At 63.8% G+C, this 55,991-nt stretch carries 56 protein-coding genes and 1 tRNA gene (1 of these 57 only partly in view); 27 read left to right on the top strand and 30 right to left on the bottom strand.

All coding sequences use genetic code 11. From position 1 onward, the window contains the following. Positions 1-516, top strand: the 3' portion of a protein-coding gene (locus ACFPFW_RS00580; protein ID WP_114955293.1) for an HvfC/BufC N-terminal domain-containing protein. Its footprint begins 291 nt before the window's first position; only the last 516 of its 807 coding nucleotides appear in the window; its start codon lies beyond the left edge, outside the window; it ends in the stop codon at positions 514-516. After that, positions 513-1,010 (top strand): DoxX family protein, encoded by a 498-nt coding sequence (locus ACFPFW_RS00575; protein WP_114955292.1) that lies wholly within the window; start codon positions 513-515, stop codon positions 1,008-1,010. The genes ACFPFW_RS00580 and ACFPFW_RS00575 overlap by 4 nt, the downstream gene beginning before the upstream one ends. Positions 1,011-1,177: 167 nt before the next feature. On the opposite strand, the gene ACFPFW_RS00570 is transcribed toward ACFPFW_RS00575, so the two are convergent. From ACFPFW_RS00570 to ACFPFW_RS00555, 4 genes are all read right to left on the bottom strand, one after another. Next, entirely contained in the window at positions 1,178-1,426 is a 249-nt protein-coding gene (locus ACFPFW_RS00570; protein ID WP_114955291.1) for a hypothetical protein, read from the bottom strand. A gap of 401 nt (positions 1,427-1,827) precedes the next feature. Continuing rightward, on the bottom strand, positions 1,828-2,589 hold the full coding sequence (locus tag ACFPFW_RS00565) for a DUF1236 domain-containing protein (protein ID WP_114955290.1): 762 nt from the start codon (positions 2,587-2,589) through the stop codon (positions 1,828-1,830). Between the two features lie 39 nt (positions 2,590-2,628). After that, positions 2,629-2,925: a DUF1236 domain-containing protein gene (locus ACFPFW_RS00560; protein WP_114955289.1), complete on the bottom strand. Its 297-nt coding sequence runs from the start codon at positions 2,923-2,925 to the stop codon at positions 2,629-2,631. A 65-nt stretch (positions 2,926-2,990) separates the two neighbouring features. Next, positions 2,991-4,484 (bottom strand): S8 family serine peptidase, encoded by a 1,494-nt coding sequence (locus ACFPFW_RS00555; protein ID WP_162799556.1) that lies wholly within the window; start codon positions 4,482-4,484, stop codon positions 2,991-2,993. A gap of 135 nt (positions 4,485-4,619) precedes the next feature. Between ACFPFW_RS00555 and ACFPFW_RS00550 the strand changes: the two genes are divergently transcribed. Then, complete coding sequence (locus tag ACFPFW_RS00550) at positions 4,620-5,132, top strand: RNA polymerase sigma factor (RefSeq protein WP_114955287.1); 513 nt, start codon at positions 4,620-4,622, stop codon at positions 5,130-5,132. Next, positions 5,129-5,824 (top strand): anti-sigma factor family protein, encoded by a 696-nt coding sequence (locus ACFPFW_RS00545; RefSeq protein ID WP_114955286.1) that lies wholly within the window; start codon positions 5,129-5,131, stop codon positions 5,822-5,824. The genes ACFPFW_RS00550 and ACFPFW_RS00545 overlap by 4 nt, the downstream gene beginning before the upstream one ends. A 35-nt stretch (positions 5,825-5,859) precedes the next feature. On the opposite strand, the gene ACFPFW_RS00540 is transcribed toward ACFPFW_RS00545, so the two are convergent. Continuing rightward, positions 5,860-6,792 (bottom strand): LysR family transcriptional regulator, encoded by a 933-nt coding sequence (locus ACFPFW_RS00540; RefSeq protein ID WP_162799554.1) that lies wholly within the window; start codon positions 6,790-6,792, stop codon positions 5,860-5,862. A gap of 139 nt (positions 6,793-6,931) precedes the next feature. Between ACFPFW_RS00540 and ACFPFW_RS00535 the strand changes: the two genes are divergently transcribed. Both ACFPFW_RS00535 and ACFPFW_RS00530 read left to right on the top strand, forming a co-directional pair. Beyond that, positions 6,932-7,903: a tripartite tricarboxylate transporter substrate-binding protein gene (locus ACFPFW_RS00535; protein ID WP_114955583.1), complete on the top strand. Its 972-nt coding sequence runs from the start codon at positions 6,932-6,934 to the stop codon at positions 7,901-7,903. Positions 7,904-8,010: 107 nt separating this feature from the next. Continuing rightward, positions 8,011-9,180, top strand: coding sequence for a mandelate racemase/muconate lactonizing enzyme family protein (locus ACFPFW_RS00530; protein WP_114955284.1), 1,170 nt, complete (start codon positions 8,011-8,013; stop codon positions 9,178-9,180). Positions 9,181-9,397: 217 nt separating this feature from the next. Here the strand turns inward: ACFPFW_RS00530 and ACFPFW_RS00525 are convergent, their stop codons facing one another. Beyond that, positions 9,398-11,794, bottom strand: a complete 2,397-nt coding sequence (locus ACFPFW_RS00525) for an AI-2E family transporter (RefSeq protein WP_114955283.1) — start codon at positions 11,792-11,794, stop codon at positions 9,398-9,400. 579 nt (positions 11,795-12,373) lie between these two features. Continuing rightward, entirely contained in the window at positions 12,374-13,912 is a 1,539-nt protein-coding gene (locus ACFPFW_RS00520; RefSeq protein ID WP_114955282.1) for a putative bifunctional diguanylate cyclase/phosphodiesterase, read from the bottom strand. Between the two features lie 326 nt (positions 13,913-14,238). Here ACFPFW_RS00520 and flhA point away from each other — a divergent pair, with 326 nt between their 5' ends. Both flhA and ACFPFW_RS00510 read left to right on the top strand, forming a co-directional pair. Then, positions 14,239-16,362 carry a flagellar biosynthesis protein FlhA gene (flhA, locus tag ACFPFW_RS00515; RefSeq protein WP_114955281.1) on the top strand — a complete coding sequence of 708 codons (2,124 nt, stop codon included), beginning with the start codon at positions 14,239-14,241 and terminating at the stop codon, positions 16,360-16,362. Between the two features lie 22 nt (positions 16,363-16,384). After that, positions 16,385-16,831, top strand: coding sequence for a DMT family transporter (locus ACFPFW_RS00510; RefSeq protein WP_114955280.1), 447 nt, complete (start codon positions 16,385-16,387; stop codon positions 16,829-16,831). A 44-nt stretch (positions 16,832-16,875) separates the two neighbouring features. Here ACFPFW_RS00510 and ACFPFW_RS00505 read toward each other — a convergent pair whose 3' ends face one another. Next, on the bottom strand, positions 16,876-17,463 hold the full coding sequence (locus tag ACFPFW_RS00505) for a hypothetical protein (RefSeq protein ID WP_162799553.1): 588 nt from the start codon (positions 17,461-17,463) through the stop codon (positions 16,876-16,878). A gap of 87 nt (positions 17,464-17,550) precedes the next feature. Next, entirely contained in the window at positions 17,551-18,852 is a 1,302-nt protein-coding gene (locus ACFPFW_RS00500; protein ID WP_114955278.1) for an aspartate aminotransferase family protein, read from the bottom strand. A 95-nt stretch (positions 18,853-18,947) separates the two neighbouring features. Here ACFPFW_RS00500 and ACFPFW_RS00495 point away from each other — a divergent pair, with 95 nt between their 5' ends. Both ACFPFW_RS00495 and ACFPFW_RS00490 read left to right on the top strand, forming a co-directional pair. Further along, on the top strand, positions 18,948-19,802 hold the full coding sequence (locus ACFPFW_RS00495) for a LysR family transcriptional regulator (RefSeq protein ID WP_114955277.1): 855 nt from the start codon (positions 18,948-18,950) through the stop codon (positions 19,800-19,802). 121 nt (positions 19,803-19,923) lie between these two features. Then, the gene (locus ACFPFW_RS00490) at positions 19,924-20,124 is read left to right on the top strand and encodes a hypothetical protein (protein WP_114955276.1); all 201 of its coding nucleotides are present in this window, start codon (positions 19,924-19,926) and stop codon (positions 20,122-20,124) included. Between the two features lie 41 nt (positions 20,125-20,165). Here the strand turns inward: ACFPFW_RS00490 and ACFPFW_RS00485 are convergent, their stop codons facing one another. From ACFPFW_RS00485 to fliI, 3 genes are all read right to left on the bottom strand, one after another. After that, positions 20,166-20,354, bottom strand: a complete 189-nt coding sequence (locus ACFPFW_RS00485; RefSeq protein ID WP_114955275.1) for a hypothetical protein — start codon at positions 20,352-20,354, stop codon at positions 20,166-20,168. 202 nt (positions 20,355-20,556) lie between these two features. Beyond that, positions 20,557-20,973 (bottom strand): flagellar export protein FliJ, encoded by a 417-nt coding sequence (fliJ, locus tag ACFPFW_RS00480; RefSeq protein ID WP_114955274.1) that lies wholly within the window; start codon positions 20,971-20,973, stop codon positions 20,557-20,559. 35 nt (positions 20,974-21,008) lie between these two features. Continuing rightward, positions 21,009-22,322 (bottom strand): flagellar protein export ATPase FliI, encoded by a 1,314-nt coding sequence (gene fliI / locus ACFPFW_RS00475; protein WP_114955273.1) that lies wholly within the window; start codon positions 22,320-22,322, stop codon positions 21,009-21,011. A gap of 328 nt (positions 22,323-22,650) precedes the next feature. Here fliI and ctrA point away from each other — a divergent pair, with 328 nt between their 5' ends. Further along, complete coding sequence (ctrA, locus tag ACFPFW_RS00470) at positions 22,651-23,349, top strand: response regulator transcription factor CtrA (protein WP_114955272.1); 699 nt, start codon at positions 22,651-22,653, stop codon at positions 23,347-23,349. 80 nt (positions 23,350-23,429) lie between these two features. Here ctrA and ACFPFW_RS00465 read toward each other — a convergent pair whose 3' ends face one another. The 6 genes from ACFPFW_RS00465 to chpT all read right to left on the bottom strand — a co-directional run bounded on the left by ACFPFW_RS00465 (position 23,430) and on the right by chpT (position 30,068). Beyond that, positions 23,430-24,293 carry a CheR family methyltransferase gene (locus tag ACFPFW_RS00465; RefSeq protein WP_114955271.1) on the bottom strand — a complete coding sequence of 288 codons (864 nt, stop codon included), beginning with the start codon at positions 24,291-24,293 and terminating at the stop codon, positions 23,430-23,432. Further along, positions 24,290-25,549: a protein-glutamate methylesterase/protein-glutamine glutaminase gene (locus tag ACFPFW_RS00460; protein WP_379768950.1), complete on the bottom strand. Its 1,260-nt coding sequence runs from the start codon at positions 25,547-25,549 to the stop codon at positions 24,290-24,292. Before ACFPFW_RS00460 ends, ACFPFW_RS00465 begins: the two co-directional genes overlap by 4 nt. Before the next feature lie 39 nt (positions 25,550-25,588). Then, complete coding sequence (locus tag ACFPFW_RS00455) at positions 25,589-25,954, bottom strand: response regulator (RefSeq protein WP_114955269.1); 366 nt, start codon at positions 25,952-25,954, stop codon at positions 25,589-25,591. Between the two features lie 29 nt (positions 25,955-25,983). After that, positions 25,984-26,451, bottom strand: coding sequence for a chemotaxis protein CheW (locus ACFPFW_RS00450; protein WP_114955268.1), 468 nt, complete (start codon positions 26,449-26,451; stop codon positions 25,984-25,986). Next, positions 26,448-29,258, bottom strand: a complete 2,811-nt coding sequence (locus tag ACFPFW_RS00445; RefSeq protein WP_114955267.1) for a hybrid sensor histidine kinase/response regulator — start codon at positions 29,256-29,258, stop codon at positions 26,448-26,450. The genes ACFPFW_RS00450 and ACFPFW_RS00445 overlap by 4 nt, the downstream gene beginning before the upstream one ends. Positions 29,259-29,405: 147 nt before the next feature. Next, positions 29,406-30,068, bottom strand: a complete 663-nt coding sequence (gene chpT, locus ACFPFW_RS00440) for a histidine phosphotransferase ChpT (RefSeq protein ID WP_114955266.1) — start codon at positions 30,066-30,068, stop codon at positions 29,406-29,408. A gap of 131 nt (positions 30,069-30,199) precedes the next feature. Here chpT and ACFPFW_RS00435 point away from each other — a divergent pair, with 131 nt between their 5' ends. The 5 genes from ACFPFW_RS00435 (at position 30,200) to ACFPFW_RS00415 (ending at position 35,285) form a co-directional block, all read left to right on the top strand. Next, a complete protein-coding gene (locus ACFPFW_RS00435; RefSeq protein WP_379768944.1) occupies positions 30,200-31,015 on the top strand; it encodes a 3'(2'),5'-bisphosphate nucleotidase CysQ family protein in 816 nt (271 codons plus the stop codon). Positions 31,016-31,124: 109 nt separating this feature from the next. Further along, complete coding sequence (locus tag ACFPFW_RS00430) at positions 31,125-31,715, top strand: DUF1134 domain-containing protein (RefSeq protein WP_114955265.1); 591 nt, start codon at positions 31,125-31,127, stop codon at positions 31,713-31,715. 93 nt (positions 31,716-31,808) lie between these two features. Continuing rightward, on the top strand, positions 31,809-32,750 hold the full coding sequence (locus ACFPFW_RS00425) for a coiled-coil domain-containing protein (RefSeq protein ID WP_114955264.1): 942 nt from the start codon (positions 31,809-31,811) through the stop codon (positions 32,748-32,750). Between the two features lie 114 nt (positions 32,751-32,864). Beyond that, positions 32,865-33,623, top strand: coding sequence for an extensin-like domain-containing protein (locus tag ACFPFW_RS00420; RefSeq protein WP_162799552.1), 759 nt, complete (start codon positions 32,865-32,867; stop codon positions 33,621-33,623). Positions 33,624-33,698: 75 nt separating this feature from the next. Beyond that, on the top strand, positions 33,699-35,285 hold the full coding sequence (locus tag ACFPFW_RS00415; RefSeq protein ID WP_114955262.1) for a peptide chain release factor 3: 1,587 nt from the start codon (positions 33,699-33,701) through the stop codon (positions 35,283-35,285). 24 nt (positions 35,286-35,309) lie between these two features. Here ACFPFW_RS00415 and ACFPFW_RS00410 read toward each other — a convergent pair whose 3' ends face one another. The 3 genes from ACFPFW_RS00410 to ACFPFW_RS00400 form a co-directional block, all read right to left on the bottom strand. Next, the gene (locus ACFPFW_RS00410) at positions 35,310-35,810 is read right to left on the bottom strand and encodes a hypothetical protein (protein ID WP_114955261.1); all 501 of its coding nucleotides are present in this window, start codon (positions 35,808-35,810) and stop codon (positions 35,310-35,312) included. Further along, positions 35,810-36,157 carry a hypothetical protein gene (locus ACFPFW_RS00405; RefSeq protein ID WP_162799551.1) on the bottom strand — a complete coding sequence of 116 codons (348 nt, stop codon included), beginning with the start codon at positions 36,155-36,157 and terminating at the stop codon, positions 35,810-35,812. Before ACFPFW_RS00405 ends, ACFPFW_RS00410 begins: the two co-directional genes overlap by 1 nt. A gap of 119 nt (positions 36,158-36,276) precedes the next feature. Further along, complete coding sequence (locus tag ACFPFW_RS00400; protein WP_114955259.1) at positions 36,277-37,236, bottom strand: helix-turn-helix domain-containing protein; 960 nt, start codon at positions 37,234-37,236, stop codon at positions 36,277-36,279. A gap of 183 nt (positions 37,237-37,419) precedes the next feature. Here ACFPFW_RS00400 and ACFPFW_RS00395 point away from each other — a divergent pair, with 183 nt between their 5' ends. Beyond that, the gene (locus ACFPFW_RS00395) at positions 37,420-38,568 is read left to right on the top strand and encodes a glycosyltransferase (RefSeq protein ID WP_114955258.1); all 1,149 of its coding nucleotides are present in this window, start codon (positions 37,420-37,422) and stop codon (positions 38,566-38,568) included. Here the strand turns inward: ACFPFW_RS00395 and ACFPFW_RS00390 are convergent, their stop codons facing one another. Continuing rightward, on the bottom strand, positions 38,569-38,715 hold the full coding sequence (locus ACFPFW_RS00390; RefSeq protein WP_162799550.1) for a hypothetical protein: 147 nt from the start codon (positions 38,713-38,715) through the stop codon (positions 38,569-38,571). A gap of 70 nt (positions 38,716-38,785) precedes the next feature. Then, positions 38,786-39,457 (bottom strand): helix-turn-helix domain-containing protein, encoded by a 672-nt coding sequence (locus tag ACFPFW_RS00385; RefSeq protein WP_379768936.1) that lies wholly within the window; start codon positions 39,455-39,457, stop codon positions 38,786-38,788. A gap of 306 nt (positions 39,458-39,763) precedes the next feature. Between ACFPFW_RS00385 and ACFPFW_RS00380 the strand changes: the two genes are divergently transcribed. The 4 genes from ACFPFW_RS00380 to ACFPFW_RS00365 all read left to right on the top strand — a co-directional run bounded on the left by ACFPFW_RS00380 (position 39,764) and on the right by ACFPFW_RS00365 (position 43,744). Then, on the top strand, positions 39,764-40,876 hold the full coding sequence (locus ACFPFW_RS00380; protein WP_379769224.1) for a TRAP transporter substrate-binding protein: 1,113 nt from the start codon (positions 39,764-39,766) through the stop codon (positions 40,874-40,876). Positions 40,877-40,952: 76 nt separating this feature from the next. Beyond that, entirely contained in the window at positions 40,953-41,558 is a 606-nt protein-coding gene (locus ACFPFW_RS00375; protein ID WP_114955255.1) for a TRAP transporter small permease subunit, read from the top strand. Next, positions 41,555-43,411, top strand: coding sequence for a TRAP transporter large permease (locus ACFPFW_RS00370; protein ID WP_379768933.1), 1,857 nt, complete (start codon positions 41,555-41,557; stop codon positions 43,409-43,411). The genes ACFPFW_RS00375 and ACFPFW_RS00370 overlap by 4 nt, the downstream gene beginning before the upstream one ends. A 72-nt stretch (positions 43,412-43,483) precedes the next feature. Beyond that, entirely contained in the window at positions 43,484-43,744 is a 261-nt protein-coding gene (locus ACFPFW_RS00365; protein WP_114955254.1) for a SemiSWEET family sugar transporter, read from the top strand. 3 nt (positions 43,745-43,747) lie between these two features. Here ACFPFW_RS00365 and ACFPFW_RS00360 read toward each other — a convergent pair whose 3' ends face one another. Then, a complete protein-coding gene (locus ACFPFW_RS00360) occupies positions 43,748-44,800 on the bottom strand; it encodes an aldo/keto reductase (RefSeq protein ID WP_114955253.1) in 1,053 nt (350 codons plus the stop codon). Positions 44,801-45,112: 312 nt separating this feature from the next. Here ACFPFW_RS00360 and ACFPFW_RS00355 point away from each other — a divergent pair, with 312 nt between their 5' ends. Then, entirely contained in the window at positions 45,113-45,385 is a 273-nt protein-coding gene (locus ACFPFW_RS00355) for a hypothetical protein (protein WP_162799549.1), read from the top strand. Between the two features lie 4 nt (positions 45,386-45,389). On the opposite strand, the gene ACFPFW_RS00350 is transcribed toward ACFPFW_RS00355, so the two are convergent. Both ACFPFW_RS00350 and ACFPFW_RS00345 read right to left on the bottom strand, forming a co-directional pair. Beyond that, positions 45,390-45,869, bottom strand: a complete 480-nt coding sequence (locus ACFPFW_RS00350) for a cupin domain-containing protein (protein WP_114955251.1) — start codon at positions 45,867-45,869, stop codon at positions 45,390-45,392. 76 nt (positions 45,870-45,945) lie between these two features. Further along, positions 45,946-46,272 carry a hypothetical protein gene (locus ACFPFW_RS00345; protein ID WP_162799548.1) on the bottom strand — a complete coding sequence of 109 codons (327 nt, stop codon included), beginning with the start codon at positions 46,270-46,272 and terminating at the stop codon, positions 45,946-45,948. Positions 46,273-46,592: 320 nt separating this feature from the next. On the opposite strand from ACFPFW_RS00345, the gene ACFPFW_RS00340 reads away from it, so the two are divergent. From ACFPFW_RS00340 to ACFPFW_RS00330, 3 genes are all read left to right on the top strand, one after another. Next, positions 46,593-47,933, top strand: a complete 1,341-nt coding sequence (locus ACFPFW_RS00340; RefSeq protein ID WP_379769221.1) for an NfeD family protein — start codon at positions 46,593-46,595, stop codon at positions 47,931-47,933. A 26-nt stretch (positions 47,934-47,959) separates the two neighbouring features. Further along, positions 47,960-48,784: a slipin family protein gene (locus ACFPFW_RS00335; RefSeq protein ID WP_114955249.1), complete on the top strand. Its 825-nt coding sequence runs from the start codon at positions 47,960-47,962 to the stop codon at positions 48,782-48,784. Between the two features lie 163 nt (positions 48,785-48,947). After that, positions 48,948-50,381, top strand: a complete 1,434-nt coding sequence (locus ACFPFW_RS00330; protein WP_379768928.1) for a PAS domain S-box protein — start codon at positions 48,948-48,950, stop codon at positions 50,379-50,381. Positions 50,382-50,590: 209 nt separating this feature from the next. On the opposite strand, the gene ACFPFW_RS00325 is transcribed toward ACFPFW_RS00330, so the two are convergent. Then, a tRNA-Glu gene (locus ACFPFW_RS00325) sits at positions 50,591-50,666 on the bottom strand. 71 nt (positions 50,667-50,737) lie between these two features. Further along, the gene (locus ACFPFW_RS00320) at positions 50,738-51,091 is read right to left on the bottom strand and encodes a hypothetical protein (protein WP_114955247.1); all 354 of its coding nucleotides are present in this window, start codon (positions 51,089-51,091) and stop codon (positions 50,738-50,740) included. On the opposite strand from ACFPFW_RS00320, the gene ACFPFW_RS00315 reads away from it, so the two are divergent. Further along, positions 51,077-52,099 carry an RluA family pseudouridine synthase gene (locus tag ACFPFW_RS00315; protein WP_379769218.1) on the top strand — a complete coding sequence of 341 codons (1,023 nt, stop codon included), beginning with the start codon at positions 51,077-51,079 and terminating at the stop codon, positions 52,097-52,099. The two genes, ACFPFW_RS00320 and ACFPFW_RS00315, sit on opposite strands and share 15 nt — an antisense overlap. A 135-nt stretch (positions 52,100-52,234) precedes the next feature. Beyond that, entirely contained in the window at positions 52,235-53,131 is an 897-nt protein-coding gene (gene rpoH, locus ACFPFW_RS00310) for an RNA polymerase sigma factor RpoH (RefSeq protein ID WP_114955245.1), read from the top strand. Between the two features lie 50 nt (positions 53,132-53,181). On the opposite strand, the gene ACFPFW_RS00305 is transcribed toward rpoH, so the two are convergent. Beyond that, positions 53,182-54,549 carry a hypothetical protein gene (locus ACFPFW_RS00305; RefSeq protein WP_379768925.1) on the bottom strand — a complete coding sequence of 456 codons (1,368 nt, stop codon included), beginning with the start codon at positions 54,547-54,549 and terminating at the stop codon, positions 53,182-53,184. Positions 54,550-54,679: 130 nt separating this feature from the next. Continuing rightward, a complete protein-coding gene (locus ACFPFW_RS00300) occupies positions 54,680-55,978 on the bottom strand; it encodes an adenylosuccinate synthase (RefSeq protein WP_114955243.1) in 1,299 nt (432 codons plus the stop codon). Positions 55,979-55,991 lie beyond the last annotated feature (13 nt).

The raw sequence follows: 55,991 nt of genomic DNA, 5'->3' as shown, positions 1-55,991 counted from the left end.
TTCGAATACGGCCGCGATTTTCCCGATTTCATTGAGCGCTATGAATACGCGCAAGCGATGCCTTGGCTGGCCGACGTGGCGCGGGTCGAGCGGGCTTGGCTCGACGCCTATCATGCCGCCGACGCGGAACCGTTGGCGTCCGCTCTACTGGCATCCATCCCGCCCGAACGACTGGCCGATACCGTGTTCATGCCGCATCCGGCGACCTTCGTGGTCCGCTCCCGCTACCCGGCAGTGACGATCTTTGCCGCTAACCGGAGCGGCGGACCTGTCGGACGGATCGAGGCAGCCGGTCCGGAAGACGCGCTGGTTACGCGGCCCGGCCTCGACGTTTTTGTTCGCCACCTGCCACCCGGCGGCGCCGTGTTTGTCTCGCATTTGATCTCGGCCAAGCCGCTCGGTGCAGCCGCCGCCGCGGCATTCGCGGAGAGCGCCGAATTCGATCTGTCTGCGAACATTGCCGGCATGCTGAACGCCGGCGCCTTTACAGCGGCGCAACCGGGAGAGCGCGCATGACAAACGCAAGCCGTAATGCAGGACTGCGAGGTGTCGCTGCGCTTGTCGAGAAGATGAACGCCGCTCTGCGAACGATTGCCACGCCGTCCCTGACCCAGCTTGTCCTGCGCTGCGCACTTGCGGTTCCGTTCTGGCGGTCTGGCGTCAACAAGTGGGATGGCTTTTTGCAACTGAACGACGTCGCGGTGCTGCTTTTTAGGTCCGAGCTCAAGCTGCATCTGCCGGGCGGTCCTTACGATTTTCCTGCGCCGACGCTCGTGGCACTCGCATCCGGTTCGGCAGAAATCCTGCTGCCTATTCTTCTCGTTCTCGGCCTGGGGACACGACTGGCGGCGTTCGGGCTGCTTCTGATGACACTGGTCATACAGCTGACGGTGCCGGACGGCTGGCCGCTGCACATCACCTGGGCGGCGATGGCCCTCGGCATCATGGCATGGGGACCAGGGCGAATCTCGCTTGATTCACTTTTCCGCCGAGCGGTCTATCTAAACTGATCAGGGTCCGCTTTGCGCTAATTCCGCATCTTGGCTTGTAGCCGGAAAGCAGACCTGCAGGTAGATCAGCGTGGAGGGAGGTCGCGCTACTGCGACTTCCTCAGCGAAGTGTTTCCATCTCCAGCATCGTGGGACGCGATCGGCTCGGAGGCGGACCCCGAAGTGGGCTACATTGCAGCAGATTTTCTGAACCGCGGAGCTTTTGGGCCGCGCTCCCAATGCACGATATGCCGTTGCCGCATCTGCTCCTCCGGCCGGATCCGGCTTCGGAGGAATTCGGACAGCGCGGCGCGGACGAGGTCGGATCGCGATAAGAGTTCGTCCTCCTGCTCCGCGAGCCATTCGTCGACGGCTCGACTGAGCTCCGGTGTGAGTTGCGCGGCGATCACCACCGACTTTCCGCTGGGGCTTGTCATCGGTCCGCTCAAAGGAACAACCGTGGAATCCCCCAGGCGATAGCGGCGGCCCACAAAATGGTCGCGACCACACCGAAGCAGAGCATTCCGGCTGATAGGATATTCTTCACGCGCCCCGGGACTTTCCTGACCCTTGGCGTAGCGACGGCAGTTTTGCTGGTGTCTGTCATCGATCCTCGCATCTTGTGTCCGCCCCGGCGGAAGCGCTGCGGTGCCTGGCTCCTGGAGACTCGACCGGCAGGTGAAAAGCTCGGTTCCCTGTCAGACGAAGTTCGGCCTTGATCCTCCAGGCCAGGAGTGTGAGCACGAGTGACAATACGAACGCGGCTATGGCGTACCCGTACATCAGGCGGCTCCTTGGATGCGGAGAGGAGAGGCATGCCTCTCCTCTCACTTCATGATCAGACCGTCAGGACCGTCACGATCTCGTAGGTGCCTGGCTCGATGATCACGATGCGGCCGTCGGCGAGGACGATGTAGCTGAAGCCCCGATATTCGGGGACGAGCTCCACGATTTCGACCGGTAGGGGCCGGACATGGACCGTCCGGGGTACGACCGCGCCGACCGAGACGTTGAAGTTGACGTTCACCTTCTCGACGTTCGAGGTGACGATCTTCTCCCGGATCGTCGTGCGCTGCTCCGTGCTGAGATTGACGGAGGCGGCTGCCCGGCCCGTCTTCATGTCTCCCTCGGTCTTGGCGCCGGCGGCGCTGCGCTCGGTCGAACCCTTGGTCTCGCCCTGGGCGCTGGTGCCGGACGTCGACTTGTTCGTATCCTGGGCGCTGCGTTCCTTCTGCGCGTCGGGCTTTTGGTCCTGCGCGCTTCGGGAAGCGTCGGATTTGGGCTTCTGGTCCTGAGCGCTACGCTCGGTCTGCGGCTTCTGAGGAGCGTCCTGGGCGCTCTTCTCCGCGCCGCCCTTCTTCGGCTCCTGAACGCTTCCGCTCATAGAGCCGGATTCCTGCGCCGAACCTGCCGCACCGGAACCAAGCGAGCCTCCGGCTCCGCCGGACCCGGACGCGCCGCCTGTCGCGGAAGGCGCGGACTGGCTCGGAGGCATCGGGGCGCCGGATGTTCCGGAAGCGCCGCCCGACTGGGCATTGGCAAGCGAGAGGCCGGCGACGAGGGCGAGGGCCGCTGCGCTGGCGAGAAGCACGTTCTTCATTGCGTTATCTCCCATGTTCGATGTGTCGGTGAGAGCGGATCAGTCGATGATCTCGACGACTTTTCGCGTGCCGGGATCGACCAGCGCAGTGCGACCGCCGACGCTGACGTAGCGGTATTTCGTTGCGCTCGGCACGCCTTCGATGGTGTGCAGTTCGACGGTCTCGGGAACGACGGTGCCGACGCTGAGACTCACGTCAGCCGGCACGGCCGTGACCTTCTGCTTCACCACGTATTGGCGGATCTGCGTGCGCTCTTCGGGCGAGACGATCACCGTCTGCGCCAAGGCCGCGCCTGCCATCAGGGTCATCGCGGTCGCCAAAACCATCTGCTTCATCCGAGTCTCCACTGTGAGCCCGGCCCCACAGGTGCAAACGGATGATCGACAGATTTATTCCCGTATCAGCGAGAAACAGTCACGGGCACAGGTGAGTGTTCGGGAGAGAGGCCGCAAATTCCTTCCGCCTGCAGGAAGCCCCAGCCGTAGACGGCGTCGCGCCCGGGAACGCCGAGATCAATGGCGTTCCTTTCGAGCAGCGCCTCGGCCTCGGCTGGCATCAGGGTCGGCTGGCCGCGCTTGATGACGGCGAGCGCTGCGGAGACGACGGGCGCGGCGAATGAGGTTCCGTGAAAAGCGGCGCCGGCGGCGCTGATCGTCGGCGCGGAGAAGTCGATATAGTCGCCTCGATTGGCGCTGCGGTAGACTGAAAGATTCTGATCGGTCGCGGTGACAGCCACGACCGCCGGATAGCCGGCGGGATATTTGGGCGGGGCGCCCGGACCGTCATTGCCGACGGCAGCGACGACGGGGATTCCACGCCCGATCGCTCGATCGATGGCTTCCTTGAGAAGCTGGTTCGGCGGCCCGGCCAAGCTCAAATTGATCACGTCGACATTCCGCTCGACCAGCATGTCGATGGCCTGAATCAACGACATCGCATCTGCACGATCACCGTTGGGGTCCTGCGAGAAGGCATCGATGGCAATCAGTTTGGCAGCCGGCAGCAGCCCCTCCACCGCAGGTGCATTGCCCACCAGGATGGACGCGACGGCGGTCCCGTGCCCCGCGTCCGATGGGGCGGCGGCCGTTCGAAGAAGCTCCACGTCACGCCCGAGAAGTGGAGGGCTGGAGAGATCGACCGCGGTGTCGATCATGCCGATCGTGGGCTGTGTGTGGCAGCTCGGATCGGAGGCCGGCCAGGCGATCAGTTCCTCCAGCTTTCCGGCCTCGTTCTGCGCATCATGACCGGCCGGATAATAGAAGTCATTCGTCGCCACGGTGGCGCCCGGCCTCAGTTCGAAGACGGCGGCGGCTGCGTCCGTCAGCGAGCGGCCCTTGGGCAGGTGAAGTTCGACGACGCCGGTTCTGGCGGACGCGCGCCGTTCGACAACGAACCCGCGACTGGACAGGCGGCGGAGAGCTGGACCGTCCAATCCTTTCACGAGGATTCGGTCCCGCGATTTGAGAGAAGTACCGTTCCTGTCGATCAGGCTGGCGGCGCGTGAGATGGACGTGCGTGCCCGCTCGCTAGTTGCGCCCCGGCGCGAGGTTGCGCCGGCCGATGCGGCGCTTTTGCTCGACCCCCGCGAGGTCGGGGATGCCGTGGCGCCTTTCGAGGTCGCGACACCCTTCCCGTTTCCCCCGCTCGCGCGGGATTGGCCGCTGTTTCCTCCCGAGTTCCCCTTGCCGCTCCCGCCGGAATTTCCATTGCCGGAATTTCCATTGCCGCCGTTCCCGTTGCCCGCTCCTCCACCTTTGCCGTTTCCCCCCTTGCCGTCCCCGTTTCCGTTCTTGGCCAGCGCCTGCGAGAAGCCTTCGACGAACATCGAGTTCGGCATGAAAGCGATCGTCACCAGGATCGCGGAAACGAATGCGAGCAGGCGTTGACGGCGCAAATTTCGACCTTGCGGCAAGAACAGGAACGGCAGAGTCAACGCACGGCCGGGACGGCCGATCCGGGTCCCGCAAGTTTTTTTTCCGCATCTCGGGAATAAACGGCGCAGCGGATCGTTTTCATAGACGTGCACACGATGTCGAACGTCCAGGCCAATCTCGTGGCCATGCTTCCGAGGCTGCAGCGTTTCGCCCGCACTCTCAGTGGATCGTCGGTGATCGGGGATGATCTGGTGCAGGCCACCTGCGTGCGAGCGTTGTCCCACGAGGGCGGCTGGGTCGAGGGCACACGCTTCGACGCATGGATTTTTCGCATCCTCCGCAATCAGTGGATCGACTGGCTGAGAAGGCACCGCACCGAGGGAGATCAGGAGCCGATCGAGGACGCGCCTGAATTGGTGGGCGAGGACGGAGAGCGGCGTGCGCACCAGACCTTGATGCTGAAGGAGGTCTGGCGAACCATCGACCGGCTGCCGGCCGAACAGCGCGAAGTGCTGCTTCTCGTTTGCGTCGAGGAGCTGAGCTATCGCGAAGTGGCCGAGGTCCTGGGAGTACCGACCGGCACCGTCATGAGCAGGCTGGCTCGCGCCCGGGCCCGGCTCACCGGTTTTGAAGAGACAACAGGTTCGGCCGTGGAGGAGCTGGGATGATAGCGATCCCCAACGATGAGATGTTGATGGCTTATGCCGACGGCGAGCTTGAGCCGGCCGTCGCATCGGCAGTCGAGCAGGCGATGGTCCGCGATCCCATGATCGCCATCAAGGCTGTTGAATTTTTGCGGAGCCGGCGGCTGGCGCGCGACCGGTTCTCGGCCGAGCCGCTCCCTGTTCCATCCGCAGAATTGCTGCGCTCGGCGATGGGCGGCCGGGAAAGGCCGACCGGCCGCTGGCTCGCGAAACCGGGCCTGCGTCTGCTGGCGGCGTGCCTGACGCTCGTCGCCGCGGGCGCTGTGGGATGGGGCTTGAACGGCGGAGCGGCTCCAACGAGCCTAGTCGTGCTGGACTTCCCACTGGCAGAGGCGGTGTTCGATCGCGTGGCGACCGGAGAAACCGTGGAGGTCGCGGGAGGCAAGGTGAGGGCGATCGCCACGATGGAACTGCCTCGCGCGGGCCTCTGCCGGCAGGTGGAAATCGTCGATCCCGGGGCAGATGTGACCAATGCGATTGTCTGCCGGCACAAGGGCGCGGAATGGAAGACGGTCCTCGCGCTACGCGGAGCGGCGAAGTCCGGTGAGTATGAGCCCGCGGCGGGAAACGAACTGATCGACAGATTTCTCGACGGCGAGAAAGCCGGCCCCGCTTTGGATGCCGAGGCCGAAAAGCGAGTCCTGAAACATTCGTGAGTGTCATCGCGATCATGAGAAGGCGCTGAACGCTCTCAGGCAAACAACAATCGATCGCGGTCCTCGTCACATCGTTCTTGAACGCGGGACCAGAAGTCCCCGACCGCCCTGTTCAGGCTGGCTCGACCGCGGATCAGCACGATTTCGATTGGAATCGAAATACCTGGGTTGGCGAGCACCAGATTGCCGTTCGGATCGAGTTCTTCCCTGACCAGACTGAGCGGGGCCCAGGCCACTCCCCGACCCTGTTGAGCAAGGTTCTTTAGGACCAAGGCCAATTGCGACGTGAAAATCGTGGTCGCGTTCAACGTCTTCATCAGATCGGAAGCGACGGTCGCTACGATGCGGCCGATGCCGGATCGCTCATCGAAGGCTAGGTAGGGTGTGGGACTGGCGGGATCACCAGGAACCACGTGGAGAGGGTTGCCATCCTCGCCACAGCCACTGACCAGGACGAGGTCATCCGTGCTGAGGATGATCGTCTCGAAGTCCTGTCCGTCGAGCAGCGTTCTTGTATCGGGATGCCGATGGCACAGGAGGAAGTGCGCGCCGCCTTCCAGCATCAGGCGTTCGCACGCGACCATGTTGTCGGCGACGAGATTGATCGGCGTTGACGAGATCACGCCGCTGACTTCCCCGAACCATCTCGGAAAGAACGTCAGCGAAAGGGCATGGGTCGATGCAAAACGGATCGGAGCATTGTCCTGAGCTTGGACGGCCTCCAGGCGGCCCTGCTGCAACTGGCGCATCGCATCGCGCGATGCTTGGAGGAAGAGTTCGCCGCCGGGCGTGAAGCGAATTTTATGCGTGTCGCGCTCGACAAGCGAGCAGCCGACCCACTCCTCCAACGCCCGTATCCTCCGGCTGAAGGCGGGTTGGGTGACGTTCCGCGCCTCCGCAGCGCGCGAGAAGTTCAGATGGGTCGCCAGCGCAGCCAAATCGTCCAGCCAACCGATATCCAAGGTCATCCCTTCCTGCATTGATCAAGAAGATAACGGCATTAGACGCCATGGACCGAAGCGCCGAAACTTCGTTTTGGCATCGTCGATCGGCCGGATGCGGGCGGTGATCGTGCATGACCAAAACAAAAATTCCGGAGGAGCATACATGAGAATTCCCGCTCTGCTCTCGAGCGTGATGCTTTTGGCATCCACCTGCGCGGCCCTCGCGCAGGATTATCCCAGCCGTTCGATCACCATGGTCGTGCCCTACGCGGCGGGTGGTCCGACGGACACGGTCGCCCGGCTGACCGCCGAGGCGATGTCGAGCGCGCTTGGCCAGCAGATCGTCGTCGAGAACGTCACCGGCGCCGGAGGGACGCTCGGGACCGGACGTGTCGCCAGGGCGGAGCCGGACGGCTACACGATCCTCGTCCATCACATCGGCATGTCGACCGCGCCTACGCTCTACCGCAAGCTCGCCTACGATCCGAAAACGGCGTTCGAGCCTGTCGGCCTGATCTCGGACGCGCCGATGACCCTGATCGCCCGCTCGAACTTCGAACCGAACACGCTGCAGGAGGTCATCGCGCTGGCGAAGAAGGACAAGGAGAAACTCACCCTCGCCAATGCCGGCATCGGCGCGGCCTCGCATCTCTGCGGCATGCTTTTCATGTCGATGATCGGAACACAGATGACGACCGTCCCCTACAAGGGCAATGGCCCGATCATGACCGATCTGCTGGGCAAACAGATCGATCTCACCTGCGACCAGACCACGAACACCGCCGGGCCGATCAACGCCAAGCAGGTCAAGGCCTATGTGGCGACCTCGCCGGAACGCCTCAGCGTGATTCCGGATGTCCCCACCGCGAAGGAGGCCGGCCTTCCCGAGTTCGAGGTCTCGGTCTGGCACGCTTTGTACGCGCCGGCGAAAACCCCTCCGGAAATCGTTCAGAAACTCACCACGGCGCTACAGGCGGCTCTCAAGAACGAGAACCTGGTTACCCGGTTCCGCCAGATCGCCACCGAGCCGGTGTCGCAGGACCGAGCCACACCGCAGGCCCTGAAGATCCACCTGTCGGCGGAGATCGACCGCTGGGCGCCGATCATCAAGGCCGCCGGCCAGTTCGCTGACTGAGTTTCCCGGCGCCGGCATAGGTCCGCCGGCGCCGACGACCATGGTCGCCACCTCGGCCGGAACTCCCCACCCCGCAATGGCATGGATCAGCGAATAGGAGATCACCCGTGAGTGTACGGATTACAGATATTCGTGAGGTAACCAAGCCGATCGCCTCGCCGATCCGCAACGCCTATATCGATTTCAGCAAGATGACCTGCAGCCTCGTCGCCGTCGTCACGGACGTGGTGAGGGACGGCAAGCCCGTCGTCGGCTACGGCTTCAATTCCAATGGGCGTTACGGACAGGGCGGCCTGATCCGCGAGCGCTTCCGCGATCGCGTGCTCGACGCCCCTCCGGGGACTCTGCTGGACGACGAAGGGACCAATCTCGACCCGGATCGCGTCTGGAATGCGATGATGGCGAACGAAAAGCCCGGTGGGCATGGCGAACGCTCGGTTGCCGTCGGCACGATCGACATGGCCATCTGGGATGCGACCGCGAAGATCGCCAACAAGCCGCTGTTCCGGCTGTTGGCTGAACGCGAAGACCGAACGGCAAATCCGCGCGTCTTCGTTTACGCCGCGGGCGGCTATTACTATCCAGGCAAGGATACCGATCTTCTGCGCGCCGAAATGCGCAGCTATCTCGACCGGGGCTACAGCGTCGTGAAGATGAAGATCGGCGGCGCGTCCCTGGATGAAGACCAGAAGCGCATCGAAGCCGTGCTCCATGAAATAGATGGCGAGGCACAGCTCGCCGTCGATGCGAATGGCAGGTTCGATCTCGAGACCGCCATTGCCTATGCCAAGATGCTCCGAAACTATCCTCTCTTCTGGTACGAAGAGGCTGGCGATCCGCTTGATTACCAGCTTCAGGCGGCTCTTGCGGAATTCTACCCCGGTCCGATGGCGACCGGAGAAAACCTCTTCAGCCACCAGGACGCCCGCAATCTGCTGCGTCATGGCGGCATGCGCCCGGATCGGGATTGGCTCCAATTCGACCCCGCTCTGGCCTACGGCCTATGCGAGTTCCAGCGGACGCTTGCTGTCCTGACGACCCATGGCTGGTCGGCCGCGCGATGCATTCCCCATGGTGGCCACCAGATGGCGCTCAACATCGCCGCGGGCCTCGGCCTCGGCGGGAACGAGAGCTATCCCGACCTTTTCCAGCCTTATGGCGGCTTTCCTGATGGCGTGCGGGTGGAAGCCGGGCGTGTCACCTTGCCCGACTTTCCGGGCATCGGCTTCGAAGGCAAGGAGAACCTGTACCGCGAAATGGCCGCTCTATCGGCCTGAGACGAAGCGAGATGCAGCTTAGCGGCCTCTGGTGCCGCTCTGCGTCTAAAGCTGTCGCGATATCTGCCGACCGTCGCCCAAGCCGCTTTCGCCGTCCCAGGCTCGAAGAACGCATCGAAGGCAAGACGCAATATCTCGACCGCGTGATCGACGGACAGAGTGCTGCCGAGCGTCGGGCTCGCCATTGAGTCAAGCGCTGAGCTCAGGCCGGGCGTGTCTATTCCGGTACACGTTGGCCGCCCGTCGCGACCGCCTTGGGGCCGGCGGGGGCCCTGCCTTCCGACTGCTCGGCGCCGGTGACCTCGGAAACGATATCGGCAGCCATGCTTTCGAGAAGCGCCATTTCGTGGGGTTCTATGGAGCGCGGCTTCTCGTCCAGGATGCAGAGGGCGCCGAAAACCAGGCCGTCGGGCGTCCTCAGAGGCGTGCCTGCATAGAAGCGAACCCCCCATTCGCGGATCAGTTCATTGTCGGCGAAACGGGGATCGCGTTCGATGTCGGGGACCACGAGCGTGGTTCCATTTGCCACCACGTAGTTGCAGATCGCTTCCTCGCGCGGAATTGGACGGACGTGGCCGGTCTCGTCCGTGACGGACTCGGGCAGTTTGCCGCTTTGTCCGACAAAATGCTCCGTCTCATCGTCGATCGCCGAAATCACAGCGACGGCCGTATCAAAGACATCGGCCGCTCGCTTGGAGACCGCGTCGAACATCTCGCGATGCTTGGAGTCTAGGACGCCGCTCTTGTGCAGCGCATCGACTCGCTCGGTCTCGTTTTCAGGCGCTCCCGCTTGCTGCGCCGTCAACGCCTCTTCGGGGTCGACGAGCCGGTGGATGCGGCTCACAGCCTCCTGGAGCGAGGTGACCACCGCATCGGCATGGAGACGCGGCAGGGCCTTGTCGTGAAGCAGCTCTTCCGGAGCATTCCAGGCGGCGATCACGATCTTCAAATCTGGCCAGCGAAGCCTGAGCCGCGTGGCTAGATGCCGGGCCTGCATCGCGGGATTTTCGCTGAAATAGCTGAGGCAGACCGTCTCGGTGCCCTCCAGCTCCAGATTCGCGACGTAATGCGCATTGACGGTTGCCGCCGGCAGCGCCTTTGCAGCCACCCCCTCCAGGCAGAGCGCGTGGGCAACCATTTCCGCAGCCAGAGCGTCGATTTCCCATTTGCCGCCCAGACAGACGACGCGCCCGCCCGCGGCCGTAAGCTCCGCAGGATGATCGAGTCGCAGTTCCTCAAGAAGCGTGTCCATGCCGGATGCGAGGCGGAGGCGGTGTTCCGCGGTTGCCCGGCGCAGGTGCTGCTCGCTGGCCTGCCGCAGGACCTGCAGCGCGGTCTCGTCATAGAAGGCGATGACCGACCCGTCGGCGATCTCCTTCTGCGCGATGTCGATCGCCTCATCGACATCGCCCGCGATCAGCCGCTGGTAAATGCGAGAGGGAAGATCGAGGACCGGCGTGGAGCCGAGTAGCACGTCGAGAAACTGCAGTTGGGGAACATTGCGCCCGAGAACCAGCAGGCAGACCGTGATCGGCGTCGACAGGATCAGCCCCATGGGCCCCCATATAGCGGTCCAGAACATCGCCGCCGCTATCAGCGATATCGCGGAGAGGCCGGTGCTCGACCCGTATAGTATGGGCTCGACAACGTTATTGCTGATGATCTCCAAGGTCACGATCAGAGCGACTGTCCAGATCACCATGCTCCAGCCATCATCGATGGCGAAGGCGAGTACGATCGGAAACACCGCCGAGATCAGGGGGCCTATATACGGGACGAACCGCATCACAGCCGCGACCGTGCCCCAGAGCAGCGCGCCCGGAACGCCGATGAGCCACAGGCCAAGCCCCATCGGCACGCCGTAGCTGACGTTCACGAGAAGCTGCATCAGGAGATAGCGGCTGACGCGGCCGCCCGCCTCCTGCATCGAATCGGTCGAGCGGTGGACATCCCGTCCCAGCAATCTGAGAAAGCGATCGCGAAGGTCGCTGCGGTCGAGCAGCACGAGAAAAACGAAGACCAGGATGATGCTGGCGGTCGCCAGCGGCTTGGCAGCGCGGCCGAGCCAAAGCATGGCCTGCTCGATGGGGGTTGCGCTCTGCCCCACCACCTCCACCTTCTGGGGCGGTGGCGGGGCCGCTTCCGCCGGTCGCTGCTCCGGCTCCGTCACCTCTTTCCTAACCCGCTCGACCGTCTGCAGGAGGCGGGCGAAAACTCCTGGCGCTCCTATTTCCTCGCGCAAGTCGGTGAGCTTTTTCGAGATTGTCGACTGATAGGTCGGGAATTCCGCCGCGAGGGACCGGATCTGCGTTGCGAGCAGAATCCCGAAAACGGAAATAAGCGCCAGCACGACCGCCATGACCAGGCTGATCGACAGGACGCGTGGAAGCCCTCGCTTGGTCAGCCAGGTAATGGGTGGGTTCAGCGCGAAGCCGATCAGAGACGCTACCGCCAAGGGGATGAGGATATCGCGGCCGTAGTAGAGCGCCAGAATGATGATTGATGCCGATATCAGGCCGGCCGCAAGTCTGACAGGGTTGATCGAGCCCTCGGCATTGCTGCCTGCGGCCTCGATTTCCGGCTCCGTCATCTGCGGAGGCGATGGACCCAACATAGCGCAACCTCCGGGGTCGATGCTCTGGATGCGGTACCACTCCTTATAAGTCGGCAACGTGCAGGTTCTTTCCCGCGTCGGTGCAACTTCTTCTGCCTCGAATCCGGCTAGGGGATCAGCGATGGAGCCCGAAATCTGGCAACGCCGCTTCGCCAAGCTTCCGAAAGGAGGTCCGGAACGACGGCGCAGAGGTGGCCCGCGAGATCAGAATCCGGAGGCGCAACTGCCGATATTGGTCGCCACCGGCTATCCGGACGCAGAAGCGCAAATTAGGCGAGCGAACATCGCTCATCCACAAACCGTTCGTCGAAGATAAACTAGCTGCCAAGCTGCTTTTGACCGAGTTGAGCAAAACTCGAACGGACTACGTCGCGATGCTCAAAGCCGTGCACGCAGTTCCCGCGTCCGTCCTTGGTTCCGGAAGTACCTAATTTCGTGGCTTATCGGCCACTTTTTCTCGCGAGACGTAGTCAGCTAAGGGTGGCCCCTTGGCTCACCGTCCCGCGCAGTTGGTCACAAGCGGACCTTCCAATGGCCGCATTGCGTCAAAAGCGGTCGCGATATCTTGTCGGCGGTCGCCTAAGCCGCCCTCGCCGTCCCGGCCCGTTCGATGAAGGCCGGGACGTCCGCCGCCCGCATCGGCCTCGCGAACAGGAATCCCTGCGCGTGCGAACATCCCGCCGCGCGGGCCAGCAGCAGGTCTTCCTCGGTCTCGATGCCTTCGGCGATGACGTTTTTAGACAGGCCGCGCCCGAGCTGGGCGATGGTCGAGACGAACAGGCGGTTGTTCTCGGAGCTGCGCATGTCCTGGACGAAGCTCTTGTCGATCTTGATCAGGTCGATCGGGAAATCGCGCAGATAGGTCAGGCCGGAATGGCCGGCGCCGAAATCGTCGAGCCAGAGCGAGAAGCCGCGTTTGCGGATCGCATGGAGCTGCGCGATCTGCTCGCTCGAACCGTCCATCAGGAGGCCCTCGGTGATCTCGATCGCGAGGCGCGACGCATCGCAGCCGGTCTCGTCCAGGACTGCGTTGATCTTGGCCAGGAAATCGCGCCGCTTGAGCTGCGCCGGCGAGACGTTGATGCCGATGACGAGGTCCGGCCATTGCGCGGCGTCTTCGCAGATCTTCCGCAGCACCCAGAGGCCGAGTTGCTCGATCAGCGAGGTCCGCTCGGCGATCGGGATGAACTCCGACGGCGGGATATAGCCGCGCACCGGGTGGCGCCAGCGGACCAGGGCTTCCAGCGCATAGATCTGCTTGGAACCGGAATCGACGATCGGCTGGTAATGCACTTCCAGCTCGTCCATCAGGATCGCGCCGCGCAGTTCCCGCTCCAGCCCGCGCCGGTAGGTCTCGTCCTGCATCAGCATGCGGTCGAAGCTCTCGACCCGGCCGCGGCCGCCGCTCTTGGCGCGATAGAGCGCGAGGTCGGCGCAGGCCATCAGGTCGAGCCGGTCGACATCGTGCTCCGGGCTCCAGGAAATGCCGATCGAGCCCTCGATCTGCACCGTGCGGCCCTCGATCATCGTCACTTCGTGCAGAGCGTCGAGCACCCGCACCGCGACCGACTCGCAGGTCGATTTCGAGATCGGCCCGTTCAGCACGAAGCCGAATTCGTCGCCGCCGAGCCGGCCGGCGTTGTCGGCGCCGACCTCGCGGATCAGCACCTTGCCGACACGCGCCAGCACCGCATCGCCAAACGCATGGCCGAACATGTCGTTCATCGGCTTGAAGCGGTCGAGATCCAGCAGGAACAGCGCGCAGGGACGACCGGCCCGCGCATGGCGCACCTGTTCATGCACCGTATCGATAAAGGTCGCGCGGTTGAGGAGGCCGGTCAGCCGGTCGCGGCGGGCAAGATCGATGTTCTCCGCGCTCTGGCGCTGATGGGTGCGCGCATGCGCCTTGAGCTCGCTCACCAGCGCCAGCGCATAGGCGCCGAGGCCGATGACGCAGGTCAGCGTCAGGAGGAAAGGGATTCCGTGCGCGTCGCCCTGCGCCTCGCCGAGATAGATCTCGACCGCGATCCAGGCCGCGACCGAAAGCAGGACGCTGCCCGCGAGCGCCCAGCGCACCTGTCGAACCCGACGGTCATAGAAGTCGAAATCCACCCGCACGAAACTTCAGCCCGTTTAAACCCCGTGCCTCCTTACCCGTTGGGACTTAACGCCTCGTGACATGGATCACGGAAAATCGGCCCTATCGCCTCTTCGCCCAAATCGTAACCAGACGTTAACCACGTACCCGGCAAATTCTGCCCAGTGACTGCCGGAGCGATCCGGCTCGTGTTGTGTGAGGTCGTGTTCCGAGTGCCCCGTTTTGTCCGCCTCCTCTCTCCGGCGGACCTTTCGTGGAGGCAGGCTTGGAAGTCCGTGCTCTCGCTCCCAACCCGACGCCGCGCTTCGGCCCGACGCCTAGAAGACCTGTGCCGCACGGAGAGATAATGGCCGACCTGACCGCCGCAACCGCCGGCAAACCGGGCTTCTCCTTCAATCCCAGGGAGCTCCTGGTCTTCCTGCAGAAGAGCGATCTCGGCCTCGCCATCGGCGTACTGACGATCCTCGTCGTCCTCATCCTGCCGCTGCCGCCGGTCCTGCTCGACGTCTTCCTGGCCTTCTCGATCACCTTCTCGGTGCTCATCCTGATGACGGCTTTGTTCATCCAGACGCCGCTCGAATTCTCCGCCTTCCCGACCGTCCTTCTCGTCGCCACGATGATGCGGCTGGCGCTGAACCTCGCCTCGACCCGTCTCATCCTCGCCAACGGCCAGAACGGCACCGACGCCGCCGGTCACGTCATCGAAGCCTTCGGCTCATTCGTGATGGGCGGCAATTTCGTCATCGGCATCATCGTCTTCACGATCCTCGTCATCGTGAACTTCGTCGTCATCACCAAGGGTTCCGGCCGTATCGCCGAGGTCGCGGCGCGCTTCACCCTCGACGCCATGCCCGGCAAGCAGATGGCGGTTGATGCCGACCTCTCGGCCGGCCTGATCGACGAGGCGACGGCCAAGAAGCGCCGCAAGGACCTCGAGGACGAAAGCTCGTTCTTCGGCGCCATGGACGGTGCCTCGAAATTCGTCCGAGGCGACGCGATCGCGGGCCTGCTCATCACCATCATCAACGTCGTCGCCGGCATCATCATCGGCGTCGCCCAGCACGACATGTCGATGGGCGAAGCGGGCATGGCCTACACCCTGCTGACCGTCGGCGACGGCCTCGTCAGCCAGATCCCCGCGCTTATCGTCTCGACCGCGGCCGGTCTCCTCGTCTCCAAGGCCGGCGTCTCGGGTTCGGCCGACAGGGCGCTGATGACCCAGCTCTCCGGCTACCCGAAAGCGCTCGGCATGTCGGCGGCGGTCATGGCGGTGCTCGCCGTTCTCCCCGGCATCCCGGCCATCCCGTTCCTGGCGCTTGCCGGCGGCGCCGGCTATCTCGCCTGGAACACCGACAAGAAGAACCGCGCCAAGATCGCCCAGGAGGCCGTCCAGGCGCGCGCCCAGGAAGTCGCTGCGGCTGCGCCCCCGGCCGAGGAGCCGATCTCCGAAGCACTCAGGATCGACGACCTCAAGATCGAGCTCGGCTACGGCCTCCTGCCGCTCGTCGACGGCCCGGACGGGCAGGACAAGCTCACCGAGCAGATCAAGGCGCTGCGCCGGCAGTTCGCGTCCGACATGGGCTTCGTCATGCCCTCGGTGCGCCTGCTCGACAACGTCCACCTCGGCGCCAACAACTACGTCATCAAGGTCAAGGAGACCCCGGCCGGCCAGGGCCAGGTGTTCCCGAACCAGTTCATGTGCATGGACCCGATGGGCGGCCAGATCCAGCTTCCGGGCAACCACACGACCGAGCCGACCTTCGGCCTGCCCGCGACCTGGGTCGATTATGCGCTGCGCGAGGAGGCGAGCGTGCGCGGCTACACTGTCGTCGACGCGCCGACGGTGATGTCGACCCACTTGACCGAGATCCTCAAGGCCAACATGGCCGAGCTCCTGTCCTACGGCGAAGTCTCGAAGCTCCTGAAGGAGATCCCCAAGGAGCAGGCCAAGCTCATCGAGGACATCGTCCCCGGCCAGATCTCGATCACCGGCATCCAGCGCGTGCTGCAATTCCTCCTCGCCGAGCGCGTCTCGATCCGCGATCTCGGCACGATCCTCGAAGGCATCGCCGAGGCCGTCGGCTGGACTCGCAACCCGGCCTCGGTCGCCGAGCATGTCCGCTCCCGCCTCGGCCGCCAGCTCTGCGCCCAGCACGCGGCGCCGGACGGCGTGCTGCCGCTCATCGTCCTGTCGCCGGTCTGGGAACAGGCCTTCGCCGAATCCATTGTCGGCCAGGGCGAGGATCGCCAGCTCGCGATGGCTCCATCGAAGCTGCACGACTTCATCGATCTCGTGCGCAACAAGTTCGAGGACGCGGCGCGCGCCGGCGACGTCCCGGTCCTGCTGACCTCGGCCTCGATCCGCCCCTTCGTCCGCTCGATCGTCGACCGCTTCCGCAGCCAGACCGCGGTGATGTCGCAATCCGAAATCCATCCCCGCGCCCGGCTGAAGACGGTCGCCGCGATCTGACCCCCACCCGAGGACAGTCCCGATGCTCAACCTGTTGCTGCCAAGCCTGCTCGCGGCTGCCGCGGGCGGAAGCATCGTCTTCCAGCAGATCCTGAACAACAATCTCAGGACCGAACTCGATTCGGCGGCGTGGTCGGGCTTCGTCAGCTATCTCGTCGGCCTTCTTTGCATGGCCATCCTCGTTGTCGCGATGCGCGAGCCGATCCCCTCCGCCTCGACCATCGCCCGCATCCCTTGGTGGGCATGGAGCGGTGGCGCTTTCGGCGGCGCCTTCATCATCCTGGCGATCCTGCTCGTCCCGCAGCTCGGCGCCGCGACCTTCATCGCCCTCCTGATCGCCGGCCAGATGATCGCCTCGGTGGCCTTCGACCATTACGGCATCATGGGGCTGACCCAGCGCCCGGTAGACCTGCCGAAAATGATCGGCGTCGCGCTGTTGATCGGCGGCGTGGTGTTGATCAGGCGGTGATGAAGGGAAGGAGAACTCTCTCCCGCAAGGGAAGAGAGAAAACCTCACCCACCCCACGGCCCGACACTAAACGGCGGATTGTCCGCCAGCTCCTTGTACTTCTTGTCTTCCCAATAAAGCCGCACCCCGTCGAGCTTACGGGCCAGGTCGATCCGAAACTGGTGTATGTCGCGGTCATCGAATGGTTCAGCCTCGCTCGTCGTGCGGTCCGTCGGCTCAGGCCCGTCCCCCTTGAGTTGCACGATGATCCGAGCCAGCGACGCAAGCGCCCGCGTCACGTCCGGAGAGCTCGGCCGCGCTTCAAGCCTCGCGATCTCCCGCTCGACAAGTCTCCGCAGACGGCCGGTCAGATCACCGGCCGGAACCGGCGTCATCTCCGTCAACGGCTCCTCGTCCGTCTCATCGTCGACAAACCGGAACTTCGGCACAGGCGGAGATAGCGGCCGCGCCACTTCGAGCGGCGGCAATTCCTCGTTCCGGGTCCAGCCCCATTCTACGATCCGCCGCTGCACGAGGCTTTGCGAGACGCCGAGCATCGAGGCCACGTCATGCTGGGACGCACCGCACTCGTAGAGACGCTTCGCTCGTTTGAACCGTTTTGGGCAGATGACGACGGAGCGTGGACGAGGCATGCCGCCAATATACCGTTGGCCGGATCAATGTCAAGGAATATAATCATATTCCGCGAGCTGCAGCCTCCGCACGGCGCACCGGCGCGGTCAGACGCACTCTGCAATCGCACGTTCGAGGATATCCACCCCCAGATCGATTTCATCGTCGGAGACGGTCAGTGGCGGAGCGATGCGAAACACGCCCCCCATCCCGGGGAGTTGCACGATGTTCATGCTGAGGCCGAGTTCCATGCAACGCCGCGTGATCCTGTCCCCAAGCTCAGGGGCGGGTTGCTTGCTCCAGCGGTCGGCCACGATCTCCATCCCGAGGAGCAGGCCTCGGCCACGCACGTCGCCGATGCAGTCGAACCGCTGTTGCAGCGCCTCCAACCGGCCGCGCAGCATATTCCCGGCCTCCACGGCTCGGGCAACGAGACCATCGCGCTGGACGATTTCGAGAACTTTCAGACCGACCGCCGCTGGGAGCGGGTCCGAGACGTGGGTCGTATAGAACAGGAACTTGCGCTCATGGCAGCGCTCTTCGATGTCCGCCGTCGTGACGACGGCCGAAAGAGGAAGACCTGCGCCGAGGGTCTTGGACAAAGTGAGGATGTCAGGTGAGACACCATCCCGCTCGCAGGCAAACATGAGACCCGTGCGACCGACGCCGGTCTGCGCCTCATCGAGGATGAGAAGCATTCCCCGCTCCTCGCATTTCCGCTTCAGCGCGGCAAGGTAACCAGGCGGCAACTCGATGATGCCGCCAGAACTGAGGATCGGTTCGGCGAGGAAGGCGGCAAGATTACCCGTCGACTGCTGGTCCACCAGAGCGAAAGCGTAGTCGAGCTCGGCCTGCCAGTCGGCCGTGCCGTTTCGCTCGAAAGCCGGCCGATAGGCATTGGGGACCGGAATCGCAAAGGAACCGACGGTGGGAGGGCCGTAGCCCTTGCGGCCGGCGCTGTATGTCGCCGACGCGGCAGCGGCAGTCATGCCGTGCCATGACTGGGCGAAGCTCACGACCTCCCAGCCGCCGGTCGCAAGCTTGGCCATGCGCAATGCCGCCTCGTTCGCCTCGCCGCCCGTCGTGAGCAGCATGGAGCGTTCGAGACCCGCTGGCGCGAGGCGGGCCAGTTCCGATGCAAGGTCAACCACAGGCCGGCTCAGCATGCCGCTGAACAGATGATCCAGGTTCCCGACATGGTGTGCCACCACCTCGGAAATCTCGGGATTGCCGTGTCCCAGGATCGCACTCATCTGGCCGGAGGTGAAGTCGAGGATCGCCCGACCGTCAGCGTCATAGACGAAGCTGCCCTGCGCGCGTTCGATGATCAGCGGCTCGAATACGCCGCCATACCGGACGAGATGCTTGCGAGCTCTGGCCCAAAAGTCCGGATCGGCATTTTTGCTCATGACTGCCCCCGCTCCATCAGAAATCTCCGAGAGCGTAGAGAAGCCGCCGTCATCATGGTAGCTTATAGAACTGAACTAAGCTTTCAGAAAAAGTTATGGCTTCCTATCTCGACATCGACCTCCTCCGTTGCTTCTCGATCGTCGCCGAGACGGGAGCGCTCAGCCGCGCGGCGGAGCGGATCGGCCGTAGCCAGGCTGCGGTCAGCATGCAGATGAAACGCCTCGAAGACGTCGTCGGCCAACCGCTTCTCAATCGAACGGGACGCGGCGTCTTCATGACGGTTCACGGCGAGCGCCTTTTGACTCATGCGCGGCGCATCCTGCGCTCCCACGATGATGCCTTGGCGGAACTCTCAGGCCGAAACCTCAGCGGCACGCTGCGCTTCGGCTGTCCCGACGACTATGCCGATGCGTTCCTGCCGGCACTGCTGCGCAGCTTCGCGCAACTGCATCCGCAGGTGATGATAGAGGTCGTCTGCGCATCGACGCCTCGCTTGGTCGGTCAGTTGGATCGCAACGTCCTCGATCTCGCGCTGACTTCGGTTTCGCTCGATACCCCGCGCCCGGTGCTGCGCCGGGAAGACCTCGTCTGGGTGGGGCCGAAGAACGACGGCGGGGATTGGCCCGATCCTCTCCGATTGGCACTCGGCGATCCGGATACGCTCGATCATCGCGCTGCCGTAACCGCGCTCGATCAGGCCAAGCGCGGCTATCAGATCGCCTATTCGAGCGGTAGCCTGTCCGGGCTTCTTGCGGTGGTTCGATCCGGACAGGCCATCGCCGTGCTGACCAAGGCTGCCGTGCCGGTTGATCTCTGTATCCTTTCGAAGACTGCTGGACTGCCTGATCTGCCGAAGATCGGGCTGATCCTTCGAATGGACGAAAGACGCGCCTCACCGATAACACGGGCCTTCGAGGCTCATATCCGAACAGTGCTGCCGACTCTCTGACGGCCGATTCTGCAGCGCAGGACTGATGAGGGCTCGCGACAAGCGAACGTCCGCCTCTCGCCCACCCGCGCGTGCGACGCTTCGGCTGCTCCTGTATGGTCCGTGCGAAACGGGGGACGCCATGTCGATCAAGATCACCGCGTTGACGCATGACCTTTTGGTCAAGAAATCGTTCGTCCGGCTGGTTTGGGAGAACGATCCGAACCAGTCGCTTGGACTTGAAGTGCCGTTCGGCTGCGGCCTCGAGGAACTGTCCGGCGAGGCAGAAAGAGCCGTTCGCGCTCTTTCTGATGAACTTCGGACGATCGAGGTCCTGAAATAGGCAAAAAGGCGGGCGCCTCGCCTTCCATCAGCGGCGATGAATCAGGCCGCCAGTAGAGCCGGCTCCACCACCGTCGTGGTCACATGCGCGCCGGAGCGCGTGGCGTCGAGCGCGCATCGCAGCGCGGCCCGCATCGCGTCCTCCTTGGAGGAGTAGTCCGCCTCCACCTTGCCGTTCCGCAGAACCTGCCAGCCGGCCTTGCTCCGCTTGATGAGGATCTGCTCGCGCATCTTCGAGTCCTCCGCTGCGTCGAACGGAAGAATCGCCGATTTATGTGACAGGGATGTGGTTTCCCCTCTCCCGTTCCGGAAAGGACGCCGGGCTTTGAGCGAGGTGACGGGAGGCGGCGATGCGCAGCGCCGATTGCCCACCCTCACCCGGATCGCCCTCGGCGACTCGACCTCTCCCGCTTCGCAGGAGAGGGGCAAAAATTCAGCTCGCGCGGCGGGAGTGTCCCTGGATGCCGATATCGTCCATCGCCTGCTGGTCGCGGACGTTTTCGGCGTTGCGCTCGCGGGCCTGGTCGCGCTCGTCGAGCAATTCGACCTTCTTCAATTCTTCGAAAGCTTCCGCCAGTTCGGCCTGCGCGTCGGCAAGCTGGCCCTTCATGTTCTCGGCGGATTCGAGAAGGTTGTCGCGGCGCTGCGTGGCGGCGCGGGCATAGGTCGGATAGGCGAAATGCGTGGGATCGTTGATCCCCGCCCGGGTCTGTTCGGCGACGATCTCGCGGTCGAGCTCCGAAGCCATGCGCTGGAACTCGGCGATCATCGTTTCGATCTGCGTTACCTGCCGACGCTTTTCGTCGACCTGGAAGCGCTTCAGACGGATCAGTGTGTCACGCGATTTCATGGCCTACTCTTCACACAGGCCGGTTAGCATTCGGTTCACGAACGCCCTAAAATTTGAGCCAGCCTTTCATAAGCTTCGCTCAAGCTCGTTGCTTCTTCCTTACCTTGCGAAAGAAAAGCTTCGAGCGGCCCGTTCAGCGCGATCGCTTCGTCGACTTCCGGGCTCGATCCGGCCCTGTAAGCGCCGAGCCGGATCAGTTCCTCCATGTCCGAATAGGTCGCCATGCTCGCCCGCGCCTTCTTCACGAAGGGCAGATAATTCGGGTCGGCGGAGCGCGGCATGGTTCGCGATACCGATTTCAGCACGTTTATCGCTGGATAGCGGCCGCGCTCGGCGATCGAGCGCTCCATCACGATATGGCCGTCGAGAATGCCGCGCACCGCGTCGGCGACCGGCTCGTTGTGGTCGTCGCCGTCGACCAGCACTGTGAAGAGGCCGGTGATCGTGCCCTCGTTCTCGCCCGGGCCCGCGCGCTCCAAGAGCTTCGGCAGCTCCGAGAAAACGGTCGGCGTATAGCCCTTGGCGGTCGGTGGCTCGCCCGCCGACAGGCCGACCTCGCGCTGCGCCATGGCGAAACGGGTGATCGAATCGATCATGCAGAGGACGTCCTTGCCCTCGTCGCGGAAATATTCGGCGAGCGACAGCGTCAGATAGGCCGCCTGGCGGCGCATCAAAGCCGGCTCATCGGATGTTGCGACCACGACGATCGAGCGCTTCAGGCCCTCCTCGCCGAGATCGTCCTGCAGGAATTCCTGCACTTCGCGGCCGCGCTCGCCGACGAGGCCAATCACCGCCGCGTCGGCCTTCGTATATTTCGCCAGCATCGACAGAAGCACCGACTTGCCGACGCCGGAACCCGCGAAGATGCCCATGCGCTGGCCGCGGCACGTCGTCAGGAACGTATTGAGCGCCCGCACGCCGAGGTCGAGCGGCTGGCCGACGCGTTTACGTTTATGTGCGGACGGTGGCGATTCTCTGAAAGGGTAAAGAAGCGGGCCGTCTGGCAGCGGACCTTTTCCATCAATGGGACGGCCGAGCGCGTCGACCACGCGGCCGAGCCATTTCGGGCTCGGCTTGACCCCGGCATGGTCGCTGCCGACCAGCGCCCGGCAGCCGCGCCGGACGCCGTCGAGCGTTGCGAACGGCATCAGCAGTGCCCGGTCGCCGGCGAAGCCCACCACCTCGCAGGGGACTTCCCTCCCCTCGGCGACCTCGATGCCGATCCGCCCGCCGACCGCCATCATGCCGAGCGGTCCGGCCACCTCGACCAGCAGTCCGCGCACGGCCACGACCCGGCCGAAAACCTCCCGGTCGGGAATGTCGCGCGCTGCCTGGATCAGGCCCTTCATGATTTAACCAAGACCCAATTTCGATTCGTCTGTGGATGGTAACGGTTCATTTACGCCCGCCGTTAATGATTGTGCATCGGAATTAACCACGGAGATCCCCGGTCGCTTGCGCTGAACCTGTGAGTCCACAGAGTCACTTAGGACATTGAGTTGAAGTTTCGCTTTAACCATGATCTAGGCTGATATCTTTGTAGTTTCAGGTACTTAGCAAAATCGATGCGCTCGTATTCTTCACGCTTGCTCGTGCGAATCAAACTCTGTTAACCATTCGCCAGTAGCGTATGAATCGGAGTGGGGAGACCGGCCGCGGAAGCGGTGGAGGACAGACATGCGCGTGCTTCTTATTGAGGATGATAGCGCCACCGCGCAGAGCATCGAGCTGATGCTCAAGTCGGAGAGCTTCAACGTCTATACGACCGATCTCGGCGAAGAGGGTGTCGATCTCGGCAAGCTCTACGATTACGACATCATCCTGCTCGACCTGAACCTCCCCGACATGTCGGGTTACGAGGTTCTCCGGTCGCTTCGGGTGGCGAAGATCAAGACGCCGATCCTGATCCTCTCGGGTCTGGCTTCGATCGAGGACAAGGTTCGCGGTCTCGGCTTCGGAGCCGACGACTACATCACCAAGCCCTTCCACAAGGACGAGTTGGTGGCCCGCATCCACGCGATCGTCCGCCGCTCGAAGGGTCATGCCCAGTCGGTCATCAATACTGGCGACTTGGTCGTCAATCTGGACACCAAAACGGTCGAGGTCGGCGGCACGCGCGTCCACCTCACCGGTAAGGAATACCAGATGCTCGAACTCCTCAGTCTCCGCAAGGGCACGACGCTCACCAAGGAGATGTTCCTCAACCATCTCTATGGCGGCATGGACGAGCCGGAACTGAAGATCATCGACGTCTTCATCTGCAAGCTGCGCAAGAAGCTCGCCTCGGCGACCGACGGCAAGAACTACATCGAGACGGTGTGGGGCCGCGGCTACGTTCTCCGCGAACCTCCGGAAGACATGCGCGCCAGCGCCTGATCCGGCCGCGCACCCAATAAAAAAGCCCCGCTTCGGCGGGGCTTTTTTCGTTTCTGGCGGGCCATTGCCCCACCGAGAATTCAGCGGGCGTTGGCGGCGTAGCGCAGAGGCATGGTCGTTGCGCCAGCTTCGGCAATCGAGCGTACGTACAGACCGCGCTTGTCCGGTACAGCCTTGAAGCGATCGCAGAGCCCGACCACGGTTTCGGCCGCGCCGAGCACCAGGAAACCGTCGGGCGCCGTGCAGGTGGCCATGCGGTTCAGGATGTCCGTCTTGGTCGTCTCATCGAAGTAGATGAGGACATTGCGGCAGAACACGATGTCGAACGGACCGAGCGGCGAGAAATCGCGCAGCAGGTTGATCGGACGGAACGTCACCTTCTGGCGGATCTCCGGTGCGATGTGCCAGTACTCGCCCTTCTGCTCGAAATATTTCAGCAGGAACTGGATCGGCAAACCGCGCTGCACCTCGAATTGGGTGAAGCGGCCGGCCTTGGCCTTCTCCAGAACCTCGCTCGAAATGTCTGTCGCGATGATCTCGAAATTCCAGCCAGGGAACCTTGCCGCCTGCTCGGACAGGATCATCGCCAGCGAATAAGGCTCCTGCCCCGTCGAGCACGCGGCGCACCAGATGCGGACCCGGCGGTTCATCGCCCGGGCCTTCTGCATGTGCGGCAGCATCGTTTCAGTGAAGAGGTCGAAGGGGAGCTTGTCGCGGAAGAAGAAAGTCTCGTTGGTCGTCATCGCCTCGACGACGTCTTGTTCGAGCAATTGCATGCCGCCTAGGCGGACCTTGTTGATTAGCTCGGAGAGCGTCGACAGGCCGTGCTTCTTTGCGACAGGCACGAGGCGGCTCTCGATCAGGTAGGACTTGTCGCCGACGAGAACGAGGCCGGAGCGTTCCTTCAGGAAGCGGTTGAGGATATCGACTTCTGTCGGCGTCATGCCTGGGCTCCCGTCACGATGCGCACGATCTGCGGTCCGATCTCGTCGAGCGGCAGGATCGCCGAACAGGCGCCGAGGTGCGCCGTCGCTCCGGGCATGCCCCAAACCACGCTGGTTTCCTCATTCTGTGCGACCACCGCTCCGCCGGCGTCGGCGATTTGCAAGGCTCCACGCGCGCCATCGGCGCCCATTCCGGTCAGAACGACGGCAAGCAGGTTAGGCCCGTAAACTTGCAGCGCGCTGTTGAACATCGGATCGACGGCGGGCTTGCAGAAGTTCACGGGCGGCTCGTCCGTGATCTTGATCACGGGGCCGGCCGGCGAATTGGCGATCTTCATGTGGAAACCGCCGGGCGCGACATAGATCCTGCCGACCTTGATCAATTCGCCGTCCGTCGGCTCATGGCACGGCGCTTCGGCGGCGCGGCCGAGATGTTCGGCGAGAATGGTCGTGAATGACGGCGGCATGTGCTGCGTGATCAGCACCGGCACGCGCGGAATAACCTTCTTTATCGCCGTGACGACGACGGCGAGCGCCTGCGGTCCACCGGTCGACGACCCGATCACGAGCGCCTTCGGAACGATGCGTGGCATGCGGCGGATCTGAACGGGGTCGTTCATCCGCTTCGAGATGTTGACTTCCGTGGGAGCCGCCGCCGTCGTACGCGGCGCTGCGATCGGAGCTTTGGCAAGCGGGGGAGCGGCGACGGGCGGCGTCGCCGAGCGAAGCGAGGTCGCCGGGCGAAGCTCGGACCTGACCGGGGTGAACGTTCCGCCGCGCCGGGCGGCCTGGTTGGCGAGACGCTTCGCGGCTCTCGTGCCAAGGGCACGAACACGCTCGACGAGGTTATGACGGAAGGCTTCGGAGCCGCCGGAGAGATCGCTGGTCGATTGCGGCTTGGCCAGGCAGTCCATCGCTCCGAGCGCCAGGCAGCGCATCGACAGCTCGGCGTTCCGCATGGTCAGGCTGGAGGCGATGATGACGGCGACATGCGGGCGTTTGTCGAGGATCAGGGGCAGCGCGGTAACGCCGTCCATATCCGGCATCTCGATGTCGAGAATGACGACATCCGGCAAGGAGCGCTCGAGATCCTCGAGCGCATTCTTGGCAGAGCGATGGGTCGCTACGACCTCGAAATCGCTCTCTTCCTGCAGCCAGCGAGAGACGATGCCGCGCACAACGAGCGAGTCATCGACGATCATCACCCGGATCGGGTGGGCGGAGTCCGTAACTTTGGCGAACGCGGCACTGGGCATGCGACTCGGACTCACGACACAAGGAAGGAAATGGCGATCTCAGATGAGACCGACCTCGTGGAATTTCGCCTCGACGATGTCCTTGTCGAACGGCTTCATGATGTATTCGTTCGCGCCGGCGCGGAGCGCCTTTGCGATATGGGCGACGTCGTTCTCGGTGGTGCAGAACACCACTTTCGGCACGTCTCCGCCCGGCATGGCGCGCAGCTCGCGAAGGAACTCGTAACCGTCCATCACCGGCATGTTCCAATCGAGCAGGATCGCGTCGGGCATTTCCTGCTGGACGAGTTCGACCGCCTGATGGCCGTCCTCGGCTTCGGTGATGCGGAAGTCGAACTTTTCGAGAATCCGGCGCGCGACCTTCCGGATCACACTGGAATCATCAACCACCAAGCACGTCTTCATCACGGCCTTCCTTCTTCGCTGACGGGCAATTAAGCGGCGATCGCTTCGCGGCCCTGGGCGAGAGTTTGCTCGACGTCCAAGATAACCAGAAGTTGTCCTTCCAAACGGTGAACGCCTTCCGAGATTGTCGCCCAGCGCGGGTCGAGGTTTGCCGGCTTGGGCTCGCGCCCCGCGACCGGCAGCTTCATCACTTCACCGACAGCGTCGATCAGCAGGCCATAGGCCTCGCCGGCATAGTCGATGCCGACGGCCATCGGAGGCTTGTCGGAATGCTTCGGCGGCAGGCCGAGGCGGATGCGCATGTCGATCGCAGTGACGATGCGGCCACGCAGGTTCAGCACGCCCGCAACTTCCTGCGGCGCGAGGGGCACCCGGGTCAGCTGGTCCGGAGAAAAGACGTCCTGGACACGATGGATCGGCAGGCCGAACAGCTGTTCGCCGATCTCGACCGTGACGTATTCGATGAATTCGTCTTCCTTGGAGCCAACGGTACTCATGCGGCCTCCTGCGTCTTGGTTTCCTTGAGGGCCGCGATCAGACCCGGCCGGTCAAACTTGGCGATGTAATCGTCGAAGCCCGCCTGACGGCCGCGTTCGATCGCGGATGGCGAGGACAGCGACGACAGGGCGATGATCGGCACCTTGCTGTGGTTTTCGTCCGCCCTCACCGCCTCGGCGAGGTCGAAGCCGCTCATTTCCGGCATCTCGATGTCGGAGACCACGAGGTCGAACTTGCGGCCTGCCTTCAGCATCGCGAGCGCGTCCTCACCGCTGGCGGCGGTCGTGACGTCATAGCCCGCGGCGCGGAGCACCGGCGTCAGCATGTTGCGGAAGAAGGCGCTGTCGTCGACGAAGAGCAGGTGGCGCGTCGCCGGCTCGGAGCCCATCTCCTTGCGGAACAGCCAGTCCTCGAAGGCGAGCGGCAGGTAGTGCGCGACGTCGATGATCTCGGTCGCATTGCCCTTGACCACGGCGGAACCGAGGATACCCGGCCGGCTCGACGCGACCTGGATGTCGAGGCGGTCCTCGACGATGTCGACGATCTCGTCGACAACGAGTGCCATCGAGCGCTGGTCGTCAGCGAAGACCAGAAGCGGCTGGCTGCCTTCGGAGCGGATCTGCGTTTCGTCGCTGACCGGGATCAGCGGCATCAGGTTGCCGCGATACTGGACGAGGTGACGGCCGTTCGAGACCTCGATCTTCGACACGTCGACCTCTTCGAGGCGGGTGACGAGCGAGAGCGGGACCGCCTTGAGCTCGGGATTGCCGGAGCGGAAAACCAGCATCGACAGCGTTTGGCTCGACGTCGACAGGATCTGTTCGACCGGATCCTGCGCGGCGAAGGCCGGGCTCGTCGCTTCGCTGCCGACCGCCGAGGCGATGCCGTTCGGGTCGATGATCATGATCACCGAGCCGTCGCCCAGAATGGTCGTGCCCGAGAACATGGTGATGTGGCGGAGCCGCGAAGCCATCGGCTTCACGACGATTTCCTCGGTATGGAAGACGCCGTCGACCACGATGCCGAACGTGCGCGAGCCGACCTGGCTGACGACAATGAAGCCGGAGTTCTCGTCCGGCGTCGTGCCGTCCTCGATCTTCAGCATCTTGCGAAGGTGGATCAGCGGCAGAAGCTTGTTGCGAAGGCGAAGGACCGGGGTGTCCTTGATGTGCTCGATCTTGTGCTCGGACTGGGCATTGGCACGGACGAGTTCGACCACCGCCATCTGCGGGATCGCGAAGCGGTTGCCCGCGACCTCGACGATCAGCGCCGGGACGATCGCCAGCGTCAGCGGGATCTTGATGGTGAAGGTCGTGCCCTCGCCGGCGACCGACTTCAGGTCGATCGTGCCGCCGATCAGGTCGATGTTCGTCTTCACGACGTCCATGCCGACGCCACGGCCGGACACACTGGTGACCGCGGCGGCGGTCGAGAAGCCCGGATGGAAGATGAACTTGTGGACTTGGGCCTCGCTCATCTTGTCGAGCTCGGCTTCGGTCGCCAGGCCGTTTTCGAGGGCCTTTCTCTTGATGCGGTCGGTGTTCAGGCCGCGACCGTCATCGGCGATCTCGATGATGATGTGACCGCCTTCGTGGAAGGCCGACAGGCGGATCGTGCCCTTGTCGGGCTTGCCCGCCATCTTGCGGTCTTCGGTGCTCTCAAGGCCGTGGTCGGCCGAGTTGCGCACCATGTGCGTCAGCGGATCCTTGATGATGTCGAGAATCTGGCGGTCGAGTTCGGTCTCGGCGCCATGCATGTCGAGTTCGATCTTCTTGCCGAGTTCCTGGCTGAGATCGCGGATGACGCGCGGCAGCTTCTGCCAGGCGTTGCCGATCGGCTGCATGCGCGTCTTCATCACGCCTTCCTGCAGCTCGGCCGTCACGTTGGACAGCCGCTGCAGCGGCATCTTGAATTCGGACTCTTCGTGGTGACGGACGATCTCGAGGAGCTGGTTGCGGGTCAGCACCAGTTCCGAGACCATGGTCATTAGATGTTCGAGCGTGTCGACGCCGACGCGGATCGACTGCGAGGCGATCGAGCCCTCGCTCTTCGAGCCGTCATCGTCGTTCGCGGCTGCCGGAGCAGCTGGCTTCTTGGCGGCAGGAGCGGGCTTCGCCTCGGCCTTCGGCTGCTCGACCTTCTTCTCCAGGACAACGGCGACCTGAGCCGGAGCGGGCGGCGCGGAAAGATCCGGGCCGGGCGTCTCGCGGAATGCCTTTTCGAGCTCCTCTTCGGAGACTTCGCCCGGACGCAGCTCGCGTTCCGGTTCCTTGGCGGTCGGCTTGGCCGGTTTGCTCATATCCGGACCAGGCGTCTCACGGAACGCCTTTTCGAGTTCTTCTTCGGAGACCTCGCCCGGACGCAACTCGCGTTCGGGGGTCGCTACCGTTAGTACTGGCTCGGGCGGAGCCTCAGCGACGGGCGCCTTGCCGGCGGCTTCCGACATCGCCTCGAGCTGGGAAATGATGTCCCGGTCTTCGCCTTCGGGCTCGGCTTCGGTGCGCTCGAGCTCGCCGAGGATTTCCTTGATGCGGTCGATCGAGGCCAGGATCAGCGTCACCGCTTGTGTGTTGACCCGGGCGCCGTCCCGGAACTTGCCCATCAGCGTTTCGGCGGCGTGGGCGATCGCCTCAAGGCGGGGGAGGCCGAGGAAGCCGCAGGTGCCTTTGATCGTGTGGACCAGGCGGAAGATGTTATCGAGGATCTTCGCGTTGTTTGGATCCTGCTCGAACTTGACGAGTTCGATGTCGATGACGTCCAGAGACTCGCTGGTTTCCGTCAGAAATTCGCGAAGCAGATCGTCCATAAAGACCCCCGAGGCACGAAGTGGTCGTGCAATTCCCTTGGGTCGAATTGGTAAACGGCAAAGGGTTACCGCCGGGTTGAGGGGCGGAACAAAGCAATCAGGTTCCGAACAGCTTATGGGCTAAGTCGCTTTATGGTTAATGCTCGGTTAAGCAGCTGCCGGAGCTGCTGACGGCGAGGCGATGATAGTCACCGAGCCCTCGTCTACCGACATCTCGACATCCATGTTTGATGCCCGGGCAACGAGGCCTGTATAGAACGGCTGGATCACGTGCGCGTCGATGCGGTCCTCATGCGGCTGGCCGCTGATCAGATCCTGAACGCCCGCGGGAACGCGCGCCATCTGGCCGGTCGTGACGATGCGGATCAGAGTGTCCGGCTCGTTTCCCTCGACGGACACCTTCATCAGGCCACCGCGCGGGATCGTCGTATGCGCGATGACGACCAGGTTCAGCAGCAGCTTCACCTTGTTCTTCGGCAGGAGGACACGGGGTGCGCTCCACTCCAGTTCAGCTTTGCTGTCCTTGATGAATCCATGAGCCACCTGCTCCGCATCGGCGACGTCGATCATCGCACCAGCGGAGCCGGCGGCACCGAACGCCAGACGGGCGAATTGAAGCCTGGCTGAGGCTTGTTGGGCGCTCTTTCGGACGAGGTCGATGGCGAATTCCCGCATCTGCGGGTCCTTCTCCTCCTCCAGCACTTCAAGCCCGTTGACGATCGCGCCGACCGGGCTGATGACGTCGTGGCACAAACGGCTGGAAATCAGCGCGGCGAGATCCAGGGCGTCGAGTTCGACCGGCTCTGTCATTGTGGCCTCCAAGCGAGCGGCGGCATCCGGCCGACCGAGCGTCCAAGGCGTGATACACAATCGCAGAGATTCGCCTCAAGCGCCCTTCGCAGGTAAACGCTCCAGCTTCACACAAGGCTTCGGAGATCAGATTGTCGTCTTTGTCCGGCGGAACCAAAGAGCTCGTTTCGCTCGCCATCCCGTTAACCGAACTCGCCGCCGAAGCCGGCCGCCTCATACTCAGCCTGTCGAAGACCGGGTTCGAGGTCCGCTCGAAGGCGGACGCCTCACCTGTCACCAATGCAGACGTGCAGGCCGAGGAAATGTTGATGCGCGGGCTCGGCCTCATCCTGCCCGGCGTTCCGGTCCTGGCCGAGGAAAGCGCCTCGTGCGGCCAATATGCCGAAACCAGCGGAACCTTCCTTGTCATCGATCCCCTCGACGGAACCCGCGAATATGTCGCCGGCCGCCCCGAATACACGGTGAATATCGGCCTCGTCATCGCGGGACGCCCGGCGCTCGGCATTCTCGCGGTCCCCGCTCTCGGCAGGTTCTATCGGGGCGTGCCCGGCGGTGGCGCGCAGCGAGCGCTTGCCGAACCCGGCACTCTTCCCGACAAGCACGGCTTCACGCCGATCGCGACCCGTGCCCAGCCCGCCTTGCCCGTCGCCCTGACAAGTCGCGGGTATAACGATCCGATGACCGAGGCCTTCCTCGACATGATGGCGATCGAGAAACGAGAGCGCCTCGGCTCGGCCTACAAATTCGGTCTCGTCGCGGAGGGATCGGCCGATCTTTACGTCCGTTTCGGTCCGACCATGGAATGGGATACCGCCGCGGGAGAGGCGCTGGTCGTTGCCGCGGGCGGCTCGGTCCTGACGCCGGAGGGCGAGCTCCTCGGCTACGGCAAGGTCGAGCAGGACTTTCGCAACGGCCCGTTCGTCGTGTGGGGCCAGCCGCCCCGTTGATGGCGGGAAAGACGGCCTTTGCTCGGTCACAGTTTCGTTCAAAAGTCGGTGCATTCGCGCTCCGCGAATCACTTGCGCACTTCAACCACTCGCCGGGGATCTGAGTGAGATGCCGCTAACCTCCGCTGCCCGCCTGCTGTTTGCCGCTTTCTCGCTCGCCTTGGCCGGCCTGGCCGCCTCGCCCGCCGCTGCGCAGTATGAAACCTCGCAACGCGCCGGCACCTATTCGGCGGACGAGATCGTCTCGAGAGGTCATAAATTCTTCGGCACCGTCTCGCGAGAGCTGGCGATGCTCGTCGAGCGCGCCGGCCAGCAATGGGGTCGACCGAACGGCTATATCCTCGGCCAGGAGGGCTCGGGCGCGATCGGCGCGGGCCTGCGCTACGGCGAGGGCAAGCTCTACATGAAGACCGAGGGCGAAAGCCGGGTCTACTGGCAGGGGCCGTCGCTCGGCTTCGACTTCGGCGGCGAGGGCGCCCGGACGATGATCCTCGTCTACAACCTCCCCGGTCCACGCGCGATCTTCAGGCGCTATGGCGGCATTAACGGCTCCGCCTATCTCGTTGGCGGCTTCGGCATGACGGCACTGACGATCGACAACATCGTGCTGGTGCCGATCCAGTCGGGCGTCGGCGCCCGTTTCGGCGTCAATGTCGGCTATCTGAAGTTCACGCCGTCCGCGACCTGGAATCCCTTCTGACGAATTCATGACGGTCTGTCGCCACTGAACACTGGCGGCGGCAGGCCGTGCATGGCATATGGCCCTCTCCGCTAGGCGAAATCGGGCTTCGTGATGGTCGAGCCGCTTCTATACGCCGCGCTCGGCTTTCTGACCGCGAGCCTCGTCGCGCTGTTCTTTGGCCGCGCGCTCTGGAACCGCGCCGTGCGGCTGACGACGCATCGCATCATGCGGCGCCTGCCCCTGTCCCGTGACGAGATCGTCGCGTCTCGCGACCTCGTTCGCGCCCAGCTTGCCGTCGAGCATCGCCGACTTGAGCGCCAGGCCAACATCATGCGCGAGCGGATGACAGCCAGCATGGCCGATGTCGGCCGGCGCAATCAGGACATCCTCGACATGAAGGCGCAGATCGAGACCGATCGCGCCGCGATCGCGGACTGGGCGCAGCGCGAGGCCGCCGCCCGAAACGAGGTCGCGAAGGTCGGTGCCGAACTCAACGCAACGAGGCAGCGCCTCTCCGAGACCGAACGCCTGCTGGCCATTACACGCGATGAACTGGAGATCGCTCAGGACGACACCACGGAGCTCGTTCGCCTCGCCGACGACCGCAAGGTCCAGAGCGCAACCGTGCAAAGTCAGAGCGCCCAGTCCAGCCAGGTCATCGCGAACCTCGAACGCCAGCTCGCGGCAGCCCGCCAGGCAGCCGAGGAGATTCAGGAACGGCTCAACCGCACCAACGAGGCAGTCAAGAACGAGCACGACCGCGCGGAGAGCATCCATCAGAAGTTGGTCGAGACCGAGAGCAATCTCTCTCAGGCGCTAACGAAACTCGATCTGAACGAGCGCGAGTTCCAGAAGAGGATCGACGAATTGCAGGCCGAGAAAAACAACCTGCTCGGCCAACTATCGGTCGCGCAGGTCGAGATGGACGGCTTCGCCCGCGGCGGCGCCGACAACGAGGAGATGGCAGCGCTCCGACGGGAGATCGAACGCCTCGCGTCCGATATCGCCCGGGTCGTCGAAACGCCAGCGTTCGAAACCTCGGCATCCAACTGACCTTCTCTTTCGGGTGAACTTCTTCGCCGTCCGGCCGTTTGTGCCGATGTGACCCTGCGGCTGACCATCTCCCTCCTCCTTTGCACTTTCGCTTTCGCCGCCATGGCGGTCCCCTTGCCGCAGCCAAGGCCGGCCGCATTGAAGCCGCCGCCGGCCTTGCCGGAGCCGAAGCCGAAGCCGAAATCGCTGACCGAGAAATCCGTCGAGAAGCCTGCGGAGGCGGAACCTCGGAACGAGGAAGCGACAAAGGAAAAGCCGGGTCCAGAGCCAACACCAGTGCCGCCGGGAACCGTGGAAGTCGAATTCCCGATCGAACCCGTGCCCGACCCGATCTGCGACGCTCTGGAAACCTCGAAGGAGGCCGAGTTCGAACGACTGCCGCGTCTCACCGAGGGAGAATGCGGGGCGCTGACTCCGATCAGACTGATCGCGATCCGCCCGAAGGACAGCCAGCCGGTTGTGCTGGATCCGCCGATAACGACGCAATGCGCGATCGCGTCTTCGCTCGTCACCTGGGTCCGGGATTCGCTTCAGCCGATGGCGCTCAAGCATCTCGGCGAGGCGATCAAGGGTTTCCAGAGCACGGGCGGCTACCAGTGCCGGCCCCGCAATCACGTCGCGGGCGCCAAGATGAGCGAGCACGCCAAGGCGAACGCCATCGATATAGGCTACTTCCAGCAGCTATCCGGCAAGACGGTGAAGGTCGGTGACCCGACCGAACCCGGCCTCGCCTTCATGACCGAGATCCGCGGCAAGGCCTGCGGCCCGTTCACGACGGTGCTCGGCCCCGGCTCCGATCCCTCTCACGCCGAGCATTTCCACCTGGATCTCGCTAAGCGCGGCCGCAATAAGAACGCACTTTACTGCAAGTAGCCCCGCGCCTGTTCAAACCGGCCCGCGGCTGGTAGGTGAACGCCAACCCGAACAATCGAGACAAACCCAGCGGCCATGACTGCCGAATCCGTTTCTCCGTCCGCATCGCGCCGCACCTTCGCGATCATCTCGCATCCCGACGCCGGCAAGACCACGCTCACCGAGCGTTTGCTGCTGGCGGGCGGCGCCATCCGCGCGGCCGGTGACGTGAAGGCACGTGGCGAGCGCCGTCGCGCCCGCTCCGACTGGATGGATATCGAGCAAAAGCGCGGCATCTCCGTGACCTCGTCGGTGATGACGTTCGAGCGCGACGGCATCACCTTCAACCTGCTCGATACGCCCGGCCACTCAGACTTCTCGGAAGACACCTACCGGACGCTGTCGGCAGTCGACGCCGCGGTCATGGTCATCGACGCGGCCAAGGGCATCGAGAGCCAGACCCGCAAGCTGTTCGAGGTCTGCCGCCTTCGCGACATCCCGATCATCACCTTCATCAACAAGGTCGATCGCGAAGGCGTCGACCCGCTGACCCTGCTCGACGACATCGCGTCGGGCCTCGCGCTCGATCTCGCGCCAATGACCTGGCCGATCGGCCTCGGCACCGATTTCCGTGGCCTGATCGACATCGAGCAGAAGGTCGCGCTTCTTCCCGAGGTGCGCGGCGGCACGCAGTCGAAGGAACTCACCTTCTCAGATCCGCACGAACTTGAGGAGAAAGCTCACGTCGAGCCGCACATCCTCAATCCCTCCATCGAGGGCCTCGAACTCGCCGAGGGCGTTCTTTCGCGGTTCGACCGCGAAAGCTTCCTCGAAGGCCATCTCTCGCCGGTCTATTTCGGCTCGGCGCTAAAGGAATTCGGTGTCGACCGCCTGCTCGACGCGCTCGAAAAATTCGCGCCGCCACCAACCACGCGGCCGGCCAATGGCCGCAAGGTCTCGGCGAGCGAGGCGCCGGTCACCGGCTTCGTGTTCAAGGTCCAGGCGAACATGGACCCGAACCATCGCGACCGCGTCGCCTTCGTCCGGCTCTGCTCTGGCAAGTTCAAGCGCGGCATGAAGCTGTTCCACGTTCGCGAAAACCGCATGGTTACGATCGCCGCGCCGATCTTCTTCTTCGCCCAGGAGCGCGAGACCGCCGACGAGGCGCTGCCCGGCGACATTATCGGCATCCCGAACCATGGAATGCTCCGCGTCGGCGATACGCTGACCGAAGGCGAGACGATCCGCTTCGAGGGCATTCCGAACTTCGCGCCGGAAATCCTCCGCCGCGTGTCGCTTGATGACCCGATGAAGGCCAAGCAGCTCAGCCGCGCGCTTCAGGACATGGCCGAGGAAGGCGTCACGCAGGTTTTCCGTCCGCTGATCGGCGCGCAGGCCATCGTCGGCGTCGTCGGCCCGCTTCAGCTCGACGTGCTCGCCTCGCGTATGGACAAGGAATACGGCGTGCCGATCCGGTATGATCAGGCGCCCTTCGTCACCGCGCGCTGGATCGCCAGCGACGACAAGACCGTGATCGAAAAATTCCTGGAAGTGAACCGCTCATCGGTCGCCGAGGACCGGGATGGCGCGCTCGTCTATCTGGCGCGTAACGCATGGGCCCTGGACCAGGCCAAGCAGGACTGGCCGGCTCTGCGCTTCGCGGATGTGCGCGAACGGGGCTGAAACCGCGCACATCCGCCAGCGGCGTCAGTCTCCGTTGGTGGAGACGACGCGGCGTAGGCGATCCTGGAACGGGCGGACGGTGTCCGCGTAGGCGCGGCCCTCCTCACGTAGGGCGCGGATGATCGCGACCTGTTCGTCGTAGAGGTTGAGCGCGGCGGTCCGCTGCTCGGGCGTCATGTTCCGCGCCTGACGGAAATGCGTCCGCACCTGTTCCAGGAGACCATCGATCTCCGCTTGAGGGATCGACGCGAGGAAGCCCTTAAGCACCGCGTCGAAGGAGGTCTTCCAGCCTTGCTGGTCGAAGCCTGCCTTGCCGATCAATCCGTTCTCCGCGCTATCGTCCTCGAACCATTGATCCGCCTCGCCCTCGTCATAGGCGACCTTGCCGCGCGAGGGCTGCAGCTTCTCAATGATCGTGACGACCTTCGCGGTTTCATCCGACGTCAACGCGGTGGCGGCGACCGGCGTCAGGCTAATCCCCAAAGCCAGCGCGAGACAAAGCGTACGTACAGTACGGAATTCCATCACTGGCACTCCGCCGTCATGGCCGCCTGTGCCCGGCCGTTGGCCTGTGCCTGCATGACCGAGCCGCCAACCGATGCCGCCTGGGCAGCGATCACGCCACCGCGCCCGGCAACTCCGCCGAAACCGCCGACCATGGACAGCGCGCCGCCCATCATCGCCGCATTGGTCTGGGCTTGCGCAGCTTGCTGAGCCGCATCGGCGCAGCGGTTGGCAGCCGCCTGCGCCTCAGCCGGTGTGGCGACAGCGCGTGGAGCGGCTGCGGCAGTCTTCGTTTCGGCAGATGTCTTCTGTGCGGTTGAACTCGTCGTCTGGTTACATCCCATAAGCGCGAGTGCGCACACCAGCATTACGGCTTCTCTCATGTCCCACCTGATCGAGCCGCCCCTTTTCCCGTGCCCTTGTTAGGGCCCACCGGGATGGGCGTCTTGGCGCTAGGCGCACAGATGCGGCATGGAGCGAACTTGGCTCAGGAACTGCGATCGCGCATGGCCTGCGCCCGGATGTCTGACGGCGTCGCGCCGTAGCGCTGCCGAAAGGCGCGGTTGAAGCTGGAGAGGTCGCGGAAACCGACATCGAAAGCGATGGAGGAGATCGTCTCCCGCTCGGGCCGCGTCACCCGCAACAGCCGATAGGCCAGATCGAGCCGGTTAATCCGGAGGAACTCAGAGAAGGTCACGCCATCACCCTCGAACAGCATATGGAGATAGCGCGGTGAAATCCCCTGGCGCCGCGCCACAGCTGCCGCGTCGAGCTCCGGATCGGCGATCCGGTCGAGAATGTCCCTCTTCACCAGTTCAAGGCGCGCCGCCTTGATGCCGGCCCCGGTTCGCCCGGCTCCGCCGTCGACCACTCCCTCGAACATCAGCGCCGCGAGATCGTAGAGGTGGTTCGACGAGACCGCACGGGCTCTGTCCGAATCTGGCGGATAGCGGCGCAACAGAGCCGCGTAGCCATCGAGCAGCGAGACACCGGGAGCGCTTCTGGGGATGTGATAGGAGTGGTCGAGATCGATGCGCGGCACGAGCCCGGCCATACGCGACCGCTCCAGCGAAATCACCTTCACCAGTGTGTAAGGCAGATCGAAATTCATCTGCACGCCTTCATTGACGATCATCACGTCGCCGGCCGCTACCTTGATCGGCGGACCGCCGACGATCGAGCATTCGAAATCGGTCTCGTGGATCGTCATCAGGTAATTGTCGCGCCCGTCCTGCAGGAGTTCCCGGGTCCGGGCGCCCCGAAGCGGCGTGTAACGCGCGTCGCCCACCGTCACGTTCGACGGCAGGATCATCGCCGACAGATCGAAGTCGAGATCGATCCCCGCGGATGGGGTGAATTGCAGGCCCGCGACGTGGCGGGCGACGAAATCATGAGCGAAGGCGAGCCGGTCCCGGGCCGGGACGTCACGGGTGGAGAAGCGCTGCACGCGAGCGAATCCTGTCTTCGTCTCCGTCGAAACGAAGACGCGTGGGCCGCCACCCGCCTTCCGCTATAGCCAGTAAATTCCTGTTCGTGAAGACGTTTCCCTCCGTACGGGATATCCTCGGGCGCGTGTCATAAAACTTGCATCTGCCGTCGCATAACTGTCTTCGCTTCAGTGGGGACGTCGATGAGCATCACCGTTGCGACTGCCGGCCTTTCGATCCTCCTCACCACCGTCAATCTCACGACGTTGAGCCTCGCCGCGATGCGGCTCAGCAGGCACGAACGGCTTCCGGTGCCGCGCGCCATACCGCCTGTATCGGTGGTGATTCCCGCTCGCGGTGTCGAGCGGTTCTCCGACGAGACGCTGACATCCGCCTTCTCGCTCGATTACCCGGATTACGAGCTCATTTTCTGCGTCGCCCAGGACAGCGATCCGATCATCCAGGTCATCGAACGCCATATGGCGGCCGTGCCTCATATCCCCGCGCGCATCCTCACTGGTGACGACCGCATCAGCGAGAATCCGAAGCTCAACAACTGCGTCAAAGGCTGGGACGCCGCGCGGAATGATTGGGTCGTGCTCGCCGATTCCAACGTCCTGATGCCGGCCGATTACATCCAGCAGCTCTTCGCCAGTTGGGAGCCCGATACCGGGCTCGTCTGCTCGACGCCGATCGGTTCACGGCCCGACGGTTTCTGGGCTGAGGTCGAATGCGCCTTCCTCAATACGCTGCAGGCCCGCTGGCAATATGCCGGCGAGAGCGTCGGCCAGGGCTATGCGCAGGGCAAGAGCATGCTCTGGAACAAGCCGTTCCTCGATGGCAATGGCGGCATCCGCGCGCTCGCGGCGGAGATCGCCGAGGACGCGGCGGCGACCAAGCTGGTGCGCCGCGCCGGCCGCCATGTCCATCTCGCCAATTCGCCGTTCGAACAGCCGCTCGGCTCGCGCACCGCGAAGGAGATCTGGTCCCGCCAGATCCGCTGGGCACGCCTGCGCCGCGTCACCTTCCCGGCGTTGTACGTACCGGAGATATTCATCGGCTCGGGCGTCGCCATCCTCTCCGCGATGATCGCGGCGACAAATGCCGGAGTGAGCGTCCCGGCTGCCGCTGCGGCTGTCATGCTGGTGAACTACGTGCCGGAAATGGCGCTCGCCGCTCGCAAGGGTTGGCACACCTCACCGCTTCAGCCCGTCGCTATGCTTGCGCGGGATTTCATGATCCCCGCCGTTTGGATGCGGGGCTGGCTCGCGGGTGAAATCCTCTGGCACGGTCAGTCCATGGACATCAGGCCGAAATCCCAGGACGAGCTCGACAACCCGTCCCTCGCCTGATCACTCGGCTGGCTGAAGCAGACTGTGGCGGGCGGCCTTTTCCGCCCGCGCCTGCGCCGATTGCCGGCATGCGAACTCCAGCACGAAGGCGAAAAATCCGAAAACGCTGACAACCGCACTGAGAACGACGATAGTTTCGAGAGGCATGGCTCTTCTCCTGTTGCGTGGGGAGAGAGCGCCCGCCCTGGCGACCCCGCATTGATCGCGATCAACGCCGTCAGGCGTGCAGGACGATCCCGCTGATCCCTTCGAGCGCCGTCCTGTCCGCGATCTCGACGATCTGCGGTTCCGGCAGCCGGATTACGCCCCGCGTCTTCAACTTGGTGAAGCTCCGGCTCACGGTCTCGATCGTCAGGCCGAGATAGTCCGCGATGTCGGTACGGCTCATCGGCAGGAGGAGCGGATTGTCAGGCAGTCCGTTCTCGGCGGCGCGGGCCGAGAACATCAGGAGGAAGCTCGCGAGCTTTTCGACCGGAGTGAGACGCCCCAGCACCATCTGGCTGTCGCGCGCTCGCCGCAGAGCCAGCCTGGTCATCCGATGGAGACGGTCTTTAAGGCGTGGAAACCGGTCTTGAAGGCCTTCCATCTCGCGCACGGGGAATGCACAGAGCTTCGACGCGACCACCGCCTCGGCGGTCTGCGAATACTCCCCTTCATCGGCGAGGCCGAGATAATCGCCGGGCACGAGGAAGCCTGTGATCTGCCGCCGCCCGTCCGGCAGCGCGATCGACAGCCGCAGCATGCCCGAGGTCAGGGTATAGACCCGCCGGCGCGGTTCGCCCTCGTCGACCAGGATCTGATTCGCCTCGACGGAGGCCGAGGTCATGATGCTCTCGATCGCACCGACCTCGTCATCGCCCAAAGCCGCGCAGACGGCACGCGTCCGCACATCGCAATCGAGGCAGACCCCGCACGGAGCGCGATGGGGCAGGACGTGGAGAATGATCGGGCTCCAGGACGGTACGTCTGTGAACTTACGCCCCCAGTCGTTTGATCGAAATCAGCATTGTCACTTAGTACGACCAAAGTTGCATGCCCCGCCACCGGTTCAACGTAGACGCGCGCCGCGACAATGAATTGCATAAAGAATGCGGTTTTCACGCCTTGACGCGAGAAGCCGTCCACGGCAGCACGGGGGCTCGCATCGTTCACCGTGCGGGTACCGAACGAAAAACATCCAGGGAGGACCAGTATGATCAGTCGTCGCAGTCTCATCACGACCGGCGCAGCGGGCGCGCTCGGCAGCGCCGCACTCGCGGCCCCGGCCATCGCGCAGTCGGCTCCGAAGATTCAGTGGCGCTGCACGTCATCCTTCCCGAAGTCGCTCGACACGATCTACGGTGGCGCGACCGACCTTGCGACCTTCGTCCGCGAGGCGACGGACGGCAATTTCGACATCCAGGTCTTCGCCGCGGGCGAGATCGTTCCCGGTCTCCAGGCCGCCGACGCGGTGATGAATGGCACGGTCCAGATGTGCCACACCGCCGCCTATTATTATGTCGGCAAGGATCCGACCTGGGCGCTCGGCGCGACCGTTCCGTTCGGCCTCAATGCGCGCGGCATGCACGCCTGGCTCAATTACGGCGGTGGCAACGACCTCCTGAACGAATACTTCAACCCGCAGGGCCTGCATTACATCCAGGGCGGCAACACCGGCACCCAGATGGGCGGCTGGTTCCGCAAGGAGATTAAGACCGTCGCGGACCTCAACGGCGTGAAGATGCGCATCGCCGGCCTCGCCGGCCAGGTCATGGGCAAGCTCGGCGTCGTTCCGCAGCAGGTCGCGGGCGGCGATATCTATCCGGCGCTCGAGCGCGGCACGATCGACGCCGCGGAATGGATCGGCCCCTATGACGACGAGAAGCTCGGCTTCGTGAAGGTCGCGCCGTTCTACTACTATCCCGGCTGGTGGGAAGGTAACCTCGCGCTCAACTTCTTCATCAACAACGAGCAGTGGAACTCGCTGCCGAAGAACTATCAGAGCCTGCTTTCGACCGCCGCGAAGGCGTCGACGCTCGAAATGCTCTCCGAGTACGACTACAAGAACCCGGCCGCGCTCAATCGCCTCGTCGCTGCCGGCGCGCAGCTTCGGCCGTTCCCCCAGGACGTGATGAACGCCTCCTTCGCCGCAGCCCAGGAAGTCTATAAGGGCATCAACGCGACGAACGCGCCGTTCAAGAAGATTTATGACTCGATGGTCGAGTTCCGCGCCCAGACCTATCTCTGGCAGCAGGTCGCCGAATACACGTTCGACACCTTCATGATGCTGCGCCAGCGCGACGGTTCGCTGAAGCCGCAGAACGGCTGATCGGCAGATCCCCGGGGCGGCGCCATCGTGCGTCGCCCTCTTTCATTCGAAAGACCGTTCCGAGGAGGGCAATCACATGGGCGCGCTACTCGCGCTGTCGCGTGGCATCGACCGCGTGAACAAACTGGTCGGCCGCGCGGCCTCATGGCTGATCCTGATCGTCGTACTGATCAGCGCCGGCAATGCCGTCGTCCGCAAGGCGTTCAATATCTCCTCTAACGGCTGGCTCGAAATCCAGTGGTATCTCTTCGGCGCGATCTTCATGCTCGCCGCCGCCTGGACACTGCAGTCGAACGAGCACATCCGCGTCGACATCGTCTCGAGCCGGCTGTCGCGCCGCACGCGCGACTGGATAGATCTGCTCGGCCATATCCTGATGCTCTTGCCGTTCATCGGACTGATGATCTGGCTGCTCGTCCCCTATGTGCGGCTGTCTTATTCAAGCCAGGAATATTCGCCGAATGCCGGCGGCCTGATCGTCTGGCCAGCCAAGGCGCTGCTCCTCGCCGGCTTCCTCCTGCTCTTCGCCCAAGGCCTGTCCGAACTGATCAAGCGCGCCGCGATCATGTTCGCCGGCGTCGAGGACGATACGCCGCTCCACCATTCCGATCCCGTCGAGGATGAGATCGCGAGGCTCGTTCCGGACGACGTCCGCGCCGACGCCGAGGAGATCCGCCCGTGATCGAACTCATCGCCCACAACCTCGCGCCGATCATGTTCGCGTCGTTGGTTGTCTTCCTTCTGCTCGGCTATCCAGTCGCGTTCTCCCTTGCCGCAAACGGCCTCCTATTCTTCGTCATCGGCGTCGAGCTCGCCCCCTATTCGTCCGGCGAGATCAACCTTTTCTGGCCGCTCCTCGGCGCCCTGCCCGACCGCATCTTCGGCGGCATCATGGCGAACGAGACGCTGCTTGCGATCCCGTTCTTCACTTTCATGGGCTTGATCCTCGAACGATCGGGCATGGCCGAGGACCTGCTCGACACGATCGGCCAGTTGTTCGGCCCGCTGCGCGGCGGCCTTGCCTATGCAGTGATCTTCGTCGGTGCGCTGCTTGCCGCCACGACGGGCGTGGTTGCGGCGTCCGTCATCGCCATGGGCCTGATCTCGTTGCCGATCATGCTGCGCTACGGCTATGACCGCCGCCTCGCATCAGGCGTCATCGCGGCCTCCGGCACTCTGGCGCAGATCATTCCGCCTTCGCTCGTACTGATCGTCCTCGCCGACCAGCTCGGCCGCTCGGTGGGCGACATGTATGCGGGCGCGATCGTTCCCGGCCTCATCCTGACCGGCCTGTATGTCAGCTACATCTTCCTGGTCACGATGATCTGGCCGAACGCCGCCCCGGCCTTGCCGATCGAGTCGCGGACGCTGGGTTCCGGCGTGACTTCGCTTTTCGTCACGCTTTTGACCGGCGTAGCGATCGCCGTTGCCGTCGACCTTCTGATCCAACCGCATGTAGAACAAGGCGCATCGATCTGGGGCGCAACGGTCGCGACGCTGCTCGTCTACGCCGTTGCCGCCCTGAACAAGACGATGAAGCTCAATCTGCTGTCCTATCTGGCGCAGCAGGTCATCATCGTCCTCGTCCCTCCGCTGGCGCTGATCTTCCTCGTCCTCGGCACGATCTTCCTCGGCATCGCCACGCCGACCGAAGGCGGTGCCATGGGCGCCGTCGGCGCACTCCTGCTGGCGTTCTCCAAAAGGCGCCTTACTGGCGGCCTGATGATCCAGGCGATGGAGTCGACGACCAAGCTCTCGGCCTTCGTCATCTTCATCCTGGTCGGCGCCCGCGTGTTCTCGCTGACCTTCTATGGCGTCAACGGTCATATCTGGGTCGAGGAGCTGCTGACCAGCGTGCCCGGCGGCGAGGTTGGCTTCCTGATCGTCGTTAATATCCTCGTCTTCGTGCTGGCCTTCTTCCTCGATTTCTTCGAGCTGGCTTTCATCCTCGTCCCGCTGCTTGGGCCGATCGCGGAGAAGCAGGGCATCGACCTGATCTGGTTCGGCGTGCTGCTCGGCATCAACATGCAGACCTCCTTCATGCATCCGCCGTTCGGCTTCGCGCTGTTCTATCTGCGCTCGGTCGCGCCGAAGGGCTGGTTCAAGGACAAGGTCACCGGCAATCAGATCCGCGGCGTCACCACCGGTGAGATTTATCAGGGCGCGATCCCGTTCGTTTGCATCCAGTTGATCATGGTCGGACTGACCATTGCCTTCCCCGGCATGGTGATGCGCTACAAGTCGGATCCGCCGCCCGCGCCCACGGAGCAGTCCGCTCCGGCCCAGCCGGGCGGCATCACCCTGCCGCCGATGCAGGCGCCGGCCGGCGACAACCCGCTCGGCCTGCCTCCTCTGGGCATGCCTGCGCCGCAGCAGCAGGGCAGCGAGAACAACCCTCTCGGCCTTCCGCCGCTCGGAATGCCGCCGCAGGAGGGCGCGCCCGCTCCGACCCAGCCTCAGCCCGCGCAACCGGAACTCGGCCTGCCACCGCTCCAGTTCCCGGCGCCGCCACCGCAGAACCAGCCGGCCCAATGAGCGAAACGCCCGGTCAAAAGCCGGGCGTTTTCTTTGTCTGGAACGTCCGCTCGCCGGCTCCGTTCGAGCCATATGGACGGTTCGCTTACATCGATCGTCGGCCTCGTCGCGGCCTTCGTCACGACCTCGGCCGCCGTGCCGCAGGTTTTGAAGGCCTGGCGCACGAGATCGACCGGCGATCTCAGCTGGCGCATGCTCGTCATCCAGGCCTGCGGGCTTTCGGCCTGGGTGCTTTATGGCGTACTGAAGGCCGACTCGATCATCATCGGAGCCAACGCCGTCGGCACGTCGCTCTATCTCGGTCTGATCGCGATGAAGGCCCGCTGGCGCTGAATCTTATGGAGCCGGGTTCGTGTAAGCGCGATGCACCGCGTCGATCCGCTTCTCGATCTCCGGTGTGATCGTCACGTCGAGCGAACCGATATCGGTCCTCAGCTGTACCATCGTCGTCGCGCCGATGATGTTCGACGTCACGAAGCTCCGCGATGTCACGAAGGCGAGCGCCATCTGCGCGGGATCCAGGCCGAAATCCTTCGCGATCCTCAAATATTCGTCGATCGCCTCCGCCACGCGCGGACGCTCATAACGCTGGCCGCGGTCGAACAGGGTCGTGCGGGCCCCCGGCGGACGAGCGCCGCCCTGGTACTTGCCGGTCAGATAGCCCTGAGCCAATGGCGAATAGGCCAGTAGCCCGACCTGTTCGCGGCCGGCGAACTCGGCGAGCGCGGTCTCGTATTGCCGGTTCACAAGGTTGTAGGCGTTCTGCACGCTCATCATGCGCGGCCCGCGGCCGAGCTCCGATGCCTGGAGAAAGCGAGCGGTGCCCCACGCCGTCTCGTTCGAGAGGCCGACATGGCGAATCTTGCCGGCCTTCACGAGATCGTCGAGCACGCCGAGCGTCTCCTCGATCGGCACCTCGTCCGGCACCGGCGGCGGGCTGCGGAACACATTGTCCGCGTCGAGGAACATCGGGACCGCCCGATCCGGCCAATGGAGCTGATAGAGATCGACATAATCGGTCTGCAACCGCATCAGCGATCCCTCGATGGCGGCCGTGATGTTGGCGCGGTCGAGCTTGGTGTTCTGGCCGTCGCGGATCCAGGTCATGCCGCTGCGGCCGGCGACCTTGGTGGCGATGATCACCTTGTCGCGGCCGCCACGCGCCTTCAGCCAGGTGCCGATGATGCGCTCGGTCGAGCCAGCCGTCTCCGCGCGCGGCGGAATGGCGTAGAGCTCAGCGGTGTCGATGAAATTGATGCCCTGCGCGAGAGCGTAATCGAGTTGTTCGTGGCCTTCGGCCTCGGTGTTCTGCTGACCCCAGGTCATGGTGCCAAGCATGATCGACGACACCATGAGATCGGTGCGCCCCAAACGACGATATTCGAGCATTTCAGTCCTGAGTCGGGATGAGCCGCGCACGGCCGGCGCGGAAGACGGGAATTTCCGGAATGGCGCCAACATGATCGGTCGGCTGCCGGTCCGCAAATAATACTATTTTATAGTAGTCATTACAATTCGGCGACGAGCCCCCATATTCGCGTCACGCCGAAGCCACCGCGATCGTTAGATCCGCCTTTCGGCATCAGTCGCAGACCCACCCTTCAACGAGTATCCAGAGTGAAACCCGATTCCGGCAACTGCCAAGACATCGTTTCGGCCTCCTGCAAAAAGGATGACCTTTCCTACGTCCCGAGTAGCTTCATGCAGGGCTTCAGCCTGCGAGCCATTTTCGCGGCCGACCTCATGCTATTCGCTTTCATCGCCCTGATCTTCCTCGGCGTTGTCGGCTCTCATACGCCCCAGTCCGCCTCCGCCGAGGAGGGCCGCGCCGCCACCTCCGCTCCGCCGCCGGTTGACAGCCTGCAGGGCTCCAGCCGTGTGGCGCGCTTCTCGACCGTGACCCGAGGCAGCGAGGATCATTGGAACGACGACCGCGATTTCGACGACAGCGCCAAGTGGCCGGATCGCGACTGAGCAGTCACGGCTTCTTATGGATCGGATCGACCCAGTAGACCTCTTCCGGTTTCTCGACCGGATCGACGTCGGTGATGTTCACCACCACCGCCTCGTTGTCTGAACGCACGAGCACGCATTCCAGCGGCTCGGCCGGGTCGGCATTGATCTCCTGATGCGGCACGAAGGGCGGGACGAAGATGAAATCGCCCGCCCCCGCTTCCGCCACATATTCCAGGCGGTCGCCCCAGCGCATCCGCGCTCTGCCGCGGATGACGAAGATCACGCTTTCCAGTTCGCCGTGATGATGAACGCCGGTCTTGGCGTTCGGCTCGATCGTGACCGTGCCGGCCCAGATCTTCTGCGCGCCGACACGGGCATGATTGATCGCCGCCTGCCGGAACATTCCGGGCGTCTGCGCCGTGTTCGGATCGAGCTGATCGCCTTTGATGACGCGCACGCCATCGTGCTTCCAGCGATCGTGGTGATGATGTTCGCCGCTCATGATCCGACATTAGAGCGGATCGCCGGGCGCGGCCACAAAAGGCTCGGCCGCCCCGAAGGGCGGCCGATGAATTCGGTCAGTTGCCGGTCTTCGGCGCTTTCTTGAATGTCGCTGCCTTCGACTGCGTCGCAGGCGCCGGTTGGTCGTCCCTGCGCAGCTTTCCGAAGAGCGCATCGGACATCACGGGGCCGGACTTCGGCTGATGGTAGATTTCCTGCCGGATCTTCTGATTTGCCTTGCCTGAAGCGGCAAGCGCGGCATCTGCACTGAAGGCGAATGCGCCAACTGCGATCAAGGCGCCGATCATGACTTTCATAACATCCATCCCATGGGCGGGCCGCTCACGGCCCGCGGTTGCTTCAGCTCGGGCGGCGAAGCTGGTTACGTCGTCCGTCACGGACATATGTTATGATCGATACAGAAGTACAAGCCTCCGCTCTCCGAATTTCTCCGGTCGGCGGAGTTCGCAGGCCCACGGCAGACTGGTCGAGCTCGGGAAAGGTCCGAGAGGAAAGCGGATGTCACTGCGCGGGTGAACCTCCTGCGGTGCTTCCTCTGGCCGCAAAAGGCGCCATTTTGGCCCGGTTCGTGGTACCTTTTTGAAGGAGGACTTGAACGGCAAGACCAGAAGCTGAGACGTTGCAAGACCATAGATCGAAGACCAGCGCCCGAAGTCCCCCGGGCCCAACGGTCGCGACGCTAGCAAAGCGCCACGGCACGATCCTGGCCTTGATTGTCTTTGTGGTCCTTCTCGTTCTGCTCGTGCCGAGCCGTGCGCAACCGCCGGCAGATCCTTCCCGCTTCGCATTGGTGCTTGATATCCAAGGTGCGATCGGGCCGGCAGTGAGTGAATACCTCCGTCAGGCGTCCGAAGTGGCAGCGGAACGCAAGGCCGCCCTGATCGTCCTGCGGATGGACACTCCGGGCGGGCTCGCCAGCTCGATGCACGACATCATCCGCGACATCCTTGCCTCTCCCGTGCCGGTCATCACCTACGTCGCGCCGAGCGGTGCGCGTGCGGCGAGCGCCGGCACTTATATTCTCTACGCAAGCTCGCTCGCGGCCATGGCGCCCGGCACCAATGTCGGTGCCGCGACGCCCGTGCAGCTCGGTGGCGGCTCGCCCTTCGGCGACAGCCCCGACAAGGAAGGCAAGGAAGGCGAAAAGGGCGCACCGTCGCCCACGGACACCTCCATGAAGAAGGCCGTCAACGATGCAGTGGCCTATATCCGCAGCCTTGCCGAGCTACATGGCCGCAATGCCGACTGGGCGGAGCAGGCCGTCCGCGATGCGGCGAGCCTGTCGGCGAGCGCCGCACTCGAGCAGCGCGTCATCGAGATTGTCGCAACGGATCTTCCGGACCTTCTGGCCCAGGCCGACGGTCGCTCCGTCCGGCTTGGCAATAGGACGGTCACGCTGAGCACCAAGGGCCTCGACACCGTCTCCATGCAGCCCGACTGGCGGGTTCGCCTGCTCGCCGTCATCAGCGATCCGAACATCGCCTACATCCTGCTGCTGATCGGGATTTACGGCATTATCTTCGAGTTCTTCAGCCCCGGCATGGTTGCTCCTGGCGTCATCGGCGCGATCGCGCTCACTGTGGCGCTGTTCGCGCTCAACCTCCTCCCGCTCAATTATGCCGGCGTCGGCCTGCTGCTCATCGGCGTTGCGCTGATAGTGGCCGAAGCGTTTGCGCCATCGTTCGGATCGCTCGGAATAGGCGGCGTGATCGCGTTCGCGCTGGGCTCGCTCTTCATGTTCGAAAAAGTGCCGGGGTTCGAGCTGTCCCTGCCGGTCGTGCTCACCGCAAGCGCTGCGAGCGCAACGCTATTCGCGATCATATTGGCGGTTGCGATCCGGGCGCACCGGCAAAAAGTGGTGAGTGGGGAGGCCGTCATGATCGGTTCGGTCGGCGAGGTGCTGAGCTGGTCGGACACGGAGGGCGAGATCCATGTCCATAGCGAGAACTGGCGCGCCCGTTCCGCCGGCTCGCTTAAGCCTGGCCAGCGCGTGCGGGTGATCAGCCGTGACGGCCTCACGCTCACAGTCGAACCGGAGGGATAGCCAGTCTCCCAGGGAGGAAACCAGACATGCCGCTGAACCTTATTCCCTATGTCTTCATCGCTGCCCTTGTAGTCGGCGTCCTGCTTTCGGCGGTCCGGATTCTCCGGGAATATCAGCGCGGCGTGGTGTTCACGCTAGGTCGCTTCTCGGGCGTCAAGGGCCCGGGCCTCTTCATCCTCGTCCCGTTCGTGCAGCAGATGGTCCGCGTCGACCTTCGCACGATCGTCCTCGACGTGCCGAGCCAGGACGTGATCTCTCGCGACAACGTCTCGGTGAAGGTGAATGCGGTCCTCTATTTTCGCGTGGTTGATCCGGACAAGGCGGTGATCCAGGTCGAGAATTTCATGACGGCGACCAGCCAATTGGCACAGACGACGCTGCGCTCGGTGCTCGGAAAGCACGAACTGGACGAGATGCTGGCCGAACGCGACAAACTCAATCGGGATCTGCAGGAGATTCTCGACACCCAGACCGACGCCTGGGGGATCAAGGTCGCCAATGTCGAGATCAAGCATGTGGACATCAACGAGAGCATGGTGCGCGCCATTGCCCGCCAGGCCGAGGCCGAACGCAACCGACGGGCGAGGGTCATCAATGCTGAAGGCGAACACCAGGCGGCGGAGCGCCTGGTCCAAGCTGCGACGGCACTCTCGGCACTTCCGGAGGCGATGCAGCTTCGCTATCTCTCGACCCTCTACGATATTGCGGGCGACAAGACCTCGACCATCGTCTTCCCGATCCCGATCGATATCCTGCGCGGTGTCCTTGGGCCGGTATCCAGCGGTAGCGAATCTCAACCGGCGCGGGCCAACACTCCCAGCACTGGTGCTCAGAGGAGAACGCGCGACTGATCAACCTCGTCGAGAGTGTCGGGGCGTGTTAAGCGGTGGGAGTACGTGCCAAGGATCGGCAACCCTCGCGCCGCCGCGCTCGCAAGGCGAGGACGCTGCCGTCGCCCGCTTGCCGCGAGGCCAGGAAGGCCTATGATAACTTGCCTAAGTGACAGGAATGACAATGAGCGTGCAGCCCGTCGACGACGCCTTCGCGACCGAAGTCGGAGCCGGAGAGCGGCCGCCTTTTCGTGTAGTCCCCAATCAGTTCGCCCTTCCGGACGTTCTCGAAGCCCTGCCCGAAGCCGTGTACACGACCGATGCCGACGGCCGGATTACATCCTACAACAAGGCGGCCGTTGAACTCTGGGGTGTCGCTCCGGAGCTGGGCAAGAGCGAATTCTGCGGGTCCTGGAAGCTGTACTGGCCCGATGGCACGCCTTTACCGCACGATGAGTGCCCGATGGCACAGGCGCTCCGGGAAAAGCGCCCGAGCCGCGGCGCAGAGGCGATAGCGGAGCGCCCGGACGGAACTCGCGTTCCGTTCCAACCCTTTCCCACGCCGCTTTTTGATAGATTTGGCAATCTGATCGGCGCGGTCAACATGCTGGTCGATCTCTCCGGCCGCAACGTCGCTTACGAGACCGCGCAGCGCCTCTCCGCCATCGTCGAATCCTCCGACGATGCGATGCTGGTCAAGGATCTGAACGGCATCATCACCACTTGGAATGACGGCGCCGAACGCCTGTTCGGCTACACTGCCGACGAGGCGATCGGCCGACCCGTTACGATGCTCATTCCCGCAGACCGCCAGGATGAGGAGCCGAGCATCCTTGCCCGGATTCGTCGCGGTGATCGGGTCGATCACTACGAAACAATTCGGCGACGCAAGGACGGGAGCTTAGTCGAGATTTCATTGTCGGTTTCGCCGGTCCGTGATCGGGCTGGCCGCATAGTCGGGGCATCGAAGGTCGCGCGCGACATCACCGAACGCAGGCGCGCCGAAGAGCAGCAGAATCTTCTCATCCGGGAGATGGATCACCGCGTCAAGAATCTGTTCACGCTGGTACACGGGCTGGTGACACTGAGCGCACGGTCGGCTGCCACCCCCGATGAGCTTGCCTCAACCGTTTCCGCCCGCCTGAACGCGCTGGCACGGGCGCACGCTCTCACGATCCCGCAGATATCCAGTGCGGCGGCCCGACAGGATCAGCCGATAACGCTGCATGCGCTGATCCGATCGATCACAACCCCCTATGACTGTGACAATCGTCAGCGATTGGTGATCAAAGGCCCAGACATCGCGATCAGCGGCAGCGCCGTGACGAGCTTCGCGCTGATCCTGCACGAGTTCGCAACCAACGCCGCCAAGTATGGGTCTCTTTCGACACCCGAAGGACAGGTTGAGATTGGTTGCCATGAGAACGGAAACGATTTCGTTCTGACCTGGACCGAGACCGGGTGTCCGCTGTCTTCCCAGCCGGGAGAGGAAGGGTTTGGAACGCGCCTGGTCAAAGCTACGGTGCAGGGACAGCTAGGCGGGGCGGTATCCCGCGAGTGGACATCCGGAGGCTTGGTCATCTCCCTTACCATTCCGCACGACCGTCTCGTTCCGTAGCCCGCGAGATCGGATCTCAGGGAAATCGATGCGGGCTCACTTCATCTGATCGATCCGTCCGGCGCGACATCGCGCCTCCAGCCCAGACACGGCGCCGAGGCTGACGCGGAGGTGTGCGGTCAAAACGGTTGACGGAGGTTGTGGCGGCATGAACCGGACGTCCAGCCGGACGGGCGCAGCCACAGACAATATTTCCAGATAGTTAGTTGTGGCGCTCCCTAGGGGACTCGAACCCCTGTTTTCGCCGTGAGAGGGCGACGTCCTAGACCGCTAGACGAAGGGAGCGCGGCGCGGCATCTGCTCGCGAAGGCACCCCTATAATGAGCCGCCGCCGAAGGTTCAAGCGTGATTGTGCGTTAATGCGTCAGCGTTTCGATCCGGCCGCGATAGGCGAGCGTCGTCGCGTCGAAGACATGGATCATCTGCCGGCCGTTTTCGGCCTCGACCGTCACGAACAGCCGTTTGCCGTCGGAGGTCGTTCCGGTGATCCTGGTACCGGCCGCGATCGGCAGCACACCCTGCAATTCGCCTTCCGACCCCGGTACGCCCTCGTTCTGCTTGACGAGGCGCCATGCGATCACCGACATGACGCTCAGAAATCCAATCGCCATGGTGGCGATCGACACGAAGGCGAAGATGCGCATCTTGCGCATGATCTCGGCCGTGCGCGGATCGACCTCGGCTTCCCTCTCGTCATCGATCCCAACCATATGACCGATCCTGTCCAACAGCGTCTTGAGATTGTCCTGCCGCCAGAAGCGGCCGGGGAGAGGCTCGACCGCGCGCTCGCGCAGGCCGTGCCGGATTTGTCGCGCACCCGGATACAGGCGCTTGTCCGCGACGGCAAGGTGACGCTAGGCGGCAAGACGGTCCGAGACCCAAAGGCGAAGGTCGCGGGCGACGATCAAATCGCGATTGAGATTCCGCCGCCCGAACCCGCGGAGCCGGAAGCGGAGAACATCCCGCTGAACGTCATCTACGAGGATGACGAGCTGATCGTCATCGACAAGCCGGCTGGGCTCGTCGTCCATCCGGGCGCAGGCAACTGGACCGGCACGCTCGTCAACGCCCTGCTCGCCCATTGCGCCGGCTCGCTGTCCGGCATCGGCGGCGTCGAGCGCCCCGGCATCGTCCATCGCCTCGACAAGGACACGACGGGCCTTCTCGTTGCCGCCAAGAACGACCGCGCCCATCGCTCACTGGCAGAGCAGTTCGCCGACCACGGCCGCACCGGAGCGCTGGAACGCGCCTATCTGGCGCTCGTCTGGGGAGGCATGTCCCGCCAGCGTGGAACGGTCGAAGCCGCGATCGACCGCGATCCCCGCAACCGCGAGAAGATGCATGTCGCGCGCGGCGAACGCGGCCGCGAGGCGATCACCCATTGGGAGATGGAGGAAAGCTTCGGCCCGGTCGCGGCGCCGATCGTGAGCCTCGTCCGTTGCGCACTGGAGACCGGACGCACGCACCAGATCCGCGTCCACATGGCCCATCTCGGCCACCCGGTTCTCGGCGACTCAACCTATGGCGCTGGCTTCAAGACCAAGGCAAAGCATTTATCGGAGGAAACGCGCGCGCTGCTCGACGGCCTCGGCAGACAGGCGCTGCATGCAACCCACCTCGCCTTCGAGCACCCCGTGACGGGCGAGTTGATGTCGTTCGAAAGCCCCCTTCCCGTCGACATGGAGGCACTTGTCGAGAGCCTCCGCAAATCTCTTTAGTGTTCGCTAAAAAAATCTGTCGACGCCCCCTTATCGCCACAGAGAGGTGGGCCTATATTAGCTACCGATGGCTTGGCGATTTTCGCAGCCAGCTGCGGTCCCGCCGTAAGGGGGACATGCGGGGAAAGGGTAGTCATGGCGCGCGCAGCGCTTCCAGTTATCTCAGCAGACAGCGGCCTGAGCCGCTACCTCGACGAGATCCGTCGGTTTCCGATGCTCGATCCCGACGAAGAATTCATGCTGGCCAAGTCCTGGCAGGAGAAGGGCGACCGCGACGCGGCGCATCAGCTCGTCACGAGCCATCTCCGCCTCGTCGCGAAGATCGCGATGGGCTATCGGGGCTATGGCCTTCCGATCGGGGAAGTGATCTCCGAAGGTAATGTCGGCCTCATGCAGGCGGTGAAGCGGTTCGATCCGGATAAGGGCTTCCGCCTCGCCACCTACGCCATGTGGTGGATTCGCGCCGCGATACAAGAGTACATCCTGCGGTCCTGGTCGCTCGTGAAGATGGGCACCACGGCCAACCAGAAGAAGCTCTTCTTCAACCTGCGCAAGGCCAAGAGCCAGATTTCGGCTCTGGATGACGGTGATCTGCGTCCGGACCAGGTCGCGAGCATCGCCAAGAAGCTCGGCGTCACCGAAGAGGACGTCGTGTCGATGAACCGCCGCCTGTCGGGCGACGCATCGCTCAATTCGCCGCTGCGCGGCGATGAGGCGGATTCGTCCGAATGGCAGGACTGGCTCGTCGACGAGAGCGCCAGCCAGGAATCCGTCCTCGCCGAAAGCGAAGAGATGGACAATCGTCGCGGCGCCCTCAAGCAGGCGATGAATGTGCTGAACGACCGCGAGCGTCGTATCTTCGAGGCAAGGAAGCTCGCCGAGGAGCCGATCACGCTCGAAGAGCTGTCGACCGAGTTCGGCGTGTCGCGCGAGCGCGTCCGCCAGATCGAAGTCAGGGCTTTCGAGAAGGTGCAGCAGGCGGTCCGTGCCAGCGTCGCCCGCCTCGAAGCGGGCCACGCCGCCCTCGCCTGAAACGAACCTGTCTGATACGACAAAGGCCCAGCGAAAGCTGGGCCTTTTTATTATCGCGGGGTCACCGGCGAATTGCTGGACGCGATCGGCGGCGCCGCATCCCAGGCCGCGAACGCGTCGTTGAACGCGCGCTCGCCCGGCGGTCCCTTCTCCAGAGTCAGCACGGCGCGGCGGCCATTTTCGTAGAGGATCGGCACGTCGATCCAGGAACGCTCGCGGATCGCCTTCAGGTTCTGCTCCCGGTCGGTCGGCGAGTCGGACAGGCCGATCAGGAACATGTTGCTCATCACCTTCACCGACAGGCCGGTCAGCGCCGAGCCGCCCGCTTCTTCCGTCGGCTTGAACAGGATGCCCGGCACATTGCCGATGCCTGCGTTCGAGAAGTCCGGCGGGAGAGTGAACTGGATGTCGATCGTGTGGCTCGCCGGCAGCGTCGAGTCGAGATTGCGCTTCAGGGCGAGCGTGACCTTGATGTTCCGCTCGGGGATCGTGATCTCGCCGCGGATCTCCGTCTCGCCGCTACCGCCCGGCGCGGGACCCGTGCGCCAGACGACCTGACCGGCAAACGCATTGCCGCCCTGCTGGTCGGGTGCCTCCTCGTAAAGGATGGCGCGCTGGCTCACCAAAGTCCCCGGATCGACCGGCTCCGACGGAGCCGGCGGCGTGTCCGTCGACACGTCCGCGGTCTGCTCGGCCGGCACTTCGCGAGCGACTCCGCCCTGACCGATGGTCGGCGCGGCAGCTTGATCTCCCACGCGATCGGAAATCTTCGGGCCGGTATTCGTCGCGGTCGGGGTGCTGGAGCCGTCGCCGGACATATAGGCGATGCCCCCAAGCACTCCGGCGGCGACGAGCACGGTCACCGCGACCGCCGCCAGCACGCGCACCCGCGATCTCGGCCTGGGCTCGTCCTCGTCGATATCGCGAACATCGCCGTTCTGGATCGGGAACGGCCGCGCATCCCCCGACGGCTCGAAGCCAGGACGAACGGGGGCGGTGAACGACGGTGACTCGGGCGAACGTGGTTCCGGAGAACGCGGCTCAAACGGGCGAGGCTCCGGCGGCGCGACCGGTGCACGCGGCGGCTCGAAACGCGGCTCCATGCGCGGCGGCGGTGCGGCACGCGGGGGATCCGGCTCGAATGCTGCACGGGTCGTGTTGACGCTGACCTGAGCATTGGCGGCAGCGGCGCCGAGCGACGCCGCATCGGCAGCGGCGGACTGGACCTTGGTCTGTCCCTCGCCACCCGGACGGGGCGGCGGTGCCTTCGGCGGTGCCGCGGCCACGCGCGCCTCGGTCTCGATCTTCCGGACGGCTTCCTCGAGGGCGAGGCGCTCCTTCGTGATCTCGGATTCGGTTAGCGGCGGGTCGTAGCTACGGAGCTGTTTGACGATTGCCTGACGCGCGCGCTCATACACCGCTCGACGGTTCTCGGCCGTGTTCGGGGCGAGCCCTGCAACAGCGCGTTGAAGAACGGGATAATAATCGGCCATGCCACCAACAAATTACACTTTAAAGCGTATTCTCGCAAAGACGGTTGCGAAACGGTCAGTCCTGGAAGGGATCATGAACCAGAATTGTGTCATCACGCTCCGGGCTCGTTGAAAGAAGCGCAACCGGACAGCCGATCAACTCTTCGATTCTGCGCACATATTTCACCGCCTGCGCCGGAAGGTCGACCCAGGAGCGACCGCCCTGGCTGGATGCCGTCCACCCTTCCACCGTCTCATAAACCGGCTCGATTCGCGCCTGTTCCGCCTGACTTGCCGGTAGCCTGTCGATTTCCTTACCGTCAAGACGATAACGCGTGCAGACCTTGATCTCGTCGAAGCCGTCGAGGATGTCGAGCTTGGTCAGCGCGATGCCGTCGATGCCCGATGTCCTCACGGTCTGGCGCACGGCGACGGCATCAAACCAGCCGCAGCGGCGCGGACGGCCGGTGACGGTGCCGAATTCGCGGCCGCGCTCGCCGATCAGGCGGCCCGTCTCGTCGTGCAGTTCGGTCGGGAACGGCCCTTCACCGACGCGAGTGGTATAGGCCTTGGCAATGCCGAGCACATAGCCGATGGCCTTCGGGCCGAGGCCCGAACCGGCGGCAGCGGCGCCCGCGACGGTATTGGACGAGGTCACGTAGGGATAGGTGCCGTGATCGACGTCGAGCAGCGCGCCCTGCGCGCCCTCGAACAGGATTCGCGCTCCGGAGCGGCGCTTGTCGTCGAGCAACTCCCAGGTAGCATCGATATAGGGCAGCACCTTCGGAGCTGCCGAAGTCAGCTCTTCGAGGAGCACCTCGGCCGAAAATTCCTCCAGCCCGAGCCCGCGGCGGATGGCGTTGTGGTGGACCAGCAGGCGCTCGATTCGCTGCGGCAGCATCTGCGGGTCTGCGAGGTCCTGCACGCGAATCGCGCGGCGGCCGGCCTTGTCCTCGTAAGCGGGGCCGATGCCGCGTTTGGTCGTGCCGATCTTGGTGCCGGATGCCGCTGCCGCATCCTCGCGCAGCGCATCCAGCTCGCGATGGAGCGACAGGATGAGCGTCGCATTGTCAGCGATGCGCAGGCTGTCGCGGCTGACCTCGACGCCCTGATCCTTCAGACGCTCGACCTCGGCGCCGAAGGCATGCGGATCGATGACGACGCCGTTGCCGATGACCGAAAGCTTGCCCTTGCGCACCACGCCCGACGGCAAGAGGCTCAGTTTGTAGGTCGTGCCGTCGATGACCAAAGTGTGGCCGGCGTTATGGCCTCCCTGGAAGCGTACGACCACATCGGCCTTCTCGCTCAACCAGTCGACGATCTTGCCCTTGCCCTCGTCGCCCCATTGGGCGCCGACCACGACCACATTGGCCATCCGAAACTCTCGC

It is taken from the genome of Flaviflagellibacter deserti, from assembly GCF_042652085.1.
GTDB classification, from domain to species: domain Bacteria; phylum Pseudomonadota; class Alphaproteobacteria; order Rhizobiales; family Methylopilaceae; genus Flaviflagellibacter; species Flaviflagellibacter deserti.
Note: the sequence above shows the minus strand (reverse complement) of the source record. Positions and strands in the feature narration are given on the sequence as shown.

Bases quoted from the DNA above. Each gene is read 5' to 3' on its own strand.
- ACFPFW_RS00575 (WP_114955292.1), top strand. From the start codon at position 513: ATGACAAACGCAAGCCGTAATGCAGGACTGCGAGGTGTCGCTGCGCTT.
- ACFPFW_RS00570 (WP_114955291.1), bottom strand. From the start codon at position 1,426: ATGACAAGCCCCAGCGGAAAGTCGGTGGTGATCGCCGCGCAACTCACA.
- ACFPFW_RS00565 (WP_114955290.1), bottom strand. From the start codon at position 2,589: ATGAAGAACGTGCTTCTCGCCAGCGCAGCGGCCCTCGCCCTCGTCGCC.
- ACFPFW_RS00560 (WP_114955289.1), bottom strand. From the start codon at position 2,925: ATGAAGCAGATGGTTTTGGCGACCGCGATGACCCTGATGGCAGGCGCG.
- ACFPFW_RS00550 (WP_114955287.1), top strand. From the start codon at position 4,620: ATGTCGAACGTCCAGGCCAATCTCGTGGCCATGCTTCCGAGGCTGCAG.
- ACFPFW_RS00545 (WP_114955286.1), top strand. From the start codon at position 5,129: ATGATAGCGATCCCCAACGATGAGATGTTGATGGCTTATGCCGACGGC.
- ACFPFW_RS00540 (WP_162799554.1), bottom strand. From the start codon at position 6,792: ATGACCTTGGATATCGGTTGGCTGGACGATTTGGCTGCGCTGGCGACC.
- ACFPFW_RS00535 (WP_114955583.1), top strand. From the start codon at position 6,932: ATGAGAATTCCCGCTCTGCTCTCGAGCGTGATGCTTTTGGCATCCACC.
- ACFPFW_RS00525 (WP_114955283.1), bottom strand. From the start codon at position 11,794: ATGTTGGGTCCATCGCCTCCGCAGATGACGGAGCCGGAAATCGAGGCC.
- flhA (WP_114955281.1), top strand. From the start codon at position 14,239: ATGGCCGACCTGACCGCCGCAACCGCCGGCAAACCGGGCTTCTCCTTC.
- ACFPFW_RS00510 (WP_114955280.1), top strand. From the start codon at position 16,385: ATGCTCAACCTGTTGCTGCCAAGCCTGCTCGCGGCTGCCGCGGGCGGA.
- ACFPFW_RS00505 (WP_162799553.1), bottom strand. From the start codon at position 17,463: ATGCCTCGTCCACGCTCCGTCGTCATCTGCCCAAAACGGTTCAAACGA.
- ACFPFW_RS00500 (WP_114955278.1), bottom strand. From the start codon at position 18,852: ATGAGCAAAAATGCCGATCCGGACTTTTGGGCCAGAGCTCGCAAGCAT.
- ACFPFW_RS00495 (WP_114955277.1), top strand. From the start codon at position 18,948: ATGGCTTCCTATCTCGACATCGACCTCCTCCGTTGCTTCTCGATCGTC.
- ACFPFW_RS00490 (WP_114955276.1), top strand. From the start codon at position 19,924: ATGTCGATCAAGATCACCGCGTTGACGCATGACCTTTTGGTCAAGAAA.
- ACFPFW_RS00485 (WP_114955275.1), bottom strand. From the start codon at position 20,354: ATGCGCGAGCAGATCCTCATCAAGCGGAGCAAGGCCGGCTGGCAGGTT.
- fliJ (WP_114955274.1), bottom strand. From the start codon at position 20,973: ATGAAATCGCGTGACACACTGATCCGTCTGAAGCGCTTCCAGGTCGAC.
- fliI (WP_114955273.1), bottom strand. From the start codon at position 22,322: ATGAAGGGCCTGATCCAGGCAGCGCGCGACATTCCCGACCGGGAGGTT.
- ctrA (WP_114955272.1), top strand. From the start codon at position 22,651: ATGCGCGTGCTTCTTATTGAGGATGATAGCGCCACCGCGCAGAGCATC.
- ACFPFW_RS00465 (WP_114955271.1), bottom strand. From the start codon at position 24,293: ATGACGCCGACAGAAGTCGATATCCTCAACCGCTTCCTGAAGGAACGC.
- ACFPFW_RS00460 (WP_379768950.1), bottom strand. From the start codon at position 25,549: ATGCCCAGTGCCGCGTTCGCCAAAGTTACGGACTCCGCCCACCCGATC.
- ACFPFW_RS00455 (WP_114955269.1), bottom strand. From the start codon at position 25,954: ATGAAGACGTGCTTGGTGGTTGATGATTCCAGTGTGATCCGGAAGGTC.
- ACFPFW_RS00450 (WP_114955268.1), bottom strand. From the start codon at position 26,451: ATGAGTACCGTTGGCTCCAAGGAAGACGAATTCATCGAATACGTCACG.
- ACFPFW_RS00445 (WP_114955267.1), bottom strand. From the start codon at position 29,258: ATGGACGATCTGCTTCGCGAATTTCTGACGGAAACCAGCGAGTCTCTG.
- chpT (WP_114955266.1), bottom strand. From the start codon at position 30,068: ATGACAGAGCCGGTCGAACTCGACGCCCTGGATCTCGCCGCGCTGATT.
- ACFPFW_RS00430 (WP_114955265.1), top strand. From the start codon at position 31,125: ATGCCGCTAACCTCCGCTGCCCGCCTGCTGTTTGCCGCTTTCTCGCTC.
- ACFPFW_RS00425 (WP_114955264.1), top strand. From the start codon at position 31,809: ATGGTCGAGCCGCTTCTATACGCCGCGCTCGGCTTTCTGACCGCGAGC.
- ACFPFW_RS00415 (WP_114955262.1), top strand. From the start codon at position 33,699: ATGACTGCCGAATCCGTTTCTCCGTCCGCATCGCGCCGCACCTTCGCG.
- ACFPFW_RS00410 (WP_114955261.1), bottom strand. From the start codon at position 35,810: ATGGAATTCCGTACTGTACGTACGCTTTGTCTCGCGCTGGCTTTGGGG.
- ACFPFW_RS00405 (WP_162799551.1), bottom strand. From the start codon at position 36,157: ATGCTGGTGTGCGCACTCGCGCTTATGGGATGTAACCAGACGACGAGT.
- ACFPFW_RS00395 (WP_114955258.1), top strand. From the start codon at position 37,420: ATGAGCATCACCGTTGCGACTGCCGGCCTTTCGATCCTCCTCACCACC.
- ACFPFW_RS00390 (WP_162799550.1), bottom strand. From the start codon at position 38,715: ATGCCTCTCGAAACTATCGTCGTTCTCAGTGCGGTTGTCAGCGTTTTC.
- ACFPFW_RS00375 (WP_114955255.1), top strand. From the start codon at position 40,953: ATGGGCGCGCTACTCGCGCTGTCGCGTGGCATCGACCGCGTGAACAAA.
- ACFPFW_RS00365 (WP_114955254.1), top strand. From the start codon at position 43,484: ATGGACGGTTCGCTTACATCGATCGTCGGCCTCGTCGCGGCCTTCGTC.
- ACFPFW_RS00360 (WP_114955253.1), bottom strand. From the start codon at position 44,800: ATGCTCGAATATCGTCGTTTGGGGCGCACCGATCTCATGGTGTCGTCG.
- ACFPFW_RS00355 (WP_162799549.1), top strand. From the start codon at position 45,113: ATGCAGGGCTTCAGCCTGCGAGCCATTTTCGCGGCCGACCTCATGCTA.
- ACFPFW_RS00350 (WP_114955251.1), bottom strand. From the start codon at position 45,869: ATGAGCGGCGAACATCATCACCACGATCGCTGGAAGCACGATGGCGTG.
- ACFPFW_RS00345 (WP_162799548.1), bottom strand. From the start codon at position 46,272: ATGTCCGTGACGGACGACGTAACCAGCTTCGCCGCCCGAGCTGAAGCA.
- ACFPFW_RS00335 (WP_114955249.1), top strand. From the start codon at position 47,960: ATGCCGCTGAACCTTATTCCCTATGTCTTCATCGCTGCCCTTGTAGTC.
- ACFPFW_RS00330 (WP_379768928.1), top strand. From the start codon at position 48,948: ATGAGCGTGCAGCCCGTCGACGACGCCTTCGCGACCGAAGTCGGAGCC.
- ACFPFW_RS00320 (WP_114955247.1), bottom strand. From the start codon at position 51,091: ATGGTTGGGATCGATGACGAGAGGGAAGCCGAGGTCGATCCGCGCACG.
- rpoH (WP_114955245.1), top strand. From the start codon at position 52,235: ATGGCGCGCGCAGCGCTTCCAGTTATCTCAGCAGACAGCGGCCTGAGC.
- ACFPFW_RS00300 (WP_114955243.1), bottom strand. From the start codon at position 55,978: ATGGCCAATGTGGTCGTGGTCGGCGCCCAATGGGGCGACGAGGGCAAG.